This window comes from Streptomyces sp. NPDC047014 (genome assembly GCF_040644195.1).
Classification (GTDB): domain Bacteria; phylum Actinomycetota; class Actinomycetes; order Streptomycetales; family Streptomycetaceae; genus Streptomyces.
Window position 1 is genome coordinate 167,906 of record NZ_JBEYVX010000002.1, and the last position, 55,536, is coordinate 223,441.

The 55,536-nt window shown below is 72.4% G+C and carries 55 protein-coding genes and 1 tRNA gene (2 of these 56 only partly in view); 29 read left to right on the top strand and 27 right to left on the bottom strand.

The annotated features are described in order from the left end of the window. The 6 genes from ABZ873_RS01990 to ABZ873_RS02015 all read right to left on the bottom strand — a co-directional run. Positions 1-422, bottom strand: the 5' portion of a protein-coding gene (locus ABZ873_RS01990; RefSeq protein WP_360863906.1) for a response regulator transcription factor. It extends 238 nt beyond the left edge of the window; 422 of the gene's 660 nt are visible here — the first part of the coding sequence; the start codon lies at positions 420-422; its stop codon lies beyond the left edge, outside the window. Then, the gene (locus tag ABZ873_RS01995) at positions 419-1,750 is read right to left on the bottom strand and encodes a histidine kinase (protein ID WP_360863908.1); all 1,332 of its coding nucleotides are present in this window, start codon (positions 1,748-1,750) and stop codon (positions 419-421) included. Before ABZ873_RS01995 ends, ABZ873_RS01990 begins: the two co-directional genes overlap by 4 nt. A gap of 88 nt (positions 1,751-1,838) precedes the next feature. Then, positions 1,839-2,510: a response regulator transcription factor gene (locus ABZ873_RS02000; RefSeq protein WP_360863910.1), complete on the bottom strand. Its 672-nt coding sequence runs from the start codon at positions 2,508-2,510 to the stop codon at positions 1,839-1,841. After that, positions 2,507-3,880 carry a histidine kinase gene (locus ABZ873_RS02005; RefSeq protein ID WP_360863912.1) on the bottom strand — a complete coding sequence of 458 codons (1,374 nt, stop codon included), beginning with the start codon at positions 3,878-3,880 and terminating at the stop codon, positions 2,507-2,509. Before ABZ873_RS02005 ends, ABZ873_RS02000 begins: the two co-directional genes overlap by 4 nt. Continuing rightward, positions 3,873-5,066: an acyltransferase gene (locus tag ABZ873_RS02010; protein ID WP_360863913.1), complete on the bottom strand. Its 1,194-nt coding sequence runs from the start codon at positions 5,064-5,066 to the stop codon at positions 3,873-3,875. The genes ABZ873_RS02005 and ABZ873_RS02010 overlap by 8 nt, the downstream gene beginning before the upstream one ends. After that, a complete protein-coding gene (locus ABZ873_RS02015; protein ID WP_360863915.1) occupies positions 5,059-6,114 on the bottom strand; it encodes an alpha/beta hydrolase in 1,056 nt (351 codons plus the stop codon). The genes ABZ873_RS02010 and ABZ873_RS02015 overlap by 8 nt, the downstream gene beginning before the upstream one ends. A gap of 192 nt (positions 6,115-6,306) precedes the next feature. On the opposite strand from ABZ873_RS02015, the gene ABZ873_RS02020 reads away from it, so the two are divergent. Beyond that, positions 6,307-6,795, top strand: coding sequence for an HIT domain-containing protein (locus ABZ873_RS02020; RefSeq protein ID WP_360863917.1), 489 nt, complete (start codon positions 6,307-6,309; stop codon positions 6,793-6,795). Positions 6,796-6,838: 43 nt separating this feature from the next. Here ABZ873_RS02020 and ABZ873_RS02025 read toward each other — a convergent pair whose 3' ends face one another. From ABZ873_RS02025 to ABZ873_RS02040, 4 genes are all read right to left on the bottom strand, one after another. Continuing rightward, on the bottom strand, positions 6,839-7,246 hold the full coding sequence (locus ABZ873_RS02025; protein WP_360863919.1) for a nuclear transport factor 2 family protein: 408 nt from the start codon (positions 7,244-7,246) through the stop codon (positions 6,839-6,841). Positions 7,247-7,327: 81 nt separating this feature from the next. Further along, positions 7,328-8,872 (bottom strand): serine/threonine-protein kinase, encoded by a 1,545-nt coding sequence (locus ABZ873_RS02030; RefSeq protein WP_360863920.1) that lies wholly within the window; start codon positions 8,870-8,872, stop codon positions 7,328-7,330. Between the two features lie 179 nt (positions 8,873-9,051). Continuing rightward, positions 9,052-9,615 (bottom strand): helix-turn-helix domain-containing protein, encoded by a 564-nt coding sequence (locus tag ABZ873_RS02035; RefSeq protein ID WP_360863922.1) that lies wholly within the window; start codon positions 9,613-9,615, stop codon positions 9,052-9,054. Between the two features lie 16 nt (positions 9,616-9,631). After that, positions 9,632-10,261, bottom strand: a complete 630-nt coding sequence (locus ABZ873_RS02040) for a type 1 glutamine amidotransferase family protein (protein ID WP_360863924.1) — start codon at positions 10,259-10,261, stop codon at positions 9,632-9,634. A gap of 226 nt (positions 10,262-10,487) precedes the next feature. Here ABZ873_RS02040 and ABZ873_RS02045 point away from each other — a divergent pair, with 226 nt between their 5' ends. The 3 genes from ABZ873_RS02045 (at position 10,488) to ABZ873_RS02055 (ending at position 13,436) form a co-directional block, all read left to right on the top strand. Continuing rightward, positions 10,488-11,849, top strand: a complete 1,362-nt coding sequence (locus ABZ873_RS02045) for an aspartate aminotransferase family protein (RefSeq protein ID WP_360863926.1) — start codon at positions 10,488-10,490, stop codon at positions 11,847-11,849. A 171-nt stretch (positions 11,850-12,020) separates the two neighbouring features. After that, positions 12,021-12,686, top strand: a complete 666-nt coding sequence (locus tag ABZ873_RS02050) for a GntR family transcriptional regulator (RefSeq protein WP_360863928.1) — start codon at positions 12,021-12,023, stop codon at positions 12,684-12,686. Positions 12,687-12,785: 99 nt separating this feature from the next. Continuing rightward, the gene (locus ABZ873_RS02055; RefSeq protein WP_360863929.1) at positions 12,786-13,436 is read left to right on the top strand and encodes a hypothetical protein; all 651 of its coding nucleotides are present in this window, start codon (positions 12,786-12,788) and stop codon (positions 13,434-13,436) included. 122 nt (positions 13,437-13,558) lie between these two features. Here ABZ873_RS02055 and ABZ873_RS02060 read toward each other — a convergent pair whose 3' ends face one another. Continuing rightward, positions 13,559-14,314, bottom strand: a complete 756-nt coding sequence (locus tag ABZ873_RS02060) for an SLATT domain-containing protein (RefSeq protein ID WP_360863931.1) — start codon at positions 14,312-14,314, stop codon at positions 13,559-13,561. A gap of 271 nt (positions 14,315-14,585) precedes the next feature. On the opposite strand from ABZ873_RS02060, the gene ABZ873_RS02065 reads away from it, so the two are divergent. The 7 genes from ABZ873_RS02065 (at position 14,586) to ABZ873_RS02095 (ending at position 20,783) form a co-directional block, all read left to right on the top strand. Next, entirely contained in the window at positions 14,586-14,930 is a 345-nt protein-coding gene (locus ABZ873_RS02065) for a YbaB/EbfC family nucleoid-associated protein (protein WP_360863933.1), read from the top strand. Between the two features lie 102 nt (positions 14,931-15,032). Next, a complete protein-coding gene (recR, locus tag ABZ873_RS02070) occupies positions 15,033-15,632 on the top strand; it encodes a recombination mediator RecR (RefSeq protein ID WP_360863935.1) in 600 nt (199 codons plus the stop codon). Beyond that, a complete protein-coding gene (locus ABZ873_RS02075) occupies positions 15,625-16,302 on the top strand; it encodes a DUF5063 domain-containing protein (RefSeq protein ID WP_360863936.1) in 678 nt (225 codons plus the stop codon). Before recR ends, ABZ873_RS02075 begins: the two co-directional genes overlap by 8 nt. 92 nt (positions 16,303-16,394) lie before the next feature. Then, positions 16,395-17,669 carry an aspartate kinase gene (locus tag ABZ873_RS02080; RefSeq protein ID WP_360863938.1) on the top strand — a complete coding sequence of 425 codons (1,275 nt, stop codon included), beginning with the start codon at positions 16,395-16,397 and terminating at the stop codon, positions 17,667-17,669. Beyond that, on the top strand, positions 17,666-18,742 hold the full coding sequence (locus tag ABZ873_RS02085) for an aspartate-semialdehyde dehydrogenase (protein ID WP_360863939.1): 1,077 nt from the start codon (positions 17,666-17,668) through the stop codon (positions 18,740-18,742). The genes ABZ873_RS02080 and ABZ873_RS02085 overlap by 4 nt, the downstream gene beginning before the upstream one ends. A 206-nt stretch (positions 18,743-18,948) precedes the next feature. Beyond that, a complete protein-coding gene (locus ABZ873_RS02090; RefSeq protein WP_360864099.1) occupies positions 18,949-19,695 on the top strand; it encodes a SigE family RNA polymerase sigma factor in 747 nt (248 codons plus the stop codon). Beyond that, positions 19,692-20,783, top strand: coding sequence for a hypothetical protein (locus ABZ873_RS02095; protein ID WP_360863941.1), 1,092 nt, complete (start codon positions 19,692-19,694; stop codon positions 20,781-20,783). Before ABZ873_RS02090 ends, ABZ873_RS02095 begins: the two co-directional genes overlap by 4 nt. Here ABZ873_RS02095 and ABZ873_RS02100 read toward each other — a convergent pair. Further along, entirely contained in the window at positions 20,750-21,586 is an 837-nt protein-coding gene (locus ABZ873_RS02100) for an SURF1 family protein (RefSeq protein WP_360863943.1), read from the bottom strand. The two genes, ABZ873_RS02095 and ABZ873_RS02100, sit on opposite strands and share 34 nt — an antisense overlap. 63 nt (positions 21,587-21,649) lie before the next feature. Next, positions 21,650-23,482, bottom strand: coding sequence for a prolyl oligopeptidase family serine peptidase (locus ABZ873_RS02105; protein WP_360863945.1), 1,833 nt, complete (start codon positions 23,480-23,482; stop codon positions 21,650-21,652). Between the two features lie 86 nt (positions 23,483-23,568). Here ABZ873_RS02105 and ABZ873_RS02110 point away from each other — a divergent pair, with 86 nt between their 5' ends. Genes ABZ873_RS02110 through ABZ873_RS02130 form a run of 5 tightly spaced genes read left to right on the top strand, consistent with a single transcriptional unit; the run spans position 23,569 to position 26,559 of the window. After that, positions 23,569-23,736, top strand: a complete 168-nt coding sequence (locus ABZ873_RS02110) for a hypothetical protein (RefSeq protein ID WP_360863947.1) — start codon at positions 23,569-23,571, stop codon at positions 23,734-23,736. Between the two features lie 34 nt (positions 23,737-23,770). Further along, entirely contained in the window at positions 23,771-25,069 is a 1,299-nt protein-coding gene (gene codA, locus ABZ873_RS02115; RefSeq protein ID WP_360863948.1) for a cytosine deaminase, read from the top strand. Between the two features lie 5 nt (positions 25,070-25,074). Next, on the top strand, positions 25,075-25,692 hold the full coding sequence (locus tag ABZ873_RS02120; RefSeq protein WP_360863950.1) for an HD domain-containing protein: 618 nt from the start codon (positions 25,075-25,077) through the stop codon (positions 25,690-25,692). Between the two features lie 40 nt (positions 25,693-25,732). Further along, complete coding sequence (locus ABZ873_RS02125; protein ID WP_360863952.1) at positions 25,733-26,239, top strand: DUF5956 family protein; 507 nt, start codon at positions 25,733-25,735, stop codon at positions 26,237-26,239. A gap of 41 nt (positions 26,240-26,280) precedes the next feature. Beyond that, a complete protein-coding gene (locus ABZ873_RS02130; RefSeq protein ID WP_360863954.1) occupies positions 26,281-26,559 on the top strand; it encodes a hypothetical protein in 279 nt (92 codons plus the stop codon). A 170-nt stretch (positions 26,560-26,729) separates the two neighbouring features. Here ABZ873_RS02130 and ABZ873_RS02135 read toward each other — a convergent pair. Together ABZ873_RS02135 and ABZ873_RS02140 are read right to left on the bottom strand one after the other, a co-directional pair. After that, positions 26,730-26,803: transfer RNA gene (locus tag ABZ873_RS02135), tRNA-Pro, on the bottom strand. 125 nt (positions 26,804-26,928) lie between these two features. After that, entirely contained in the window at positions 26,929-27,867 is a 939-nt protein-coding gene (locus ABZ873_RS02140; protein WP_360863956.1) for a metallophosphoesterase, read from the bottom strand. A gap of 67 nt (positions 27,868-27,934) precedes the next feature. On the opposite strand from ABZ873_RS02140, the gene ABZ873_RS02145 reads away from it, so the two are divergent. Beyond that, on the top strand, positions 27,935-28,396 hold the full coding sequence (locus tag ABZ873_RS02145; protein ID WP_360863958.1) for a GatB/YqeY domain-containing protein: 462 nt from the start codon (positions 27,935-27,937) through the stop codon (positions 28,394-28,396). Between the two features lie 85 nt (positions 28,397-28,481). Here the strand turns inward: ABZ873_RS02145 and ABZ873_RS02150 are convergent, their stop codons facing one another. After that, positions 28,482-30,815, bottom strand: coding sequence for a transglycosylase domain-containing protein (locus ABZ873_RS02150; protein WP_360863960.1), 2,334 nt, complete (start codon positions 30,813-30,815; stop codon positions 28,482-28,484). Between the two features lie 671 nt (positions 30,816-31,486). Between ABZ873_RS02150 and ABZ873_RS02155 the strand changes: the two genes are divergently transcribed. Then, positions 31,487-31,837: a WhiB family transcriptional regulator gene (locus ABZ873_RS02155; RefSeq protein WP_030648100.1), complete on the top strand. Its 351-nt coding sequence runs from the start codon at positions 31,487-31,489 to the stop codon at positions 31,835-31,837. Between the two features lie 28 nt (positions 31,838-31,865). Here ABZ873_RS02155 and ABZ873_RS02160 read toward each other — a convergent pair whose 3' ends face one another. Beyond that, positions 31,866-33,269, bottom strand: a complete 1,404-nt coding sequence (locus ABZ873_RS02160) for an ArsA-related P-loop ATPase (protein ID WP_360863961.1) — start codon at positions 33,267-33,269, stop codon at positions 31,866-31,868. Continuing rightward, complete coding sequence (locus tag ABZ873_RS02165; protein WP_360863963.1) at positions 33,266-34,246, bottom strand: ArsA-related P-loop ATPase; 981 nt, start codon at positions 34,244-34,246, stop codon at positions 33,266-33,268. The genes ABZ873_RS02160 and ABZ873_RS02165 overlap by 4 nt, the downstream gene beginning before the upstream one ends. A gap of 165 nt (positions 34,247-34,411) precedes the next feature. Here ABZ873_RS02165 and ABZ873_RS02170 point away from each other — a divergent pair, with 165 nt between their 5' ends. The 4 genes from ABZ873_RS02170 (at position 34,412) to ABZ873_RS02185 (ending at position 36,907) form a co-directional block, all read left to right on the top strand. Further along, complete coding sequence (locus ABZ873_RS02170) at positions 34,412-34,573, top strand: DUF4177 domain-containing protein (RefSeq protein WP_007264966.1); 162 nt, start codon at positions 34,412-34,414, stop codon at positions 34,571-34,573. Then, entirely contained in the window at positions 34,570-35,043 is a 474-nt protein-coding gene (locus ABZ873_RS02175) for a RidA family protein (RefSeq protein WP_360863965.1), read from the top strand. The genes ABZ873_RS02170 and ABZ873_RS02175 overlap by 4 nt, the downstream gene beginning before the upstream one ends. A gap of 122 nt (positions 35,044-35,165) precedes the next feature. Beyond that, a complete protein-coding gene (locus ABZ873_RS02180) occupies positions 35,166-36,065 on the top strand; it encodes an NUDIX hydrolase (protein WP_360863967.1) in 900 nt (299 codons plus the stop codon). Continuing rightward, positions 36,062-36,907 (top strand): MBL fold metallo-hydrolase, encoded by an 846-nt coding sequence (locus ABZ873_RS02185; RefSeq protein ID WP_360863969.1) that lies wholly within the window; start codon positions 36,062-36,064, stop codon positions 36,905-36,907. Before ABZ873_RS02180 ends, ABZ873_RS02185 begins: the two co-directional genes overlap by 4 nt. 64 nt (positions 36,908-36,971) lie before the next feature. Here ABZ873_RS02185 and ABZ873_RS02190 read toward each other — a convergent pair whose 3' ends face one another. Continuing rightward, on the bottom strand, positions 36,972-37,646 hold the full coding sequence (locus ABZ873_RS02190; protein WP_003981529.1) for a Crp/Fnr family transcriptional regulator: 675 nt from the start codon (positions 37,644-37,646) through the stop codon (positions 36,972-36,974). 251 nt (positions 37,647-37,897) lie between these two features. Between ABZ873_RS02190 and nth the strand changes: the two genes are divergently transcribed. From nth to ABZ873_RS02205, 3 genes are read left to right on the top strand one after another with little or no spacing between them, the layout of a single operon-like run. After that, positions 37,898-38,779, top strand: a complete 882-nt coding sequence (nth, locus tag ABZ873_RS02195; protein WP_360863971.1) for an endonuclease III — start codon at positions 37,898-37,900, stop codon at positions 38,777-38,779. Between the two features lie 58 nt (positions 38,780-38,837). Next, positions 38,838-39,560 (top strand): CoA pyrophosphatase, encoded by a 723-nt coding sequence (locus ABZ873_RS02200; RefSeq protein WP_360863973.1) that lies wholly within the window; start codon positions 38,838-38,840, stop codon positions 39,558-39,560. Positions 39,561-39,573: 13 nt separating this feature from the next. Next, positions 39,574-40,776 (top strand): MarP family serine protease, encoded by a 1,203-nt coding sequence (locus ABZ873_RS02205; protein ID WP_360863975.1) that lies wholly within the window; start codon positions 39,574-39,576, stop codon positions 40,774-40,776. A gap of 68 nt (positions 40,777-40,844) precedes the next feature. Here the strand turns inward: ABZ873_RS02205 and ABZ873_RS02210 are convergent, their stop codons facing one another. From ABZ873_RS02210 to ABZ873_RS02235, 6 genes are all read right to left on the bottom strand, one after another. After that, on the bottom strand, positions 40,845-41,018 hold the full coding sequence (locus ABZ873_RS02210; protein WP_360863977.1) for a hypothetical protein: 174 nt from the start codon (positions 41,016-41,018) through the stop codon (positions 40,845-40,847). A 163-nt stretch (positions 41,019-41,181) separates the two neighbouring features. Beyond that, positions 41,182-42,141 carry an alpha/beta hydrolase gene (locus ABZ873_RS02215; RefSeq protein ID WP_360863979.1) on the bottom strand — a complete coding sequence of 320 codons (960 nt, stop codon included), beginning with the start codon at positions 42,139-42,141 and terminating at the stop codon, positions 41,182-41,184. Next, on the bottom strand, positions 42,138-42,596 hold the full coding sequence (locus ABZ873_RS02220) for a phage holin family protein (RefSeq protein WP_360863981.1): 459 nt from the start codon (positions 42,594-42,596) through the stop codon (positions 42,138-42,140). Before ABZ873_RS02220 ends, ABZ873_RS02215 begins: the two co-directional genes overlap by 4 nt. Positions 42,597-42,663: 67 nt before the next feature. Continuing rightward, complete coding sequence (nhaA, locus tag ABZ873_RS02225) at positions 42,664-44,085, bottom strand: Na+/H+ antiporter NhaA (protein ID WP_360863983.1); 1,422 nt, start codon at positions 44,083-44,085, stop codon at positions 42,664-42,666. A 239-nt stretch (positions 44,086-44,324) separates the two neighbouring features. Continuing rightward, complete coding sequence (acs, locus tag ABZ873_RS02230; protein WP_360863985.1) at positions 44,325-46,322, bottom strand: acetate--CoA ligase; 1,998 nt, start codon at positions 46,320-46,322, stop codon at positions 44,325-44,327. A gap of 162 nt (positions 46,323-46,484) precedes the next feature. Next, positions 46,485-48,884 (bottom strand): bifunctional SulP family inorganic anion transporter/carbonic anhydrase, encoded by a 2,400-nt coding sequence (locus ABZ873_RS02235; RefSeq protein WP_360863987.1) that lies wholly within the window; start codon positions 48,882-48,884, stop codon positions 46,485-46,487. Positions 48,885-49,119: 235 nt separating this feature from the next. On the opposite strand from ABZ873_RS02235, the gene ABZ873_RS02240 reads away from it, so the two are divergent. Next, entirely contained in the window at positions 49,120-50,424 is a 1,305-nt protein-coding gene (locus tag ABZ873_RS02240) for a hypothetical protein (protein WP_360863989.1), read from the top strand. Here the strand turns inward: ABZ873_RS02240 and ABZ873_RS02245 are convergent. Next, the gene (locus tag ABZ873_RS02245) at positions 50,378-51,433 is read right to left on the bottom strand and encodes an ATP-binding protein (RefSeq protein WP_360863991.1); all 1,056 of its coding nucleotides are present in this window, start codon (positions 51,431-51,433) and stop codon (positions 50,378-50,380) included. The genes ABZ873_RS02240 and ABZ873_RS02245 overlap by 47 nt on opposite strands. 109 nt (positions 51,434-51,542) lie before the next feature. Here ABZ873_RS02245 and ABZ873_RS02250 point away from each other — a divergent pair, with 109 nt between their 5' ends. After that, positions 51,543-52,364: an oxidoreductase gene (locus ABZ873_RS02250; protein WP_360863993.1), complete on the top strand. Its 822-nt coding sequence runs from the start codon at positions 51,543-51,545 to the stop codon at positions 52,362-52,364. Positions 52,365-52,768: 404 nt separating this feature from the next. Here ABZ873_RS02250 and ABZ873_RS02255 read toward each other — a convergent pair whose 3' ends face one another. Then, positions 52,769-53,635: an HAD-IB family hydrolase gene (locus ABZ873_RS02255; protein WP_360863995.1), complete on the bottom strand. Its 867-nt coding sequence runs from the start codon at positions 53,633-53,635 to the stop codon at positions 52,769-52,771. A 524-nt stretch (positions 53,636-54,159) separates the two neighbouring features. On the opposite strand from ABZ873_RS02255, the gene ssd reads away from it, so the two are divergent. Beyond that, positions 54,160-55,335 carry a septum site-determining protein Ssd gene (gene ssd / locus ABZ873_RS02260; protein ID WP_360864101.1) on the top strand — a complete coding sequence of 392 codons (1,176 nt, stop codon included), beginning with the start codon at positions 54,160-54,162 and terminating at the stop codon, positions 55,333-55,335. Then, positions 55,332-55,536: the 5' portion of a TadA family conjugal transfer-associated ATPase gene (locus ABZ873_RS02265; protein ID WP_360863996.1), read on the top strand. 944 nt of this gene lie beyond the right edge of the window; 205 of the gene's 1,149 nt are visible here — the first part of the coding sequence; the start codon lies at positions 55,332-55,334; its stop codon lies off the right edge, out of view. Before ssd ends, ABZ873_RS02265 begins: the two co-directional genes overlap by 4 nt.

A 55,536-nucleotide genomic window follows, 5' to 3' on the forward strand; every position in this document is an offset into this window, starting at 1 on the left:
ATCTTCGAGAACTCCGCGATCAGCCGCTTCGTCACCGACGGCGCCAGCAGCGCCTCGCCCGCCGCCACCACCCGTACCCCGTCCGCCAGCTGACGGGCCGACGCGTCCTTGAGCAGGAACCCGGAGGCCCCGGCCCGCAGGGCCTGGTAGACGTACTCGTCGAGGTCGAAGGTCGTCAGGACCAGCACCTTCGCGTCCGTCTCCGAGGCGACGATCTCCCGCGTCGCCTCCAGGCCGTTCATCTGCGGCATCCGGATGTCCATCAGCACCACGTCCGGCCGCAGCGCCGCCACCTGGGCGATGGCCTCCCGGCCGTCGACCGCCTCGCCCACCACCTCGATGCCGTCCATGGCGTTCAGCAGGACCGAGAAGCCCTCCCGCACCATCATCTGGTCGTCGACGATCAGCACTCTGATCGTCATGCGGCCCCCTCCCGTGCCTCCGGCTCCACCCGGCCGCGCACCGGGATGAACACTGCCACCTCGTACCCGCCGGACTCCGTCGCGCCGGCCGTCATCTCCCCCTCCAGCATGGCCACCCGCTCCCGCATCCCCGTGATCCCGTGCCCGGCTCCCGGCGAGGGCCGCACATCCCCGGTCGGGGCCGCATTGACGACCCGTATCCCCAGGCCGCCCAGCACATACGACACCTCCACGCCGGCCGTCGCGCCCGGCGCGTGCCGCAGGGTGTTGCTCAGGGCCTCCTGGACGATCCGGTAGGCCGACAGCTCCACCCCCTGCGGCAGCTCCCGCACCGCGCCCGTGATGGTCTTCTCCACGCTCAGCCCGGCCTCCCGCACATTGGCCAGCAGGCCGTCCAGCGAGGCCAGCGTCGGCTGCGGGGCGTCCGGGGCCTCGTAGTCCGCGGAGCGCACCACGCCCAGCACCCGCCGCAGCTCCGTCAGGGCCGCCACCGCGTTCTCCCGGATGGTGGCGAACGCCGCCTCCAGCTCCGGCGGCGGGTTCTTCACCCGGTACGGCGCGGCCTCCGCCTGGATCGCCACCACCGACATGTGGTGCGCCACGACGTCGTGCAGCTCCCGGGCGATCGTGGTCCGCTCCTCCAGGAGCGTCCGCTTGTCCCGCTCGACGGCCGTGACCTCCTGCTGCGCGCTGACCTCCGCCCTCGCGGCCCGCCGTATCTGGATGCTGCTCGCGATCGCCAGGGCGAAGGCCGAGGTCACCGCCATCTCCGGCAGGTTCGACCCCCACTGGTCGTTGAACACCAGGGAGATGACGCTGCCCAGCGCGAGGGTCAGGGCCCACATCCAGGCCGCCACCCGGGGCCCGGTCCGCAGGGTCACCAGGACCATGACGGTGATGTGGGCGAAGAAGGCCGCCGGCGGCCAGGGCCAGTAGTCGCCGCCGCCGAACGCCGTCAGCACCACCGTCATCGCGACGGACGCCCACCACGCTCCCACCGGCCGCACCAGCGTCATCAGGATCGGCGCCGCCGCTATCAGCCCCATGATGAGCTGACCGACATCCCCCAGGTAGGCCGAGCGCATCTCGGCGGCGAACAGCACCGCGATGAAGGCCAGCACCCCCACCGCCGCATAGCGCCGCCACGGCGCGTACTGGCGTATCACCTTGGGAAGAAGGCGCAGCACCCGGCCGGGGGCATCCGCCAGCGGCATCGGCCGGTAGGCGAAAGCGTCGGTCACAAGGTCCGCGCGCAGGGTCGCGATCACATCCGATGCCAGTCGGAATTCGGGCGTCCGGGCTGTCCCCCCGGCGGTCGTCTCGGTCATGTACACCACGGTAGGTCTGCGCCGGTGTGGTTCGCGTCGCCGCCGATGGGGATTTTCCGGGGTCCCTCTCAAGTACTACACGGGCCCGTCAGTAGCCCGTCGGACGGACCAGACCCGTCTCGTACGCGAACACCGCCGCCTGGGTCCGGTCCCGCAGGCCCAGCTTCACCAGGACCCGGCTCACATGGGTCTTCACCGTCTGCTCGGCCACGACCAGATGCGCGGAGATCTCCGCGTTGGACAGCCCCTGGGCGATCAGCGACAGCACCTCCGTCTCCCGCTCGGTCAGCGCGTCGATACGTGCCCGCGAGGGCGCGCGCGGCGCCCCCAGCCGGGAGAACTCCGTGATCAGCCGCTTGGTGATGTTCGGCGAGAGCAGGGCCTCGCCGGCCGCGATCACCCGCACCGCCTCCGCGAGTTGGTCCGCCGAGGCGTCCTTGAGCAGGAAGCCGGAGGCCCCGGCCCGCAGCGCCTCGTACACGTACTCGTCGAGGTCGAAGGTGGTCAGCACCAGCACCTTCGCGGTGGCTTCCGGGGCGCCGGTGATCAGGCCCGTCGCCTCGATGCCGCCCATCCCCGGCATGCGGATGTCCATGAGCACCACGTCCGGGGCCAGTTCCGCGACCTTCGCCACCGCGTCGGCGCCGTCCACCGCCTGCCCCACGACCTGGATGTCGGGCTGTGTGTCGAGGAGCACGGTGAAGCCCTGCCGGACCATCATCTGGTCGTCGGCGATCATCACCTTGATCGGGCTGTTCATGGGACCTTCCTCGTCTCGGGAGCCGGACCCGCCGGCAGGTCCTGCGGGCCCATCGGCAGCACGGCGCTGACCTCGTAACCACCGTCGGGACGCGGTCCGGCCACCAGCTCGCCCGCCAGCATGCCCGCCCGCTCCCGCATCCCGAGCAGCCCGTGCCCCGCACCGGGCGAGCCCGGCACCGCCCGGGTGGGCGCGGAGTTCGCGACGCACAGGTGCAGATCCCGGGGCCCGTACGCGATGCCGACCTCCACCCGGGAACCGGGCGCATGGCGCAGGCAGTTGCTCAGCGCCTCCTGCACGATCCGGTACGCGGTCAGCTCCATCCCCGGTGACAGCGTCCGCCGGATCCCCGCGACCGCCGTGGTGACCTCCAGGCCCGCCCCGCGCACATTCGCGACGAGCCCGTCCAGCTCGGCCAGCGTCGGCTGGGGATGCTTCGGGGCGGCGGGATCCGGGGCGTGCTCGGAGCGCAGCACGCCCAGCACCCGCCGCAGCTCCGTCAGGGCCTCCAGCGCGTTCTCCCGGATGCCGGCCAGGTTCTCCCTCAGCTCCTCGGAGGGGTTCTCCACGAGGTGGGGGGCGACCTGCGCCTGGATGGAGATCACCGACATGTGATGGGCGACGACATCGTGCAGCTCGCGGGCGATCCGGCTGCGCTCCTCCAGCACGGTCCGCCGGGCCCGTTCCTCCGCGGTCAGCGTCTCCTGCTCGACGAGTTCCCCGCGGGCCAGCCGCAGCGCGCGCAGCGCGTACCCGAGGAGCCCCACGAAGCCGAAGAGGAGCAGCACCTCCAGGACCGTGGTCGAACTGCGGTCGGGCGCGAAGGCCAGCTCGGCCAGCCCGGTGCAGGTGACGGAGATGCCCACCACCCACACGGTGACCAGCGGCGGCACCCGCAGGGCGACCAGAAGCACCAGGGGGGCGAAGGCGAACATCCCGCCGGGAGTCCAGGGCCAGGTCTGGCCCGGCCCCACGCTGTCGTGGATCGACGCGGCGACCAGGCCCGCGGCCAGCAGCCCGAGCCACCAGGCGAGCATCGGGCGGAACATCGCGAGCCCGATGGACAGCCCGGTCATCAGCGCCAGGACCAGCGGACCGCCGCCCGTGACGTCGTAGTGGTCCTGGAGCTGCTCCGTGGTGAGGAAGCCGAAGAATATGGCCGCGTAGAGCACGGCGGCATGCGGCAGCCGGGCCAGCCACCGGGGCCGGGCCATCGGCGGCAGGGGGTCACGTCCCGGGGAGCACAGCGCCAGGACCAGCGGCTGACGCCAGAGCCGGCCCGCGCCGGACCCTGCGGCCTCCCGTGCTGGCCCGGGCGCGGGCTCGGCCTGGGGCGCACGCTGCTCGTTCACGTCGGTCAGCCTATGCATGGGTGATCTCCTTGCCGGAAGCGCGCTGCGCGGGACGGGTGGTTGACCCTGCGGGGGACCGGAGGCGGACCGCCGCCCGCTCGTGGACGCGGAACGCGGCCCAGCAGAGCCCCAGCGCGGCCGCGAACACCGGCAGCCACAGCAGCCGGGCCGCCATCCATCCCGCCGAGACGGGCGCGGTGTGCAGCCCGGGAAGGTCCGTCGAGACCAGCAGGCCGAGCGCGGTGACGGCCATCATGGCGGTCTGGTGCCACAGAAAGACCGTCATGGCGGACAGGTTGACGAGGGCAACGGCGGCCCAGGCGGCGGGCCTGCGCAGGGCCCGGCCCAGCCGCTCGCGCACCAGCAGGGCGAGCCCGCACTGCGCCAGCCCGAAGGCGACGGCGGCGAGAGTCGGCGGATTCAGATTGGAGACCGCCGCCCCCGGCACCCCCACCATGGCCGCCGGATACCCGCCCCGGAGCACCAGCGCGACGGCGGCCACAGCACCTGCCCCGACGAGCAGCAGTTGCGGGCCGCGCCGGGCGAACGCCCCACGGGACCAGGCGGCGCCCAGAGTGAAGGGGACCAGCCAGCCCGCCGCCACATTGACCCAGCCGATCCACTCCGGCCCGCCGAGGCCGAAGCGCCACAGGTCGACCCCGGCCACCACGGCCAGCGGCCACAGCGGGCCGATCCGGGCCACGAGCGGAGTCGCGGCGGTGAGGGCCGCGAACACCAGCAGGAACCACAGCGGCGACAGCACCAGCCGGACCAGCGTCCGCACTGTCTCCCCTTCCGCGCCGCCGATGAGCATCCCGCCCGCCACGACGGTCCACAGCGTGAGCACCGCGCCGACCGGACGGAACAGCCGCCGCAGCCGCAGCCCCACCCAGGTGCCGTACGGGACGCCCCGCCCGCGCGCCGACGCGTACCCCGTGGCCGCGACCTGTCCGCCGACGAGGAAGAACACCGCCAGCGTCTGGAACACCCAGGAGACCGGTGTCAGCCAGGGCATCCGGACCAGCGGGCTGCTGCCGTGCAGGTCGCCGTCGTACCAGGTCAGCGCGGTGACCAGCCAATGCCCCAGCACCACCCCGAGGATCGCCAGGGCCCGCAGGGCGTCCACCGCGCGGTCCCGCTCGGCCGGGGTGGCCGCCTCGATGCCTGCCGCCAGGGCGGACCAGCGGGTGCGCGGCTCAGCCATGGATGGCCTCCGGCGCGGAGTCGGTGCCGGGGGCGGCGCCGAGGACGATGGCCGCCAGGCTGTCGAGGGACCGCGTCCCCGGCTTGAGGTAGTCGCTGTGGCCGACGTCCCCGGCTGCGAAGGACAGCGCCCCGAAGGCGGGGTCGACCGGATCGGTGCCGAAGCCGAGCCCGCCGAGGCGGACATGCGGCACGTCGGCTATCCAGTCGCCGCTGCCCCGCCCGGCCCACACCCGGGCCGTGGACGACAGCTCCCGGACGGAGCCGGCGCCCGTGCCCGGGCTGCCGTACAGGACCATGTCGCCGACGGCGGGCCCCGTACCGGTACGGGCGCAGACCACCGAGCCGTACGAATGGCAGAGCAGCGTGAGCCGCGCGCCCGGCCCGGCTATGGAGGACAACCGGTCAAGGAACGGGCCCAGTTCGGCTGCGGCGTCGTCGGCGCGGCCGACCGTGACGACGGCCGGGCTGACCGTGCCCGGGGTGTCGTACCCGAGCCACGCCACCACGGCGGAGCGCGGGTACTGGGCGCGCAGGCGCTGCTGGAGGGCGACGGCCCCGGCGCGGAATCTCTCGTACGTGTCGAGGGTGGTGTCGGAGCCGGGCACCAGGACGGCTATCCGGTCGGCGCTCTCCAGCTCGCCGAACACCTCGACGGCCCGGCCCTTGCCCCGGCCGTCGAAGGCGAGGAACTGCGCGGTGCCGCCCGCGCCCATGGCCCGCAGCCGGTCGGCCCGCCCGCTCCGGCCGGCCTCCTCGGCCACGCGGGCCGCCTCCGCTATGGCGGTGCGCTGGGCGGCGTACCGGGCGTGGGGCTCGGTGTCGTCGGCGAATATCACGGGCGCGGGGGCGGGGACCTCCGCGGAAGCGGCCGCCGAGACGGGGAACACCACCGCCGCGGCCACCAGCGAGGCCAGCAGGGTCCGGCGCAGCCGGCCCCCGCCCGCCCCGCCTCGGGCCGACGCCGAGCCGGACGCGCCCGCCGTGGTGTCCGCTACTGCCGTCCGTACCGCTTCTGTCGTCCCTGGCCCTGTCCCCGTCCCCGTCATGACCTGTTCCTTCGGTTCGTCCGGAAGGGCCCTCACCGCCCCTCTCTGCTACCGAAGTTAGGAATCCGAGCCCGTGGTCCGCGTCCCGCCGCGGAGCGGTGTCCGCGCGTAGCTCTCAGGTATGACAGGACATACCTGAGAGGCAGCTCCTCCCCTAACGCCCGCTCCACACGCACCCGTTACGGTCAGCAGATGGACGAAGAAGACTGGCGTCACGACCGCATCGGCAGTGCCCACCGCGGAGCCAACCCGACCGTGATACGTCGCCTCGACGCCGGATTCGCGGTCATCGGAGACCGGCAGTTCCTGCCCGGCTACTCCGTCCTGCTGACCGACGACCCCGCCGTCACCCGGCTCTCGGACCTGCCCCGCGCGCGCAGGGCCACGTACCTCGCGGAGGTCGACCGCCTCGCCGAAGCCGTCGAGCGGGCCTGCGCCCGCCTCGACCCGGCCTTCCGGCGGGTCAACATCGAGATCCTCGGCAACACCGACCCCTACCTCCACACCCACATCTGGCCCCGCTACGACTGGGAGCCCGCCCACCGCCTCCCCCGGCCGGTCTGGCTGTACGAAGAGGAGTACTGGCGCGCCGAACAGCACGCGCTGGGCACCCGCCACGATGCCCTGCGGACCGCCATCGGAGCCGAACTCGACCGCCTGGCCCTGGCCGACGCCCCCTGAGCCGAGGTCCCGCGAGCCGAGACTCCCCGAGCCGCCGCAGCAGCTACCCCGAAAGGGCGGACCGGTCCCCGCCCAACGGCTCCACCAAGCCCGCCCGCCAGCGCGGCGCCGGGTCCTGGCCGGGGCAGGTCCAGTACTCCCTCGCCTCCACGATCTCCCCGGCGCGCACGGTCCACAGCGAGACGGCCCGGTAGACGACGTGGTCCTGCGACATCTCGACCTCCGTGACGACGTGGTCCCCGTCCGTCAGGACCCGCAGCACCTCCACGGGCCTCTCGTCCGAGTAGTCGTCGTCGCTGGTCACGGCGATGAAGTTGGCGCGCCCGACGATGCGCTCACCGCTCACGGGCCACTCGATGACCGCGTCCTCGGCGATCAGCCCGGCCACGCCGTCCCAGTCGCGTGCCTCGATCCGCTCCCACAGGCGTGCCACTACCTCCACCGGCTCCATGTGCCGCAGTGTCCGCCAGCGTCACGAGAGGCAACAAGCTTTGTTTGCATGCTTATTGACTTCGACACAATCGGTTGCGGCTCACTGTCGGGTGTAGTCGAGCGGGGGTGCGTCACCGCCCGTCAGCTCCCTCCGGAGGGTCCCGTCCGGCTGGAGGAACAGGCGGCTCCCGGCGCCTGGTGTGCAGGTCGGCGGGGTGCCGGAGGTGACGGCGGAGGGGCCGAGCTCCACCGGGCCGGTGGCGGCGCCGTGCAGGGGCGCGGTCCAGGCGCAGGAGAAACCGGGGTCCTGGACGGAGAGGGTCATCACCTCCTCGCCGGGCGCGCCGCGGGCGAGCGTCAGCTGCCAGGTCTGGCTGCCGCGGACGGCCTGCCAGGTGCCGAGGTACGCCTCGGGGAGCCCACCGGCCAAGCCCGAAGCGGAAGCAGAAGCAGAAGCGGAAGTAGAAGCGGAAGAACTCACCGGCCCTGGACGGGCGGTGCCCCCGGTCGGCGGACGGGGATCCTCCGCCCCGCTCATGACCGCGTACACCGTGCCCGCGGAGAGGACGGCGACGACCGCGGCCACGGCCAGGAGCAGCGCGGTGGACGCCGACCAGGGCGGCCGGACCGGAGATTCCGCTTGAGGCGGCGTGTACGCGGAGTAGGAGGGCGGTACGGGAGGTGGCGGCGGGAGGTCGGCGCGGTCCGGCCCGGCCTCCTCGCGGTCCAGCAGCCGTACGGCGTGCCGGCCGAGCTGCGCCACCAAGGGCTCGGGGAGCCAGGGTTCCAGGGCCCTGCCGTCGGCCACGGCATCGTCGGCGCCGAGCCGTGCCAGCACCTCGGCGGGCTCCGGCCGGGAGGTCGCGTCCCGCTCCAGGCAGTCCCGTACGAGGTCGTGCAGATCGGGCGGTACGCCGTCCAGGTCAGGTTCCACTTCGGCGGGGAGCCGGCCGGTGGCCGCGTAGGCGAGGACCGCGCCGAGGCGGTATACATCGCAAGCGGCGGACACGGACGCGGAGGCGGGCTCACCGCCAAGCCGCCCCGGGGCCAGGAAGCCGGGGGAGCCGAGAAAACCGGAGGAGCCGTTCCGCATCAGGCCGGTTCCGGCGGCGGCACGGGCGATGCCGAGGTCGATGACCCGCGGGCCGTCGAGGGTGAGCAGGATGTGCGACGGCTTCAGATCGCCGTGGGCGAGGCCGGCGCGGTGGAGGTCCTGGAGGGCGTACGCGAGGCCCGCGCCCAGGACCCGTACGGTACGGGGCGGCAGCGGCCCGAAGTCGTGTGCCACGACCTGGCGCAGGCTCGGCCCGGCGATGTAGGCGGTGGCCACCCAGGAGATCGCCGCCTCGGTGTCGGCGTCGAGGACCGGAGCGGTCCACTCGCCGCCGACACCACGGGCTGCGGCGACCCCCTGGCGGAACCGGAAGCGGAATGCCTCGTGGGCGGCCAGCTCGGGGTGCAGGAGCTTGACGGCGACGGTGCGGCCGCGGTCGGAATGCGCGAGGAAGACCTGGCCCGCACCGCCCGCCCCGCCCCTTCCGCCGAGGCCACCCGTGCCGCTGGCGCCCGTGCCACCGGCCCCGAGCCGGGACAGGAGGCGGTAGGGGCCTATGCGGTGCGGGTCGTGCGGATGCAGTTGTTCCATGGCCGGGTGATCCCTCCCCCTGCTGCCGAACAGCTCCGCTGGGAAGGACGGGACCCGGCCCGGCCCGGTTGCCTCCCGCCGGGGTGACACGTGCATCCGCCCGCCGCCGCCGGGCTGCCACCCGGTCGGCCCCCCCCTCAAGCCGCCGCCGGGCTGCCACCCGGCCGGCCCCCGGCCCCTCAAGCCCCCGCGGCCAGTGCCCCCTCCGCTCCCGGGAGCCGGGCCGGTTCCGGTTGGGGGAGGGTGTCCAGGGCCTCCGCCAGGCGTTCCAGGACGCGGACCGTCTCCGCGAAAGCGGAGTCGCCCAGTTCCGCCGCCAGCCGGGCCGCCATCGCCGCGTGGCCCGGACCGATCCGGTCCACCGCCGTGCGGCCCTGTTCCGTCGGGCGGAGCAGTTTCGCCCTGCGGTGGGCCGGGTTCGGGACGTACTCCGCGAGGTCCTTCGCCACCAGCAGATCCGCGATGCGCTGGACGCTCTGCCGGGTGATGCCCATCGTGCGGGCTATCCCCGCGACCGGCAGCGGCTCCCGCAGCACCGCGCCCAGGACCTGCCACCAGGCCGCCGTCAGCCCGGCCGGGCGGGCCAGTTCCTCGGAGAGGGAGAGGAACTGGCCGTTCAGCCGGAACACCCCGAGCGCGGTACGGCTCAGCAGGTCCTGCCGGACACCAGCACCGGGATCCGCCGACGCCGGAAAACCGGAGCCGTCCCCACCGGAGCGTCCCGCCCCCGCCTCAGACCCCACCTCAGGCCCCGCCCCCTCACGCATCGCCCGCCGCCGATGCCGCCATCAGGACCGGGTACGCGTTCGGGTCCGAGTCGTGGAAGAGGTCGTACCAGGCGCCCAGCACGTCCGGCTTGTAGACGTCCAGGCGGGCGAAGACCTCGCGGGCGAAGGCGACCGGCTCCGTCGGGCCCGCCGTGATCAGGTCGCCGTCCGTCACCGCGTCGGCCTCGACGTAGTGCGCCGCGCCGCCGTAGCCCGGCTGCTCCGCCAGGTAGAAGGAGACGGCGCTGGTGTGCGCCCGCCCGTCCAGCAGGCCCTCGCGGGCGAGGCCCGCCGTGGCCCCGCAGATCGCCGCGACCGGCACCCCGGCCGCCAGGAACTCCCGTGCCTTCGCGGCGAACGGCGCCAGAGTGTCCCCTTCGTCCCACAGGGAGGCCCCGGTGAGGATCAGCAGCGAGGAGTCTTCCGGTCGCAGGTCGTCGAGGCTCAGGTCAGGCTGGATGCGGATGCCGCCCATGGTGGTGACGGGCTCTCCGGCGGCGAGGCCGACCGTGCGGACGGCGTGGCCGCGCTGGGTGAGGTGAGCGGTGGTGTGGCCGGTCTCCCAGTCCGCGTACGTGTCGTAGACGGCGAGGTGGACGGGCTTGCGGGGGGTCTCGCTCATGGTGCTTCGCCTCCAGCGACGAATCGGTGCGATCCGGGCTTTTCGGGTCCGCCGGAGAGAGGCGTTCCACGAAAAGCTCTATGACAAGAGACTGTCATGACGACAGGATGCTGTCAAGTCGGGTTCCGGCCGCGCACGCCGCGCAGACAGACTGCCGAGACCCGCCCGCCACTCCCGTACAGTCCGCCGATATCCCGCCCCACCTGCGCACTTCTAGCGTGGCGCCATGACCCCTCATGCCACCCCGCACACCCTCGCCGCCGTGAAGGACGCAGACCGGAAGCATGTCTTCCACTCCTGGTCCGCACAGGCCCTGATCGACCCGCTCGCCGTCGCGGGGGCCGAGGGCTCGTACTTCTGGGACTACGACGGCACGCGCTACCTCGACTTCTCCTCCCAGCTGGTGAACACCAACATCGGCCACCAGCACCCCAAGGTCGTCGCCGCGATCCAGGAGCAGGCCGCCCGGCTCTGCACCCTCGCCCCCGGCTTCGCCGTCGACGTCCGCTCCGAGGCCGCACGCCTCATCGCCGAGCGGACCCCGGGCGACCTGGACAAGATCTTCTTCACGAACGGCGGCGCCGAGGCCGTCGAGAACGCCGTCCGCATGGCCCGTTTGCACACGGGCCGCGCCAAGGTGCTCTCCACCTACCGCTCCTACCACGGGGCCACCGCCGCGGCGATCAACCTCACCGGCGACCCGCGCCGCTGGCCCTCCGACACGGCCGCCGCCGGCGTCGTGCACTTCTGGGGGCCCTACCTCTACCGCTCCGCCTTCCACGCCACCACCGAGGCCGAGGAGTGCGAGCGCGCCCTCGCCCACCTCGCCGACACCATCGCCTTCGAGGGCCCGCAGTCCATCGCCGCGATCATCCTGGAGACCGTGCCCGGCACCGCCGGGATCATGGTCCCGCCCGCCGGCTACCTCGCGGGCGTCCGCGAGCTCTGCGACCGCCACGGGATCGTCTTCATCCTCGACGAGGTCATGGCCGGATTCGGCCGCACGGGCAAGTGGTTCGCCGCCGAGCACTGGGACGTCACCCCCGACCTGATCACCTTCGCCAAGGGCGTCAACAGCGGCTACGTGCCGCTCGGCGGCGTGGCCATCTCGGCCGCGATCGCGGACACCTTCGCGACCCGCCCCTACCCGGGCGGACTGACGTACTCCGGCCACCCCCTGGCCTGCGCCGCCGCCGTCGCCACGATCACCGCCATGGAGGAGGAGGGCGTCGTGGAGCACGCCGCGCACCTCGGGGAGAACGTGCTCGGCCCGGCCCTCGCGGAGCTGGCCGAGCGCCACCCCTCCGTGGGCGAGGTCCGCGGCCTCGGCGCCTTCTGGGCCCTGGAGCTCGTACGGGACAAGGAGACCCGCGAGCCCCTGGTCCCGTACAACGCGGCCGGTGCGGCGAACGCGCCCATGGCCGAGTTCGCGGCGGCCTGCAAGGCGTCCGGCCTGTGGCCCTTCGTGAACATGAACCGCACCCACGTGGTCCCGCCGTGCACCATCACGGAGGCGGAGGCCAAGGAGGGCCTGGCCCTGCTGGACGAGGCGCTGACGGTCGCGGACCGGCACACCACCTCCGCCTGAGACCGCCGGCCGTTCCCGGCCGGTCCCCGGCCCGTGCCCGCCCCGGGCCCCGGCCCCGCCCCGGTCCGGGTCCCGGGGACTTGCGTCCGCATAACGATCACAGACCGCTCGGTTTCGGCCGCGCTGCCTGGCCTATGGTGTCCGGAGTCCAACGACAGGAGACGGACCCCTATGCCAGGCAGCGGAGCTGTCACCCGCAACACACTGCGCCAGCAGATCGCGGACGCGCTGCGTGACGAGGTGCTGGCCGGCCGCCTGCCTCCGGGGACCGAGTTCACCGTCAAGCAGATCGCCGAGCAGTACGAGGTCTCCGCGACCCCGGTGCGCGAGGCCCTGGTGGACCTCTCCGCGCAGGGCCTGCTGGAGCTCGTCCAGCACCGCGGCTTCCGCGTTCGGGTCCTCTCCGTGGACGACTTCCGCGGGATGATCGAGGCCCGCGCGCTCGTCGTCGACGGGATCTTCCGCCGGCTCGCGGAGCGCGGTGTGGCCCCCGGTGGCGCCGAGATGCTGGTCTCCGTACGCCGCCGGGGCGAGGAGGCGCGGCGGGCCGCCGAGAGCGGTTCGCTCGAAGTGCTGATCGGTTATGACCTGCGCTTCTGGCGGGAGCTGAGCGGGCTGGTCGCCAACACCTACATCACCGAGTTCCTGCACCGCATCCGCGTGCAGTGCTGGGTCTTCGCCGTTCCCCACCTCCAGCGCGAGCCGCGGCTGCGCGACGCCCTGTGGAACGGGCACAGCGAGCTGGTCGACGCCGTGACCCTCTCCGACGCCGACGCCGTGCGCCGCATCGTGCGCGGCTACAACGAGCACGCCCTGGCCTGGGCCGCCGGTCTCTGAACGGCCGGGGGAGCCCCCGAGGTTCCGCGCACCCCTTCGCGGAGGGTGTCCGGGCCACTACTCTGGCCCGATCGGCGGCATCGACTGATCGGAGGCCGAATGGCCTGTGACCTGTGGCTGGTCCCCCTTGTCGACGTGCTGTGCCACAGCCCCGACAACCCCTTCGCGGAAGAGATCGCCTCGTACGACAAGGCGCTGGGCGCGGCCGGGCTGCCGCCCGTGCCCGTGTTCGCGTACATGCCGGGTCTGAGCGGGGACGTCGCCCCGGTCGCCGGATTCGACTACGACGCCCTGCACTTCCTCAGACGCGCCTACCTGCTCCAGCTCTGCGGGCTGCCGGTGACCCCGGTGGACGAGCTCGGCGGGGACTACGAGCAGCTCCTGGAGATGTTCGAGCCGACGGCCCAGCAATCGCACCTGGTCTGGCACTACGACCACGCCGGGGCCTACGTCCCGGTGGACTTCCCCGTTCCGCTGGCGAACGAGGAACTGCTGGCCGGGGGCGGCCCGCTGGGCTCCGCGCAGGGGCTGCTGCGGGAGCTGATGTTCGTGGCGCCGGCCATCGGGATAGACCCCGGGAACCCGCCCGCGGCCCCGGCGCCGCCGGGCAGGCCCACCGCGTTGGAGGAGCCGGCGGGTCCGATTCCGCACGACGACAGCCCGTTCGCGCGGGAGCGGCACGTATGGCTGGGGCTGCACGCGGCGGCTACGCGGAGCCTCGGCCAAGGCTCAATGATCATTTTCAGCTGACCGATTCGTATCAGCCGATTCGCTCCGGCCGGTTCGCGCCGGCGTCGCGCCAGCCGGTTCGCGCCGCCCCGTCGGTGCCGCCCCGTCCGCGCCGACCGGTCCCGCCGAGCCCCGCCGCGCCCTCAGCGCGGCTGCTCCGGAGGCCGCTGGCGGGGCATGTTCGGGCGGGTGCCCGGCGGCAGGGGGAAGCGGGCCGGCGGGATGTAGGCGTCCGCACGCCCCCCGGCCCCCAGCGACTGCATCACCAGCGGCGCCGGGCCCGCCCGGAACTCCACCATCCAGTCCGCCGTCTCCGACCGCACCAGCTCCGTGATGTCCTCGGAGAAGCGCCGCAGCACCATCAGGCACCGCTCGGCGGCCTCACTGGCCGTGCCCTCGGTGGGCCCGAGCACCTCCCGCACGTTCTCCGAGGCCCAGTCGAACTGGAGCGTCTGGAGCCGCCTCTGCACCGCCTGCGCCGTCGCCACGTCCCGCATCCACCCCGAGGTCAGCCCGAAGAACCGGTCGCACGCCAGCGCCGCCGCGCCCAGCAGCAGCGCCAGGTACCCGTACGTCGACCCGCCCGGCGCCGAGCCCGTCAGTTCCAGCACCGGCATCGCGGCGCCCGTGATCGCGCCCAGGGCCGCGCCCACCCGCAGGACGCGCGCCCCGCGCCGCTTCCACGCCCGGTCGGACAGGTACCACTCGGCGGTGCGCAGCGCGTCCGCCTCCACCCGCCGGTAGAGCTCGTCCAGCCGCTCGGCGGGCTCGCCCCAGTCGCCGAGGGGGAAGGGCCGCCCGGTCAGATCGCCGCCCCCCGCAATCGGTACGCCGCCCTCCTCGCGGGCATCCCGGGGATCCCGGGGTGGCCCCTCGGGCTGCATCTCCGGCTGGCTCACCCGGCGCTCCCTCTGCCTGCGCTGACGTGTGGTGGTGCGCGTGTGCGCAATGATGCGCATGCTCTTCCTACCTTCGAATGTCGGGCGATGGACAACGAATCCCGCGTTTTCCGCTCGCAAGGAGGTCTCCATCAGGTACGCGCACGCCCCGCCTCTCACTCGAAAGAGTTGGTCCTCACGGCGTAGGGCGCGGCGCGCGGGGAGCACGTAGGCTCGGATTGACCAAGCGTTCCGAAGGTCGCGACGCAATCGACGTAGGAGTGAGTGCCCAGTGATTCCCGGTGGTGGCCAGCCCAACATGCAGCAGCTGCTCCAGCAGGCCCAGAAGATGCAGCAGGATCTCGCGGCCGCGCAGGAGGAGCTGGCGCGGACCGAGGTCGAGGGGCAGTCCGGCGGCGGTCTGGTCAAGGCGACCGTCACCGGCTCCGGCGACCTGCGCGCCCTGGTGATCGACCCGAAGGCCGTGGACCCGGAGGACACCGAGACCCTCGCCGACCTGGTGGTGGCGGCCGTGCAGGCCGCCAACGAGAATGCCCAGGCGCTCCAGCAGCAGAAGCTGGGCCCCCTCGCCCAGGGCCTGGGCGGCGGCAGCGGCATCCCCGGCCTGCCGTTCTAGTACCGGTGCGCGCGGAGGCCGCGTGCGTACGCGTTCCCCGCGCGCACGCGGTTCCCGCACCCGCCGGTCCCTCCCCGACCGAAGACGAAAGAAGGCAGTCCGTTGTACGAAGGCGTGGTCCAGGACCTGATCGACGAACTGGGCAGGCTGCCCGGCGTCGGGCCCAAGAGCGCGCAGCGGATCGCCTTCCACATCCTGCAGGCCGAGCCCACCGACGTCCGGCGCCTCGCGCACGCGCTGCTGGAGGTCAAGGACAAGGTCCGCTTCTGCGCGGTGTGCGGCAACGTCGCGCAGGAGGAGCGGTGCGGCATCTGCCGCGACCCGCGCCGGGACCCGGCGGTCATCTGCGTCGTGGAGGAGCCGAAGGACGTCGTCGCGATCGAGCGGACGCGCGAGTTCCGGGGCAAGTACCACGTGCTCGGCGGGGCGATCAGCCCCATCGAGGGCGTCGGCCCGGACGATCTGCGCATCCGCGAACTGCTCGCGCGCCTGGCGGACGGCGAGGTGACCGAGCTGATCCTCGCCACCGACCCGAACCTGGAGGGCGAGGCCACCGCCACCTACCTCGCCCGCATGATCAAGCCCATGGGCCTGAAGGTCACCCGCCTGGCCAGCGGGCTCCCCGTCGGGGGAGATCTGGAGTACGCGGACGAGGTCACGCTCGGGCGGGCCTTTGAAGGAAGGCGACTTCTCGATGTCTGACGCAACGCTGCACGCCCTGGCCCAGGATCCGGACGACTTCGCCGTCCAGATCGCGGACCAGATCGAGTCCTTCATCGTCGCGGTCACCGAGGTGGCCAAGGGCGAGGACCCGGACAGCGCGGTGCCCTTCCTCCTCCTGGAGGTGTCCCAGCTGCTGCTCGCGGGCGGCCGGCTGGGCGCGTACCAGGACGTGCTGCCCGAGGAGCGCTACGAGCCGGACCTCGGCCCGGAGCCGGATGTGGACGAGCTGCGCGAGCGCTTCGCGTACATGCTGGAGCCCGTCGACGTGTACTCGGAGGTCTTCGACCCCTACGAGCCGCGCAAGGCCCCCGTCGCGCACCGGATCTCCGACGACCTGGCGGACGTCGTCGCGGACCTGCGGCACGGGCTCATCCACCACCAGGCCGGCCGGATCACCGAGGCCCTGTGGTGGTGGCAGTTCTCGTACTTCACCAACTGGGGCCCCACCGCCTCGGCCACACTGCGCGCCCTCCAGTCGCTGATCGCGCATGTGCGCCTGGACCAGCCGCTGGCGGCCCTGGACGGCCTCGACATCGACGAGGACCTGAGCGAGGACGACCTCGCGGAGCAGGCCGGACAGGTGATGGCGCAGGAGCTGGGCGGCATCGGCCGCACGAGGGTCCGCGTCAGCCGGGAACCCGGGATCTGATCCGTTCGTCTCATGATGTGGCACGAGGCGGTCGGATCCCGGCCGCTCGTTAGACTGCACCCGCAATGAGACGGACTGAGCGAGGAGCGCACGTGGGCCTTGTCGTGCAGAAGTACGGAGGCTCCTCCGTAGCCGATGCCGAGGGCATCAAGCGCGTCGCCAAGCGGATCGTGGATGCCAAGCAGAACGGCCACCAAGTGGTCGTCGTGGTCTCCGCGATGGGCGACACGACGGACGAGCTGATCGATCTCGCCGAGCAGGTATCCCCCATGCCTGCCGGTCGCGAATTCGACATGCTGCTGACGGCGGGAGAGCGGATCTCCATGGCCCTGCTGGCCATGGCGATCAAAAACCTGGGCCACGAGGCCCAGTCGTTCACCGGCAGCCAGGCAGGCGTCATCACCGACTCGGTCCACAACAAGGCGCGCATCATCGATGTCACGCCGGGCCGGATCCGCACCGCGCTGGACCAGGGCAACATCGCCATCGTCGCGGGCTTCCAGGGGGTGTCCGCGGACTCCAAGGACATCACCACCCTCGGCCGCGGCGGCTCGGACACCACCGCCGTCGCGCTGGCCGCGGCGCTGGACGCCGAGGTCTGCGAGATCTACACCGATGTCGACGGCGTCTTCACCGCGGACCCCCGCGTCGTGAAGAAGGCACAGAAGATCGACTGGATCTCCTCCGAGGACATGCTGGAGCTGGCAGCCTCCGGTTCCAAGGTGCTGCTGCACCGCTGCGTCGAGTACGCACGCCGCTACAACATCCCGATCCACGTCCGCTCGTCCTTCTCGGGACTGCCGGGCACCTGGGTCAGCAACGAGAATCCGCAAGGGGACCAGCAGGTGGAGCACGCCATCATCTCCGGAGTCGCCCACGACGTCTCCGAAGCCAAGATCACGGTCGTCGGCGTCCCGGACAAGCCGGGCGAGGCCGCGGCGATCTTCCGCGCCATCGCGGACGCCGAGATCAACATCGACATGATCGTGCAGAACGTCTCCGCGGCCTCCACGGGCCTCACGGACATCTCCTTCACCCTCCCCAAGGCCGAGGGCCACAAGGCCATCGACGCCCTGGAGAAGGCGAAGGGCGCCATCGGCTTCGACTCCCTGCGCTACGACGACCAGATCGGCAAGATCTCCCTGGTCGGCGCCGGCATGAAGACGAACCCGGGCGTCACCGCCTCCTTCTTCCAGGCGCTGTCCGACGCGGGCGTCAACATCGAGCTGATCTCCACCTCCGAGATCCGCATCTCGGTCGTGACCCGCCAGGACGACGTCAACGAGGCCGTGCGCGCCGTGCACACCGCCTTCGGCCTCGACTCCGACAGCGACGAGGCCGTCGTCTACGGAGGCACCGGACGATGACGCCCGCCCGGTCGACCCCGGCTCCGGCACTCGCCGTCGTCGGGGCGACCGGAGCGGTCGGCTCCGTCGTGCTCCGGATGCTGTCCGAGCGGGCGGACGTCTGGGGCGACATCCGCCTGATCGCCTCCACGCGCTCGGCCGGCCGCATGCTGACCGTGCGCGCGCGGGAGTGCGAGGTCCTGCCCCTCACCGAGGACGCCTTCGACGGCCTCGGGCCGGGCGACGTCGCGCTCTTCCTCACCCCGGACGCCGTCTCGGCCCGCTGGGCCCCCGTCGTCACCGCGCGCGGCGCGGTCGTCGTCGACCAGTCGGCCGCCTTCCGCGAGGATCCCGAGGTGCCGCTCGTGGTGCCCGAGATCAACGCCCACGCCGTACGGAACCGGCCGCGCGGGATCGTCGCCGCGCCGGACACCGTGACCGCCGCGATGATCACCTCGCTCGGCGCGCTGCACGCCGAGTACTGCCTGACCGAGCTGGCGGTCTCCACGTACCAGGCGGCGAGCGCCGCCGGACGGGCCGGCTCCGAGACCCTGCTCCGCCAGCTGTCGCTCGTCGCCGGGACCTCGCTGGGCGAGCAGCCCGGCGACGTACGCCGTGCCGTGGGCGAGGACACCGGCCCCTTCGCGGCGCCGCTCGCCCTCAACGTCGTGCCGTGGTGCGGCGAGCTGCGCGAGGACGGCTGGTCCTCGCAGGAGCTGGCCGTCCGGGCGCAGACCCGGCGCATCCTCGGGCTCGGACAGCTCCCGGTCTCCGTGACCTGCGTACAGGTGCCGGTGCTGACGGGGGAGTCCCTGACCGTACGGGCCCGGTTCGACAGCCCGGTGAAGGCCGCGCGCGCCCGGGAGGTCCTGGAGGCGGCGCCCGGCGTGGTGCTCGTGGACGACCCCGGGGCGGGCGAGTTCCCCACCCCCGTGGACGCGGCGGGGACGGATCCCGCCTGGGTGGGGCGGGTGCGGGCCTCGCTCGACGACCCGTACGTCCTGGAGTTCTTCGTGTGCGCCGACAATCTGCGCAAGGGCGCCGCTCTGAATGCCACACAGATCGCGGAACTGATCGCAGGTGAATTTGCGTAATTCGCTTTGTAGGATCGGTGCCGGTCCCTTGATCAAGGTGATGGCCCGACTGCCGTCTCGATAAGACGGGGCAATCGGGAAGAGCGGGTACGCATGAGGACAAGAGGGATTCTGCATGTGGGGCTGCCTCACGCGTACAACCCTGACGGGGGGACGCGTGTCCTACAGGCGTGGCAGAGGCACTCCTCGAACTGGCCGTCCCAGAACTGGCCGTCCCGCCGGCGCGCACCGGGACCATCCCGCCGCGCCGGGGCGTCCGCGCGTCCGGCGGCGGTCTTCCCGTGATCGTTCCCGTCCCGCCGACGGAGCCCTCGCCGGTGCCCGTCCTGCCTGTCGTACCGGTCCGGAGCGGCCTCGTGCCCGCGCAGCGCGACGGCGCTGAGGCGACGGGGAGCAGCAGCACGGACGCGGCGGCCGGGGCCGAGGCCCCGCCGCACACGGCTCCCGAGGTCGTCGCCGGCACCACCGTGGACCACCTCACGGCGACGTACCAGGCGCACTACCGCTCGCTCCTCGGCCTCGCGGCCCTCCTCCTCGACGACACCGCCTCCTGCGAGGACGTGGTCCAGGAGGCGTTCATCCGCGTCCACTCCGCCCGCAACCGGGTCCGCGACCGCGAGAAGACCCTGGCGTACCTGCGCCAGACCGTCGTCAACCTCTCCCGGTCGGCCCTGCGCCGGCGCATCCTCGGCCTCAAGCTGCTGTCGAAGCCGATGCCGGACATGGCGAGCGCCGAGGAGGGCGCCTACGACCAGCTGGAGCGCGACGACCTGATCAAGGCGATGCGCGGGCTCCAGCGCCGCCAGCGCGAGGTCCTGGTGCTGCGCTACTTCGCGGACATGACGGAGGCCCAGGTCGCCGAGACGCTGGGGATATCGCTCGGCTCGGTCAAGGCGTACGGATCGCGGGGCATTGCCGCGCTGCGGGTGGCGATGGAGGCTGCGCAGTCATGAGGGACGAGAACACACCGGCCGCCGGAGCCGGAGCCGGAGCCGAGGGCGAGGACGAACTGCGCGTCCTGCTGCGCGGGGCCGTCGAGGGCCTGGAGCCCGCCCCGGACGCGCTGGACCGCCTGCGGTACGCCGTCCCCGCGCGCCGCATCCGCAGGCGCCGGGCCCTCGTGGGCGCCGCCGCGGCCGTCCTCCTCGCGGGCGGTGCCGTCCCGGCGGCCCTGCACCTGGCGGGCGCCGAGGACCCGGACGCCGACCGTCCGGCGATGGCCGGACACGGCACGCACGCCGGGCAGGAGGCCCACCCGGGCTTCTCGGACCCGCACCAGAACGGCCACGGGGCCTACCCGAAGTCCAGCCGCTCCTCCGGCGGCACCCCCGCGACGGGCGGCGCCACCGGGCACCCGGACGCCACCCCGGGCGACCAGCCGGACGGCGGCCTCACCGCGGGCCCCTCGGCCGGCATCCCCGGCACCTCCGCCGCGACCGGCGGCTCCGCGGGCCCCGTCCCGCCCGTCTCCGCCCCCGGCGTGCCCGGCTGCGGCGCGGAACAGCTCGGGGTGGTCGGCTTCGCCCGCACCCCGGAGACCGACGGCAAGGTGTACGGCGGATTCCGGGTCACCAACGTCTCCGGCCAGGGTTGCGCGGTGGCCGGCCAGGACACGGTCACCGCCGCCTCCGCCTCCGTGGCCGCGCTCGGCGCGGGCTCCTCCGTCGCCGTGGTCGGCCACACGGCGGGCGGTCCCGCGAGCAAACTGCTGGGTGACACCTCGGCCGAGGCTTCGCTGGTGGTGCTCCCGCCGAACAAGTCCTACGAGGTCCGCTTCGCCTGGGTACCGCCGGGCGAGCCCTGTGCGGCGGGCGGCGGGGACAGCGGCGGCAAGCCGCAGCAGAACGGCTCCGAGGGCGGCTCGGGCGCCCTGGGCACCGGCGCCGCCTCCGAGCCGCAGAGCGGCCCGGCCCCGGCGCCCACCACCGTGGAGGTGTCCCACACCCCCCGGAGCACGGGCGGGCCCACCACCCGGACGACGATCCCGGACGCCTGCGGGGGCACGGTCTACCGGACGGGCGCGATCCCGCTCGACGACTGACCCCCGGGAGCCGGGGCCTGCGGAGCTTCCGGTTCCGAGACCGGGGCCGCCGGCTCCAGCAGCCCCGCCTCGGCGTCGCGCAGGGTCTCCACCTCACGGCGGTAGAGCCGGAACCACATGAACAGCACGAAGGCGGCGAAGACGAACCACTCGCCGGTGTAGCCCAGATTCTGGAACGCCTTGAGGTCGAGCCCGGTGTTGCTCGGCGCCTGCGCGGGGACCGGAACCATCCCGTCCGCCGGGGTCTGCACCGTCAGCCAGGCGTCGTACAGGTCGTAGGGGACCAGGTTGACCAGCGAGGCGGCCCCGATCATGCCGAGCTGTCCGGCGGGCAGCCCGCCCTGGGAGTGCACGCCCTTCGTCCCCGAGTTCTCGGACGCCTGGAGGGCCCCCGTGACCTCGACCCGCCCGGCCGGCGGCGCCGGGGCCTTCGCGGGGTCCGCCGGGCCCGGAAGCCAGCCCCGGACCACCGGGACGACCTTGCCGGAATCGGTCCTGAGCAGGGTCAGCACATAGAAGCCGGAGGCCCCGTCGAGCCGCCGCTCGGGTACGAGCAGCTGCTCGCGGTACTCACCGGCGGTGGCGGCCAGTCGCCCCGAGGTCTTCTTGTCCACGGGCAGCAGCGCGTCCAGCGGCTCGGCCGCCTGATCGGCGGGCCGCTCGGCGGTCGCCTCCCGGTGGGTGTCGACGCGGTCCTCGAACCGGCCGAGCTGCCAGCTCCCCATGAACAGGCAGAAGGGGACGCCGAGCACGACGAAGACGTTGATCCCCCACCACCGCGGGGTCAGGAGAAACCGGTGCACCCCACCACCGTACGGGGGGTGCACCGGGCCGCGTCTCTTGGGGCGGGCTTTACCTGCGGCCGCTCAGCGCGGCAGGTGCTTGAGTACGAACTCCAGCTCCATCCGGACTTGCTTGATCCGCTCCTCGACCACCAGCGAACCGTGCCCCGCGTCGTACCGGTACACCTCGTGCACCGCCCCGCGCGCCGCGAGCCGGTCCACGTAGTTGTCGATCTGCCGGATCGGGCAGCGCGGGTCGTTGACGCCCGCCGCGATGTGGACGGGCGCCGTCACCCGGTCCACGTAGGTCAGCGGCGAGGACGCCTCGAAGCGCTCCGGCACCTCCTCCGGCGTCCCGCCGAAGAGGGTCCGGTCCAGCGCCTTGAGCGCCTCCATCTCGTCGTGGTAGGCCGTCACATAGTCCGCGACCGGTACGGCCGCCAGGCCCACCGCCCACGCCTCCGGCTGCGTGCCCAGGCCCAGCAGCGCCAGGTAGCCGCCCCAGGAACCGCCCGACAGCACCAGGCGCTGCGGGTCCGCGAGGCCCGAGGCGACGGCCCACTCCCGGACCGCCCCGATGTCCTCCAGCTCGATCAGGCCGACGCGGTGCTTGAGGGCGTCCGTCCACTCCCGGCCGTAGCCCGTCGAGCCGCGGTAGTTGACCCGCACCACCGCGAAGCCGTGGTCCAGCCAGGCCGCCGGGGCCGCCGCGAAGGCGTCGCTGTCGTGCCAGGTCGGGCCGCCGTGCACCTCGAACACCGTGGGGAACGGGCCGTCGCCGTGCCCCGCCGGGCGCTGGACCAGCGCGTGGATCCGGCCCCCCGGGCCCTCCACCCAGGCGTCCTCCACCGGCAGCGACCCCGGCGGGCGGAAGCCCGGCGGGTCGAGCACGATCCCGCCCGCGGTGGACCGTACCGCCGAGGGCTCGGCCGCCGAGGACCACAGGTACTCCACCGTCCCGTCGGGGCGCGCCGTGGCCCCCGAGACCGACCCTGGGGGCGTGTCCACCCGTACGAGCTCCCGCGCGGCCAGGTCGTAGCGCCACAGCTCGCTGCGCGCCTCGAAGCTGTGCGCGACCAGCAGCGCCGAGCCGTCCGGATACCACTCGGCGCTGACGTCGCCCGGCAGGTCGATCGCGAGCTCCTGCTCGGCGCCGGTCGCCACGTCCCACACCAGCGGCTCCCAGCGGCCGCGCCGCTGGTGGCCGATGAGCAGCCGGGTGTCGCCCTCGACGGGTGCGAAGCCCAGCACCTCCAGGCCCAGCTCCTCGGTGCCGCCGTGCGAGTCGTCCAGGTCGGCGACCGTGGTCCCGTCGAGGGTGAGGACGCGCAGCGCGGAGTGCATGGCGTCGCCGTGCTCGGTGTGCTCGATCGCGACGAGGGTGCCGTCGCGGGAGAGGTCCCCGACGCCCGCCGACTCCCGGTGGCGGTAGATCACCGTCGGCGCGGAGCCGTCCGGGCGGACCACGTGCACGGTCGAGCCGTCCTCGTCGGTGGACCGGCCGACGACCGCGGTGCCGTCGCGGCCGATGGCCAGCCCCGCCGGGTACGAGGGCTCCAGGCCCGGGGTGGCCGGCTCGTCGGGGCCGCCCGCGAAGGGCTGGCGCACCCACGTGCCGAACTCGTCGCCGTCGGTGTCGGAGAACCACCAGATCCACGCGCCGTCGGGGGAGAGGGTGCCGTCGGTGGTGCCGTTGGGGCGGTCGGTGGCCTGCCGCTGGGTGCCGGTGGCGCGGTCCCAGGCGTAGATCTCGAAGGTTCCGGTCGCGTTGGAGACGAAGAGCGAACGGTCCGGGGCGTCCTCCGCCCAGTCGGGCAGCCCGACGCGCGGTGCCCGGAACCGCTTCTCCCAGTCGGGCATCCCGTCGGTGCTCGCGTCCGGCCCGGCGTCCGGGGTGATCTCGCTGTCGCTGGTCATGGGGCCATTGTTGCCGGGGTGGCGGCCGGGATGCCGACTGCTCCGAACGGGCGCACAGTGGAATCCGTAGCCCAAGGAGGACGATCATGGCCAAGAAGGCCCGTACCGGCCATCACCTGCACCAGGACTCCGAGCGCGCGCTGGCGAAGAACACCGCCGCGGAGGCCCGCGCCAAGGCCGCCGTCAAGGACATCCACTCGACGTCCGCGAAGACGCGCGGCATGCAGCAGAAGGCCCAGGCCAAGCGCGGCTGACGCGGGCCGTGCCCGGCGGTCGTACGCTGGCGCCATGCGGATGATCGTCCGGGGCGCCCGGCTGCTGCACACCTCCGGCCTGTCCGACGTCGAGGTCGGGGAGGACGGCCGCATCGCGCGCGTGATCCCGTACGACGACCAGAAGGAGCCCCCGGCCACGGGCGTCCTGATCGAGGCGCACGGTGACCTGCTCACCGCCCCGTTCGTCGAGCCGCACATCCACCTCGACACGGCACTGACCGCCGGCGAACCGCGCCCCAACGCCTCCGGCACCCTCTGGGAGGGCATCGCCTGCTGGAGCGAGCGCAAGCGCACCCTGACCCGCGAGGACGTCATCGCCCGCGCCACCGAGGTGCTGCGCTGGCAGGCCGCCCAGGGCGTGCTGCACGTACGGACCCACTGCGACACCACCGACCCGGCCCTCACCGCGCTCGACGCCCTCCTCGACGTACGCGACCGGGTGCGGGACATCATGACCCTCCAGATCGTCGCCTTCCCGCAGGAGGGCATCGCCTCCTTCCCCGGCGGCGAGGAGCTGCTGCGCGAGGCCGTGCGCCGCGGCGCGGACGTGGTGGGCGCGATCCCGCACTTCGAGGACACCCGCGAGGACGGCGTGGCCTCGCTGCGGACGGCCTTCGCGCTCGCCGAGGAGCACGGCCTGCGCGTGGACGCGCACTGCGACGAGATCGACGACGAGCAGTCCCGCTTCGTGGAGGTCCTCGCCACCCTCGCCCTGCGCTCGGGCCTGCGCGAACGCGCCACGGCCTCGCACACCACGGCCATGGGCTCCTACAACGGCGCCTACAGCTTCAAACTCCAGCGGCTGCTGTCCCGCTCCGGGATCAACCTCGTCGCCAACCCCTTCGCCAACCTCAACCTCCAGGGCCGCTTCGACGCCTACCCGAAGCGGCGCGGCCTCACCCAGGTCAAGGAGATGCTGGCCGCCGGGGTGAACGTGGCCTTCGGCCACGACGACGTGATGGACCCCTGGAACGCGCTGGGCACCGCCAACCCCCTCCAGACCGCCCTCGTCGGCCTGTACGCCGCCCAGCTCACCGGCGCCGACGAGATCCCGGAGGCGTTCGCGATGATCACCGAGCGCGCGGCCCGCGTCCTCGGCCTCGGCGCGGAGGAGTACGGCATCGGCGCGGGGGCTCCCGCCTCCTTCGTCCTCCTGCCGGCCCCCTCGCCGGAGGAGGCCATCCGCCGCCAGGTCCGGCCCCGGTACGTCGTCTCCCGCGGCTCCGTCCTGGCCGAGACCCCGCCCGCGCCGACCCGGCTGCGGTGGCCGGGGGAGGCCCCGTCGGAGGTGGATTTCCGCCGCCTACGCTGACGGCCATGACCACACCTGCGACGGCTTCGGCCCTCTCCTCCTGGACGCCCGACAGCGCGTCGGCCCGGATCGCCCTGGAGATCGCCACGGAGTACGCGGACACCGCGCTGCTCCACCACTGCGTCCGCTCCTGGGCCTTCGGCGCCGCGTACGCGGCCCGGCACGGTCTGGAGTACGACCGGGAGCTGTTCTACGTGGCGGCCCTGCTGCACGACCTGGGCCTCACCGCGCCCTTCGACAGCCACACCCTGCCCTTCGAGGAGGCGGGCGGCCATGTCGCCCGCGTGCTCACGGCCGGTCTGGGCTGGCCGGCGGCCCGCCGGGACCGCGCGGCGGAGGTGATCGTCCTGCACATGCGGGAGGACGTGACGGCCGCCGAGGACGTGGAGAGCCACCTCCTCCAGGTCGGCACGAGCGCCGATGTGTCCGGGCTGCGCGTCGCCGAGTTCGACCCCTCCTTCACGGCCGGACTCCTCGCCGCGTACCCGCGCGGCGGCTTCGGCGCCGGGTTCCTCGCCCTCGTGGAGGACCAGGCCGCCCGCAAACCGGAATGCGCCGCGGCCGCCTACGTCGCCGGGGGCGCGGCCACCCGTATCGCGGCCAACCCGCTCGACCGGGTGTGACGTGACGGGGATCCACCCGCGCTTCGGATAGCGTGCCCGCATGTCGTGGGACGAGGACGGAACACCGCACCCGCTCGCACTGCGCCGCACCGGCCGCAGCGAACTGGAACCGGACCGGCTGCCCGAGATCCGGGAGCTGGAGGCGCTCGGCTGGGAGCCGGCGCCGGAGGACCTGCGCCGGGTCTTCCTCCCCTACGTCTGGCCCCCCGCGGCCCGTACCTGGATCCCCGACCGCTCCACGCACTGGGCCGTGGACACCGCCCTCGACGGCCACGGCCATGTCACCGGCGTGGAGTGCGCCCCGCTCCCGGAGGCCGACCTGCGGGGCCTCGACCGCGAAGCGGACGAGGCCCTGGCCGCCCTCGGTCTCCCGCCCCGCCCCCGCGGCCGCCTCTGGCTCCTCCGGCCGGTCGGCCCCTACCCCGCCCTCGGCCCCCTCCTCGCCCACCTCGACGCGGCGGCGACGGCCCGCGGGGTGGACCTCGTACCGTCCCCGGCTCTCCTCGCCCTGACCCGCGCGGAACTGACGGCCCTGTCCGCGGCCTGAGTGGCTACGCTGGAGGGAGAGACTCCAGGGGAGGCGATCCCATGAGGCGGCGGCACCACTTCCACATCGACCACGCCGGCCACTCGGTCAGCGCCACGGTCGAAACCGGCCGCACGGCGGTGGTGGCGGTCCTGGTGGACGGCAAGGAGACCGGCCACGCCACCACCCACCACGACCACCCGGTCACGGTCCACGTGGAACTCCCCACGGACCCCCCGACCACAGCCTCCATCCGCACCACCCCAGGCCCGGGCCTCCCCCGCTGCCTCTTCGAAACCCCGACCACCCCACCCCACATCATGTCTCCACGCCCGTACTGAGCCCGCAGACCGTGGCGCCCGGACGAAGGCGCCCCCCCAGCCACTCGTACGCCACGCAAGGCCATCACCGAGGCGGCCCCTCGGAAGGCGTCGTCGCCCAGGCAGGACCCCGGACGCAGAGAGAGCCGGTGCAGATTGCTCTGCACCGGCTCTCATCTGGTCTTACTCTGTCGGGGTGGCGGGATTTGAACCCACGACCTCTTCGTCCCGAACGAAGCGCGCTGCCAAGCTGCGCTACACCCCGATCGTCGCCCCGCAGCAGTTGCTGTCCTGGCGACATCGATTACTTTAGCGGACCTCTCGCCGGAGACGAAATCCGGTTTCGGCGGGGCGGCCCCCGGGCCCCCGGGCCCCCGGGCCCCCGGGCCCCTAGGCCCGCGGGGTCAGTGTCAGGAGGGTCGCCTCCGGGGGGCAGGCGAAGCGGACCGGGGTGTAGCGGTTGGTGCCGCAGCCCGCCGAGACGTGCAGGTACGAGCGGTGGCCGGCGGCCTCGTGGGTGGAGAGGCCCTTGACCCGCTTCGTGTCCAGGTCGCAGTTGGTGACCAGCGCCCCGTAGAAGGGGACGCACAGCTGGCCGCCGTGGGTGTGGCCCGCGAGGATCAGGGGGTAGCGGTCGGCGGTGAAGGACTCCAGGACGCGCAGGTACGGGGCGTGCACCACCGCCAGCGAGAAGTCCGCGTCCGTCTCCGGGCCGCCCGCGACCATGGCGTAGCGGTCCCGCTTGATGTGCGGGTCGTCCAGGCCGGTGAAGGCCAGCTCCAGCCCGTCCAGCTTCATCCGCGCGCGGGTGTTGGTCAGGTTCAGCCAGCCCGCGGCGTCGAAGGCGTCCCGCAGGTCCTCCCACGGGTTGTGCACGGCGCCGACGACCGGCTTGTTGCCGTTCAGCCCGTGCCGGCCCTGGACCTTCTCGATCAGGTAGCGCCCGGGGTTGCGCAGCCGCGGCCCGTAGTAGTCGTTCGACCCGAAGACATACGCCCCGGGGAAGGACATCAGCGGTCCGAGCGCGTCCAGGACCTCCGGCACGCCCTCCGTGTCGGAGAGGTTGTCGCCGGTGTTCACGACGAAGTCGGGCCGCAGCCCCGCCAGCGACTGCAGCCACGCCCGCTTCTTGCGCTGGCCGCCGACCATGTGGATGTCCGAGACCTGGAGCACGCGCAGCGGCCGCATCCCCGGGGGGAGCACCGGCACCGTCACCCGGCGCAGGCGGAAGGACCGCGCCTCGAAACCGGCGGCATAGGCCACACCCGCGGCCCCCACCGCTGCGATTCCGGCAGCCGCTTTCAGGGGTACTCCGTAACGCGCACGCATGGACCCATCGTCGCAGACCGGAAAACAGGTGGGCGCCATCCTCCCCGCACCTGGCAGACTCACCTGCATGACCACGCTCAAGGCCAAGCTCCAGGAAGACCTCACGACCGCCATCAAGGCGCGCGACGAGCTGCACTCGTCCACGCTGCGCCTGACCCTCGCCGCCATCACCAAGGAGGAGGTCGCGGGCAAGGAGGCCCGTGTGCTCTCCGACGACGAGGTCCTCAAGGTGATCGCGAAGGAGGCGAAGAAGCGTCGCGAGGCCGCGGACGCCTTCGCCCAGGGCGGCCGGGCCGAGCAGGCCGCGCGGGAGACCGCGGAGGGCGAGTTCCTCGACACCTACCTCCCCCAGCAGCTCACCGACGAGGAGCTGGACGGGATCGTGGCGGAGGCGGTCGAGGAGGCGAGGGCCGCGGGTGCCGAGGGGCCGCGGGCCATGGGCGCCGTCATGAAGATCGTGAACCCGAAGGTGGCCGGACTGGCCGAGGGCGGGCGTGTCGCCGCCGCCGTCAAGCGCCACCTCTCGTAGGCACGTAGGCGAGAAGGCAAGTAGCCGAGTACGAAACGCAGGAGGGCCCCGGTCGCATCAGCGGCCGGGGCCCTCCTCCTATGTCCTACTGGTCGTCGCGGCCGCCGATCACGCCGCCCGGGAAGCCCGGGATCGGGTTGCCCGGCTGGCCGCCGCCCGTCGCCCCGCCCGTCGCCCCGCCGGTGGCGCCGCCCGTGGCTCCGCCGGTCTGACCCGCCGTCTGACCGGCGGTCTGGCCCGCGTTCTGGCCGCCCGGACGTCCGCCGGGCTTGTTGTCGCCGCCGCCCGGCTTGCCCGGACGGTTCGGGCTGGTGGTCGGCGGCTTGGTGCCGCGGGAGCCGCCCGCGGGCACGTTCGGCTCGGCGATGTGGACCGTGTTGAAGGTCAGGACCTCGCGGCCGGACAGCGCGCCCGAGACCGCGTCCTTCCAGATCGGGCCCGGCAGACCGCCACCGAAGACCTTGTCGTAGCCCCGGCCGCCGATCGTGATGTTCTCCATCGTGATCTTCTTCGCGCCGCCCGAGCCGACCCACACCGCGCTGGAGATGTTCGGGGTGTAGCCCACGAACCAGGCGTTGTAGCGGTTGTCCGTCGTACCGGTCTTGCCCGCGCTGTCGCGGTTGGACAGGCCGGCCCGCTCACCGGTACCGGAGTCGACCACTCCGAGGAGCAGGGTGTTGACCGTGTCGGCGGTGGTCTGCGACATCGCCCGCTCGCACTTGGTCTTCGGCACCGCGAGCGCCTTGCCGTGCGGGTCGGTGATCGACTCGATGGCCACCGGCGTGCAGTAGACGCCCCGGTTCGCGAAGGTCGCGTACGCGTTGGCCATCGTCAGCGGCGACATCTCCTCCGAGCCGAGCGCGATGGCGGGGCCGTCGGCCAGCTTCGCGCCGCTCGCCGGGACCACACCGAGCTTCTGCGCCATCTCGGTGACCGGGCACAGGCCGATCTCCGAGATCATCTCGACGAAGTAGGTGTTGATCGACTTCTCCATCGCGGTCCGCAGCGCGTAGGGGCCGATCTCGTCCTCGGTCTCGTTCTCCGCGGCCTCGCTGCGGGTGTTGACGTACTGGGAGCCGTCGCAGCGCGGGATCGGGCTCGGGTAGTCCATCTTGTTCGGGGCCTGGTAGACCTTCGTCGGCGGCATGCCGCGCTCCAGGGCGGCCGCCGCGATGAAGGGCTTGAAGGTGGAGCCCACCTGGAAGCCGAAGTTCGAGCCGCCCATCCGCTTGTCCACGGAGTAGTTGATCTGCGTCTCGTTCTTCCCGAAGCCGTACGGCTTGGACTGGCCCATCGCCAGCACCCGGCCGGTGCCCGGCTGGACCATGGTCACCGCCGTGGCGATGGAGTCCTCCTGGTACACGTGGTCCTTGATGGACTCGTTCGCCGCGTCCTGGGACTGCGGGTCCAGGGTGGTGCGTACGGTCAGGCCGCCCTTGTTCCAGACCTTCGCCCGCTCCTCGCGCGTCTTGCCGAAGACGGGGTCGGTGAGGAAGGAGTTGCGGACGTAGTCGCAGAAGAAGCCCGCGCCCTTGACCGCCGTGATGCAGCCGTTCTTGGGCCGGGTGACCTTCAGGGTGACCGGCTTCGCCTTGGCCGCCTCGGCCTCCGCCTGCGAGATGTCGCGGGTGTCGGCCATGCGCTGCAGCACGATGTTGCGGCGCTTCATGGCCTCCTGCGCGTCGTTCACCGGGTCGTACCGGCTGGGCGACTGCACCACGCCGGCCAGCAGCGCGGACTCCTCCAGCGCCAGGTCCTTGGCGGGCTTGCTGAAGTAGCGCTGGGCCGCGGACTCGATGCCGTACGCCTGCTGGCCGAAGTAGGTGATGTTGAGGTAGTTCTCGAGGATCTTCTTCTTCCCGAGCTCCTCCTCGACCTGGATCGCGTACTTGAGCTCGCGGATCTTGCGGCCGAGGCTCTTCTCCTGGGCCTCGCGCACCTTGGTCTCGTCGTCACCGGCCTCTTCGACGAAGACGTTCTTCACGTACTGCTGGGTGAGCGTGGAGGCGCCCTGCGCCGCGCCGCCCTCCTGCGCGTTGCGGTTGACCGCGCGCAGGATGCCCTTGAGGTCGACGGCGCCGTGCTCGTAGAAGCGCGAGTCCTCGATGGCCACGATGGCCTTCTGCATGTACGGGGAGATCGCCGTGAGCGGGACCACCTGCCGGTCGCGCGAGTACACGGTGGCGATGAGCCCGCCCTCGGCGTCCAGGATCGTGGTCCGCTGGCTCAGCGGTGGCGTCTTGAGGTTGGCCGGGATCTCGTCGAATCCTTCGACCGTGCCCTTGGCGGCGAGCCCCAGGGCCCCTGCGGCCGGAATCGCCATGCCGGCCAGCACGACTCCGGACAGAACGGACACTCCGAGGAACTTGGCGGCCTGCTGGCTCCCCGTGAGCCCGCGGCCCGAGCGCTTCTTTCCCATGGACGGAAGCCTAATCCGTTGCCGAGGGCATTCAGCGGGAGCGGGGGCCTCTCGGGAGGTTCGCGTACGAGACCGTGACATCCGGGGAGGGCCGGACGGGCGGCGCGCGGCGGCCGGATGGCCGGGACCTGCCGCACGACGCGCTCCCGGAGCATGAATCCGGGGCAGGCGGGCGGGCCCGCGGCTGGCGCAAACGCGTGGCATCGGCGGCCCGGTCGGCGCGCCGGGGTGCGGAGCGCGCCGGCACCCGATCTGACGGCGCGACAGCGGACGCGCCTGCGAAACGCTTACGCTGCCTACGTTCCCATTCGCCGGACAGACGCGAATGCCTTGGCCTAAGCTGTTCTCAACTGTCACAGCAGTCCGAAGCGACATCAACCCCTCGGCTTGATTTTCACCCTTCCCGAATGGGGTGAACTGATGTCCGAATATCGCCGCTCGGATGACGCCGATCCGCCGATTGAACCCGAATCGTCGGAATGATCACGCATGTCGTTCGATCACTCCGTCGGGTGATCTGCCGCTTACCCATAGTCCGTTCGGACCATTCAAGATTGGGCCCGTCGGGGGTGTTGCGCCGTGCTCGCCTTCCGTAACGTCCTCAACTGGCAGCGGTGAATATGCCGCTACCGCCGTGGGGGAGCCTCGATTCGGGAGAGGACGGCGCCGGGATGGGCTGGGTTACCGACTGGAGTGCGCAGGCAGCCTGCCGCACTACCGATCCGGATGAACTGTTCGTACAAGGAGCGGCACAGAACAGGGCCAAGGCGGTGTGCACCGGATGTCCGGTGCGGACCGAATGCCTGGCCGATGCGCTCGACAATCGCGTCGAATTCGGCGTGTGGGGCGGAATGACCGAGCGGGAACGACGCGCACTGCTGCGCCGGCGTCCCACCGTCACCTCGTGGCGACGGCTGCTCGAAACCGCCCGCACGGAGTACGAGCGCAGCACGGGCATCCTCACCATGGATGCAGACGCGGAGATCGACGTTCCGTACGAGACGTACGCGGCGGCCGGCTAGACGCCCGGCCACCTCGACGTACGAACGCCTACGCTCCGGCCGGTACCCCGGCCGCGAGTCGTTCTCCGACGGCCCGAAGCCCGGCGAGGTCGTGCACATCGCCGGGCAGGGCGGTCACTTCGGCCACCGCCACCTCGGGATGCAGCGAGGTGAAACGGTCACGCGTGCGCCGTTCGCGCGCGATCACCTGCATCCTCTCGGCGTGCAGGCGCAGCAGCCCTGCCGTGATCCGGTCGACGACCGCGGTGTCGCCGTCGACGTCGGAGCCCGATTCGGCCTCACCCGCCGTGCCCCGTGCGCTCTCGCTGGGAGTCCCGCTCGATGTCGTGCTCGCCGCGGTGCCTTCGGCCTTCCGGGCGGTTCTGCGTCCGGCCTCGCTCTCGGCGTTGCGTTCGGCTCGGTCCTCGGCGCCGGGGGGTTCGGCGGCCGCGTCACGAAGTCCAGCTTTCCCGGACTCCTGATCGACAATGCCGCCTTCTTCAAGATTCTCTGCGGCGGCCAGCGCCCGTTCCGCGGACAGCCGGTCGGCCCCGCTCCCGTGCACCCGGTTCAGCACCAGACCGGCCAGCGGCATCTTCTCCGCGGCCAGCCGCTCCACGAAGTACGCCGCCTCGCGCAGGGCGTCCGGTTCCGGGGCCGCGACCACCAGGAAGGCCGTTCCGGGGGCCTGCAGCAGCCGGAACGTCGCGTCCGCGCGGGTCCGGAAGCCGCCGAACATCGTGTCCATCGCGGCCACGAAGGTCTGCACGTCCTTGAGCAGCGAGGCGCCCATCAGCTTGCTGAGCGTGCCGGTCATCATCGACATGCCGACATTGAGGAACTTCATCCCCGCCCGCCCGCCGACCTTCGCCGGAGCCATCAGCACCCGGATGAACTTCCCGTCCAGGAAGGACCCGAGACGCTTCGGCGCGTCCAAGAAGTCCAGCGCGGACCGGCTCGGCGGGGTGTCGACGATGATCAGGTCCCAGTCGTCCCGGGCCCGCAGCTGCCCCAGCTTCTCCATCGCCATGTACTCCTGCGTGCCCGCGAAGCCGGCCGACAGGGACTGGTAGAAGGGGTTCGCGAGGATGGCCCGCGCCCGCTCGGCGTCCGCGTGCGCCTCGACGATCTCGTCGAAGGTCCGCTTCATGTCCAGCATCATGGCGTGCAGTTCGCCGCCGTCCTCCCCGGCGGACTCCACCCTGCGCGGGGTGTTGTCCAGCGAGTCGATGCCCATCGACTGCGCGAGCCGCCGCGCCGGGTCGATGGTCAGCACGACCGCCTTCCGCCCGCGCGCCGCCGCCCGTACGCCGAGTGCCGCGGCCGTGGTGGTCTTGCCGACGCCGCCCGCCCCGCAGCACACGATGATCCTCGTCTGCCGGTCGTCCAGCAGCCGGTCGACCGCCAGCCGCGGCGGTGTGTCCAGCCCCACGGTGTCCACCCCCTCGCTCATGCGGCCACCGACTGCTTGCGCAGTTCCTTGGCCAGCGCGTACAACCCGGCCAGATCCATCCCCGCGCCCAGCAGCGGGAGTTCGTACGCGGGCAGCTCCAGCTCCGCCAGTACGGCGCGCTGGGCCCGCTCCAGCTCCACCCGGCCCGCGTGCTCGGCGGCCTGCTCCAGCAGCGGGTCCACCAGCCGCTCGGCCAGCCCGCCGCGCCGGGCGCCGCCGAGGCCGGCCCGGGACAGCGCCCGCGCCACCTCGGCGCGGTGCTCGGCGGCCGTGGCGCGCAGGGTGTCCTCGTCCAGGTGGTGCGGGCGGACCATGTTCACGACGACCCGGCCGACGGGCAGTCCGGCCTCCCGCAGCTCCGCGATGCCGTCCGCGGTCTCCTGCACGGGCATCTCCTCCAGCAGCGTGACCAGATGCACCGCCGTCTCGGGGGACTTGAGCACCTTCATGACGGCCTGGGCCTGGTGGTGGATCGGCCCGAACCGGGCCAGGCCCGCCACCTCGTCGTTGACGTTCAGGAAGCGGGTGATCCGCCCGGTCGGCGGCGCGTCCATGATCACGTGGTCGTAGACGTACCGGCCGGAGCGGTCCTTGCGCCGCACCGCCTCGCACGCCTTGCCGGTCAGCAGGACGTCGCGCAGCCCGGGGGCGATCGTCGTCGCGAAGTCGATGGCGCCGAGCTTCTTGAGGGCGCGGCCGGCCGATCCGAGCTTGTAGAACATCTGGAGGTAGTCCAGGAGCGCGCGTTCCGCGTCGATGGCGAGGGCGAAGACCTCGCCGCCGCCCGGCGCCACCGCGATCTTGCGTTCCTCGTACGGGAGCGCCTCCGCGCCGAAGAGCTGCGCGAGCCCCTGCCTGCCCTCGACCTCCACCAGTAGAGTCCGTCCGCCCTCGCGCGCGAGGGCGAGCGCGAGTGCCGCGGCGACCGTGGTCTTGCCGGTGCCGCCCTTGCCGCTGACCACCTGGAGCCTGCTCACATCGCCCGAGCCTAATTCCTCCGCGCCCGGTCCGGTGGGGCCGGGTGGCCGAGGCGGGCCGGTTCGCGCCGTGAGGTCCGTTACGCCGGCCCGCCCGGGCGGGCGCGTCCGCCCCGCCCCGGGCACGGGCGTGAGCCCCGCACCGCAGGCACTACCCTCGCTCCCATGACCAAGAAGTTCGAATACGCGACCGTCCCCCTGCTGGTCCACGCCACCAAGCAGATCCTGGACACCTGGGGCGAGGACGGCTGGGAGCTCGTCCAGGTCGTACCCGGCCCGAACAACCCCGAGCAGCTCGTGGCCTACCTCAAGCGGGAGAAGGCATGAGCGGCGTCGTCGACGCGAAGCTGGCCGAGCTCGGCCTGACCCTGCCCGAGGTCGTCCCGCCGCTGGCCACCTACCAGCCGGCCGTGCGGTCGGGCGCGTACGTCTACACCGCGGGCCAGCTCCCGATGGTCAAGGGCAGCCTCCCGGTCACCGGCAAGGTCGGTGCCGAGGTCTCGCCGGAGCAGGCCAAGGAACTGGCCGCGACCTGCGCGCTGAACGCCCTGGCCGCGGTGAAGTCCCTCGTCGGTGACCTGGACAAGATCGCGCGTGTCGTGAAGGTCGTCGGCTTCGTCGCCTCGGCCCCCGACTTCACGGGCCAGCCGGGCGTCCTGAACGGCGCCAGCGAGCTGCTGGGCGCCGTCCTCGGTGAGAAGGGCGTCCACGCCCGCAGCGCCGTCGGTGTGGCCGTGCTGCCGCTGGACGCGCCCGTCGAGGTCGAGATCCAGGTCGAGCTCGTCGCCGGAGCCTGACCCTCCGCAAGGGCCGTACGGACCCGCGTACGGCCCTTTCCCGGCGGCCCGGCCCCGCCGTGCGGGCGGCCGCCGGGCAGGTGACCCTCGAACATCGGGCCGGATGGTCGTAGCATCCGGCCATGCCGAATGGTCAGCATGGTCAGCAACAGCCCCCCGCCGGAGGCCAGTGGTACCCGCCCGAGTGGCCGGACCGCATCCGCGCGCTCGCGGACGGCTCGCTCACCCCGGTGGCGCCGCGTCTCGCCGCCACCGTGATGCTCCTGCGCGACACCTCCGCCGGGCCCGTGGTCCACATGCTGCGCCGCAGGGCGTCCATGGCCTTCGCCGGGGGCGCGTACGCCTATCCCGGCGGCGGGGTCGACCCGCGCGACGAGGAGCACTCGGTCGGCTGGGCGGGGCCCGCGCAGGCGGACTGGGCGGCCCGGCTCGGGACCGACGCCCGCACCGCGCAGGCCATCGTCTGCGGCGCCGTACGGGAGACCTTCGAGGAGGCGGGCGTCCTGCTCGCCGGGCGCACCCCGGACACCGTCGTCGGCGACACCACCGGGGAGGACTGGGAGGCCGACCGGCGCGCCCTCGTCGCCCGCGAGCTGTCCTTCGCCGGCTTCCTCGACCGCCGCGGCCTGCTGCTGCGCTCCGACCTCCTCGGGGCGTGGGCGCGCTGGATCACCCCCGAGTTCGAGCCGCGCCGCTACGACACCTGGTTCTTCGTCGCCGCCCTGCCCGAGGGGCAGCGCACCCGCAACGCCTCCACCGAGGCCGACCGGACCGTGTGGATCCGCCCGACGGAGGCAGCCGCGGGCTACGACAAGGGCGAGCTGCTGATGATGCCGCCGACCATCTCCACCCTGCGGTCCCTGGAGGCGTACGGGAGCGCCGCGCGGGCGCTGGCCGCCGCCGGGGGCCGGGATCTCGCCCCGGTGCTGGCGCGGGCGGTGCTGGAGGACGGCGAGGTGGTGCTCAGCTGGCCGGGCCACGACGAGTTCACCAAGCGCGTCAGCCCCGGAGGTGCCGCATGACCGACGCCGCCGCGCTGCCCGGACAGCCCCGCGGAGCCGTGGTCTCCGGGCCGGCCACCGCCCGCGCGGTGAACGTCCTCGCGCCCAACCCCTCCGCGATGACCCTGGACGGGACCAACACCTGGCTGCTGTCGGAGCCCGGCTCGGACCTGGCCGTCGTGGTCGATCCCGGCCCGCTGGACGAGGTACACCTCAGGGCGGTGATCGCCACCGCCGAGGAGGCGGGCCGACGGATCGCCCTCACCCTGCTCACGCACGGCCACCCCGACCACGCCGAGGGCGCGGGCCGCTTCGCCGAGCTGACCGGTACGAAGGTCCGCGCGCTGGATCCGGCCCTGCGGCTCGGAGACGAGGGGCTGTCCGCCGGGGACGTGATCCGCACCGGCGGTCTGGAGCTGCGCGTGGTCCCGACCCCGGGGCACACCAGCGACTCGCTCTGCTTCCACCTGCCCGCCGACCGGTCCGTGCTGACCGGGGACACCATCCTGGGGCGCGGGACGACCGTGGTCGCGCATCCGGACGGCCGGCTCGGGGATTACCTGGACTCCCTGCGGCGGCTGCGGTCGCTGACGGTGGACGACGGGGTGCACACCGTCCTGCCGGGGCACGGGCCGGTGCTGGAGGACGCGCAGGGCGCCGTCGAGTACTACCTGGCCCACCGGGCGCACCGGCTGGCGCAGGTGGAGACGGCCGTCGAGGACGGCTTCACGACGCCGGAGGCGGTCGTCGCCCACGTGTACGCGGACGTGGACCGCTCGCTGTGGCCGGCGGCGCAGTGGTCGGTGCGGGCGCAGCTGGAATACCTGCGGGACCACGGGCTGATCCCCGGCGGCTCCGACTGACGCGCGAAGGGTCCCGCCGCGCGAGGCGGCGGGACCCTTCGGCAGGTGCGTCGGCGGGAGGGCGTCAGCGGGAGCGCTTCGCGAGGCGCTCCACGTCCAGCAGGATCACCGCGCGGGCCTCCAGGCGGAGCCAGCCGCGGCCCGCGAAGTCGGCCAGGGCCTTGTTCACGGTCTCGCGGGAGGCGCCGACGAGCTGCGCCAGCTCCTCCTGCGTGAGGTCGTGCACCACGTGGATGCCTTCCTCCGACTGCACGCCGAAGCGGCGCGACAGGTCGAGGAGGGCGCGGGCCACGCGGCCGGGGACGTCGGAGAAGACCAGGTCGGACATCTGGTCGTTGGTCTTGCGCAGGCGGCGGGCGACGGCGCGCAGCAGCGCGGTCGCGACCTCGGGCCGGGCGTTCAGCCAGGGCTGGAGGTCGCCGTGGCCGAGGCCGAGCAGCTTGACCTCGGTCAGCGCGGTGGCGGTGGCGGTGCGCGGGCCCGGGTCGAAGAGCGAGAGCTCACCGATCAGCTCGCCGGGGCCGAGGACGGCCAGCATGTTCTCGCGGCCGTCGGGGGAGGTGCGGTGCAGCTTCACCTTGCCCTCGGTCACCACGTACAGCCGGTCACCGGGGTCGCCCTCGTGGAACAGGGCGTCACCGCGCGCGAGGGTCACCTCGCCCATGGAGGCGCGGAGCTCCGCGGCCTGCTCGTCATCGAGCGCCGCGAAGAGCGGGGCGCGCCGCAGAACGTCGTCCACGAGTCTCTCTCCTATGTCGACCAGCTCAGGGGACCGTGTTCCCCATTCTGCCGGACGGCTCAAACAGTGCGATCAATCACAAGGATGCCGGACGCGCGGGCGTGCTGTGCGGCGGGAGCCCAATCGGGGTGGTGTTACCTGAGGTCCGGACGGGTGTCGGCGCCCGGCCTTAGGCTGGCCGGGTGTCCGACAAGCCGGTGAGAGCACAGGCCAAGGGGTCCGTAGGAGTGACGAAGAGCCAGGATTCAGCCGTGGGCGAACAAGCGCGCGCGAAGGCGCCCGGGAAGGCCGCCCCGGCCGCCCAGGGCAAAGTTTCGGCCAAGAAACCGAAGGCGCCGAAGCCGGAATCCCGGCTGGCCATGGTGCGCCGGGCGCGCCGCATCAACCGCGAGCTGGCCGAGATCTACCCATACGCCCATCCGGAGCTCGACTTCCGCGATCCCTTCGAGCTGCTGGTCGCGACCGTGCTGTCCGCCCAGACCACCGACCTGCGGGTGAACCAGACCACCCCGGCCCTCTTCGCCGCCTACCCCACTCCCGAGGACATGGCGGAGGCCGCGCCGGAGCATCTGGAGGAGCTGATCCGCCCGACCGGGTTCTTCCGGGCCAAGTCCAAGTCCCTCCTCGGCCTCTCCCAGGCCCTGCGCGACCGCTTCGACGGGGAGGTGCCGGGCCGGATCGAGGACCTGGTCTCGCTGCCGGGAGTGGGCCGCAAGACCGCCAACGTGGTCCTCGGCAACGCTTTCGGGGTCCCCGGGATCACGGTGGACACCCACTTCGGCCGGCTGGTGCGCCGCTGGAAGTGGACCGAGCAGGAGGACCCGGAGAAGGTCGAGGCGGAGATCTGCGAGATCTTCCCGAAGAGCGAGTGGACGATGCTCTCCCACCGGGTCGTCTTCCACGGGCGCCGTATCTGCCACGCCCGCAAGCCGGCCTGCGGGGCCTGCCCCATCGCCCCGCTCTGCCCGGCGTACGGGGAGGGCGAGACGGATCCGGAGAAGGCCCGCAAGCTGCTCAAGTACGAGAAGGGCGGCCAGCCGGGCCAGCGCCTGAGCCCGCCCCCGGACTACCCGGGCCTGCCCGCGCCGCCGCTGGGCGGCGCAGCCCCGGACGAGGCCGCGCGGCAGCCGTAGGAACGAATCGGTACCCGTGCCGCGTTCGCGGTACGGGAGAGCACGGACAGGGGTGCCTATGACGCGCGGTACACGGGACGAGACCGGGACCACCACGGGGGTCCGCGAGGGCGGCGGGCCGGTCGTGTCCAGCGCCGGGCTGCCGGACTGGCTCGATCCCGTCGTCAGGGCCGCCCGGACCATCGAGCCCCGGCAGCTGAGCCGCTTCCTGCCGCCCGAGGACGGCCGGGGGCGGCAGTCCGCCGTGCTGATCCTCTTCGGGGAGGGCCCGCGCGGCCCCGAGCTGCTGCTGATGGAGCGGGCGGGCACCCTGCGGTCCCATGCGGGCCAGCCCTCCTTCCCCGGCGGTGCGCTGGACCCGGAGGACGGGGACCCGCAGACCTTCGGCCCGCTGCGCGCCGCGCTGCGCGAGGCCGAGGAGGAGACCGGGCTCGACCCTTCCGGCGTCCAGCTCTTCGGGGTGCTGCCGCGGCTCTACATCCCGGTCAGCGAGTTCGTCGTCACCCCGGTGCTGGGCTGGTGGCACACCCCGACCCCGGTCGGTGCCGTGGACCCGGCGGAGACGGCCCGCGTCTTCACGGTGCCGGTGGCCGATCTCGCGGATCCCGCCCACCGCGTGACGACGATCCACCCGCGCGGCCACCTCGGCCCCGGCTTCACCGTCGAGTCCGCGCTGGTCTGGGGCTTCACGGCCGGGGTCATCGACCGGATCCTGCACTACGCCGGATGGGAACGGCCGTGGGACCGCTCACGCGAGGTCCCGCTCGACTGGCACGCATGAGACGGTGGCCCACGTGAACGTGCTGGACCTCCTGTTGTTGCTCGCGGCCGTGTGGTTCGCGATCGTCGGCTACCGCCAGGGGTTCGTCGTCGGCGTCCTGTCGGTGATCGGCTTCCTCGGCGGTGGTCTCGTCGCGGTGTCCCTGCTCCCGCTGGTCTGGGACCGGGTGACCGACGACGGCACCAAGGTGTCCACCACGGTCGTGGTCATCACCGTGGTCGCGATCATCGTCTGCGCCTCGATCGGCCAGGCCCTGACCACCCACCTCGGGAGCAGACTCCGGCGCCAGATCACCTGGTCGCCGGCGCGCGCGCTCGACGCCACCGGCGGCGCCCTGGTCAACGTCGTCGCGATGCTGCTCGTGGCCTGGATGATCGGGCTGCTGCTCGCGCAGACCTCGCTGCCCTCGGTGGCCAAGGAGGTCCGCAACTCCCAGGTGCTGCTCGGCGTGTCCCGGGTGCTGCCCGACCGGGCGGAGGGCTGGTTCTCGGAGTTCTCCTCCACCCTGGAGCGCAACGGCTTCCCGCAGGTGTTCAGCCCGTTCTCCAACGAGCCCATCACCGAGGTCCGGGAGCCCGATCCGGCGCTCGCCACCAGCCCCGTCGCCGACCGGGCCAAGGCGTCGATCGTGAAGGTCGTGGGCACCGCCCCCAGTTGCAGCAAGGTCCTGGAGGGCACGGGCTTCGTCTTCGCGCCCGGCAAGGTCATGACCAACGCGCATGTCGTCGGCGGGGTCGGGGAGCCGACCGTGCAGATCGGCGGCGAGGGCAAGCTGTACGACGGCAAGGTCGTGCTCTACGACTGGGAGCGCGACATCGCCGTACTGGACGTGCCCAAGCTCAAGGCGCCGCCGCTGGAGTTCACCGAGCGGGACGCGACGAGCGGCAGCGACGCGATCGTGGCCGGCTTCCCGGAGAACGGCGCCTATGACGTCCGCCCGGCCCGCGTCCGCGGCCGGATCAACGCCAACGGACCGGACATCTACCACCGCGGTACGGTCCGGCGGGACGTCTACTCGCTCTTCGCGACGGTACGCCAGGGCAACTCCGGCGGGCCGCTCCTGACGCCCGACGGCAAGGTCTACGGGGTGGTCTTCGCGAAGTCCCTCGACGATCCGAACACCGGTTACGCCCTGACCGTGGACGAGATCCGCGAGGACATCCGGATCGGCACGACAGCCGACCGGCGGGTCCACAGCCAGGGCTGCGCTCTCTGACGAAGGCGGACCGGCACCGCGACGAGGCGGGGCCGGTCCGAGGAAGACGGGACCGGCCCGCCGGGTCCCTATGTCCGCGGATGCCGCAGACGTGCGGAGACCCAGCGGGCCCGGCGGCGCAGGATGAGGGAGATCCCGAGGCGGGGGTCGTGGCCGTGCCGGCCGGCCCTCGCGTGCGTGCCCGGCGCGGTGGCCGAGCCGGTTTCGTGTGCGGTGTCACCGTAGTCGTGCGTCCAGCTCATACCCGGAGCTGTGCCCGGGGCCCAAGGTCGGTAACCCCGTCCGGGGCGGCCAATTGGCCTATGCGCCGGGCAATTGAATGTTCGTAAGACGATCGGACACCCGAACTGCCGTTGCTACGGGGCGCGGACGCGGCCAGCCCTTCCCGCTCGGGCGGCCACCGCCTCAGCGGTCCGGCTCGGGGTCCTTCAGCCAGTTGACCAGCTCGGTCGAGAAGGCCACCGGGTCCTCCTCGTGCGGGAAGTGCCCCAGCCCGTCGAACAGCCGCCAGCGGTACGGGGCTTCGACGTACTCGCCGGACCCGGCGGCGCTCCGCGTACGCATCACGGGGTCGAGCGAGCCGTGCAGGTGCAGGGTCGGCACGCGGACCGGCCGCTTCATCCGCCGGTTGAACTGCAGCCCGTCCGGACGGGCCATCGACCGCATCATCCAGCGGTACGGCTCGACCGAGCAGTGCGCGGTGGACGGGATGCACATGGCCCGCCGGTAGACGGCCAGGTCCTCCTCCTCGGGCGGCCGCGGGCCCGACCAGTCCCGGATCAGGTCGCCCACCAGGGCGCCGCCGTCCGCGACCAGCTGCCGCTCGGGCACGAAGGGCCGCTGGAATCCCCAGATGTGCGAACTGGCCCGGGTCTGGCCGAAGTCCGACAGCATCGCCGAGCGCCAGCGCCGCGGGTGCGGCATCGAGGAGACCACGAGCCGGCGCACCAGCTTCGGCCGCATCACGGCCGCCGTCCAGGCGAGGTAGCCGCCGAGGTCGTGCCCGACGAGGGCGGCGTCCGGCTCGCCGAGGGATCGTACGACCCCGGTGATGTCGAGGGCCAGGTTGGCCGGGTCGTAGCCGCGCGGGGTGCGGTCGCTGCCGCCCACCCCGCGCAGGTCCATCGCGACGGCCCGGTAGCCGGCGTCGGCCAGCGCCGTCAGCTGGTGCCGCCAGGTCCACCAGAACTGGGGGAAGCCGTGCAGGAGCAGCACCAGCGGCCCGTCACCGAGCTCCGCGACGTGGAAGCGCGCGCCGTTGGCGGCCACGTCCCGGTGCGTCACCGACCGCCCGCCGGGGAGATCGAGCCGCACCGCCGTGGCGGCGGTGGGCGGAATGCTGGGGTCCGGCGTGGGCGCTGTCATGAGGACGAGCGTGCCACACCCACGACCTTGTCACTCACGGGCCGCGGGTGCGGCTTGACGGTGCCGACCAGCGCGGCGGTCTGCTTGACCGAGGCGATGGACTTCTCCGGCGGCTTGACCTTCTTGAACTTCCGTACGGCGATCAGCACGAGCACGCCCGCGATCAGCAGGAACGCGCTGCCCACGATCAGGAAGGACCAGGCGAGCCCGAGCCCCAGGTTGTGGATCCCGTAGGCCGCGGCGAAGGTCAGCACCGGCAGGGAGAAAACGGCGAAGACGCCCGCGGCGACGAGGGAGGCGCTGCCGCTGCCCACGCGCTTGACGTCCTGGCGCAGTTCCGCCTTGGCCAGGGCGATCTCGTCGTGCACCAGGGCGGACATCTCGGCGGTGGCCGAGGCGACCAGCTGGCCGAGTGAGCGCTCGGCTCCCTGCGCCTCTTGGTCCACTGCGCTCATCGCTCTCTCCCTCTGTCGTCCGCCACCTGGCGGCTCTCGTGCGTCGGTCCCTGCGTCGTCAGTCAGATCATGCCGGACGGTCGGCCTCGGTGGTGGACCCGGCTGCCGTTTGGAGCGCGGCGGCGGCCTTGCGGCGGTGCTCGGCGGCCCGGTCCTCGTAGATCCGGGCCATCCGCAGGTGGAACTCCGGATTGCCCTCCTCGTAGATGTCCGGGATGCCGTCGAGGTCGTCGTCGCGCTCCTCGGCCTCGCTGAGCGCCCGGTACCTGCGGTCGCGGAGCTTGAGCAGGACGCAGGCGATCAGGGCGGCGATCACGGAGCCGAGGAGGACGGCGGCCTTGATCTCGTCGGTGAGGACCTCGTCGCCCGCGAAGGCGAGTTCACCGATGAGGAGGGAGACGGTGAAGCCGATACCGGCGAGGGAGGCCACGGCCAGTACGTCCGGCCAGGCGAGGTCCTCGTTCAGCTCGGCCCGGGTGAAGCGGGCGGCCAGCCAGGTGCCGCCGAAGATGCCCACCGCCTTGCCGACGACCAGGCCGAGGACCACACCCAGGGTCTCGGGGCGGGTGAAGACCTGGGCGATGGCCTCGTCGGAGAGCGAGACCCCGGCGGAGAACAGGGCGAAGAGGGGCACGGCGAGGCCGGCCGAGACAGGCCGGACCAGGTGCTCGATGTGCTCGCCGGGGGAGACGTGCTCGCCCTCGCGGCGGGTGCAGCGCAGCATCAGGCCCATGGCGACACCGGCGATGGTGGCGTGGACCCCGCTGTTGTACATCAGGCCCCAGATCACCAGGGCGAGCGGCACGTAGATGTACCAGCCGCGGACCTCGCGGCGCAGCAGGAACCAGAAGAGGACCAGCCCCACGAGTGCGCCGCCGAGCGCCGGGAAGTTGATCTCGCTGGTGAAGAAGACGGCGATGATCAGGATGGCGAAGAGGTCGTCGACGACGGCGAGGGTGAGCAGGAAGGCGCGCAGGGCCGAGGGCAGGGAGGTGCCGATCACGGCGAGGACGGCCAGCGCGAAGGCGATGTCGGTGGCCGTCGGGACGGCCCAGCCGTCCAGGGAGCCGCCGCCGAGGGTGTTGACCAGCGCGTACACGAGTGCCGGTACGGCCATGCCGCAGAGGGCGGCGATCACCGGGAGGGCGGCCGCCTTCGGGTCGCGCAGATCGCCCGCGACGAGTTCGCGTTTGAGCTCGATGCCGGCGACGAAGAAGAAGACCGCCAGGAGTCCGTCGGCCGCCCAGTGCTGGAGGGAGAGGTCCAGTCCGAGGGCCGAGGGGCCGATGTGGAGGTCGCTGACGGTGTCGTAGCTCTCCGCGAGGGCGGGGATGTTCGCCCAGACGAGGGCGGCGATCGCGGCCACGAGGAGCAGGACGCCGCCGACCGTCTCGGTGCGCAGGGCGTCGGCGATGAAGCGGTTCTCGGGGAGCGAGAGGCGGCCGAGCAGCTTGCGGCGTGTGTGGTCGGTGGGGCGGGGCGCGGCCACGAGAAGACACCTCCGGGGGCGGTTGGACGGCATGGCGGAACCTCTTGCCGACCAGACTTCCCGGCGCACCCTGTTTGTGCCTGTATGTATCCGTGCGTGCCTGTGTGCGATTTTACGCTTTCAAGATTTTACAGGGCACGCGCGAGGGCGTATCCGGTGATCATCACTTTAAGTGCGAAAGGGGCACCCGGCGCGTCGCGCCGGGTGCCCCTTCACCGTGTCCTCCGCGTGCCGCGGTCTCAGTCCTCGCTGCCGGCGGCCGGGAGCTTGCTCTGGATGAGGTCCATGACCGAGGAGTCGGCGAGCGTGGTGACGTCCCCGACCGTGCGGTTCTCCGCGACGTCGCGCAGCAGGCGGCGCATGATCTTGCCCGAACGGGTCTTCGGCAGCTCCTGCACCGGCAGGATCCGCTTGGGCTTGGCGATCGGGCCGAGGGTGCTGCCGACGTGGTTGCGCAGCTCCGCCACCAGGTCATCGGTCTCGGAGGCGGTGCCGCGCAGGATGACGAAGGCCACGATGGCCTGGCCGGTGGTCTCGTCGTTGGCGCCGACCACGGCCGCCTCGGCGACCGCGGGGTGCGAGACGAGCGCCGACTCCACCTCGGTGGTGGAGATGTTGTGGCCGGACACGAGCATCACGTCGTCCACCCGGCCGAGCAGCCAGATGTCGCCGTCGTCGTCCTTCTTGGCACCGTCGCCCGCGAAGTACTTGCCCTCGAAGCGGGACCAGTAGGTGTCGATGAAGCGCTGGTCGTCGCCCCAGATGGTGCGCAGCATCGACGGCCACGGCTCGGTGAGGACCAGGTAGCCGCCACCGCCGTTCGGGACCTCGCGCGCCTCGTCGTCGACGACGGTGGCGGAGATGCCGGGCAGGGGGCGCTGGGCGGAGCCCGGCTTGGTCTCGGTGACACCGGGCAGCGGGGAGATCATCATCGCGCCGGTCTCGGTCTGCCACCAGGTGTCCACGATCGGGCAGCGGTCGCCGCCGATGTGCTTGCGGTACCAGACCCACGCCTCGGGGTTGATCGGCTCGCCGACCGAGCCCAGCACGCGCAGGCTCGACAGGTCGAACTTCGCGGGGATGTCGTCGCCCCACTTCATGAAGGTGCGGATGGCCGTGGGCGCCGTGTAGAGGATGGTGACGCCGTACTTCTGCACGACCTCCCAGAAGCGCCCCTGGTGCGGGGTGTCGGGGGTGCCCTCGTACATCACCTGGGTGGCGCCGTTCGCGAGCGGCCCGTAGACGATGTAGGAGTGCCCGGTCACCCAGCCGATGTCGGCGGTGCACCAGTAGACGTCGGACTCCGGCTTGAGGTCGAAGACCGCGTGGTGGGTGTACGCCGCCTGCGTGAGGTAGCCGCCGGAGGTGTGCAGGATGCCCTTGGGCTTCCCCGTGGTCCCCGAGGTGTAGAGGATGAAGAGCGGGTGCTCGGCGTCGAACGCCTGCGGGGTGTGCTCGGCGGACTGGCGGCCGACCACCTCGTGCCACCACACGTCGCGGCCCTCGGTGATCGCCGTGTCCTGGCCGGTGCGGCGTACGACGAGGACGTGCTCGACCTGCGGGCACTTGGCGACGGCCTCGTCGATGGCGGGCTTGAGGGCGCTGGGCTTGCCGCGGCGGTAGCCGCCGTCGGCGGTGATGACCAGCCTGGCGTCGGCGTCCTGGATGCGGGAGGCCACGGCGTCGGCGGAGAAGCCGCCGAAGACCACGGAATGGGCGGCGCCGATACGGGCGCACGCGAGCATCGCGACGACCGCCTCGGGGATCATCGGCAGGTAGACGGCGACGCGGTCACCGGCCTGCACGCCCAGCTCGGTGAGGGCGTTGGCCGCCCGGGAGACCTCGTCCTTGAGCTCGGCGTAGGTGATCGCTCGGCTGTCGCCGGGCTCCCCCTCGAAGTGGAGGGCGACGCGGTCGCCGTTGCCGGCCTCGACGTGGCGGTCCACGCAGTTGTAGGCGACGTTCAGCTTGCCGTCGGCGAACCACTTCGCGAAGGGCGGGTTGCTCCAGTCGAGCGTCTCGGTCGGCTCGGTGTCCCAGGTCAGCCGCCGGGCCTGCTCGGCCCAGAAGCCCAGCCGGTCCGCGTCGGCCTGTGTGTACGCAGCCTCTGTCACATTGGCGGCGGCGGCCAGATCGGCGGGCGGTGCGAACCGCCGCTCCTCCTTGAGCAGATTGGCCAGGCTCTCATTGCTCACGACATCTCCCTTTCCCAGGGTGTCCGTTGTGTCCCCGGGCATAGCTCATCAGTCTGCGGCCCAGGTGACAAGGGGTAGCCGAGAATTGGTTTAGACCTATATCACGACGGGGGCCGTACGAGAACGGCGTGCGAACGGCCCCTTCCCGCCGCTGGGGGCGCGCGAAGGGGCCGAACAAGGGCACGGATACGGGAGGGTATCGGTTCAGGCGTGCTGCCCCACGGTGTCGAAGACCCGGCAGTCGAAGAAGTCCTCGCCCTCGGAGAGCAGATACGCCTGCGCCTCACCCACGTGGAAGTACATCCCGTGCAGCTCCAGCGTGCCCTCGGCGAGCCGCCGGGCCACCGATTCGTGCGCGCGCAGGTGCTCCAGCTGCTGCACCACATTGGTCAGGCACAGCTGCTCCACGGCGTCCGCCGGGAGCCGTCCCGCGATCCGGGCCCAGGCGTGGTGGCGGCTGCCCATCCGCTCCAGGCTGGGCAGCCCGTGCCGCAGCCAGCGCCGCAGCGGGGTCATCGGGGTGTCGGGTGAGGAACTGAGCAGGGCCTGCATCGCACCGCATCCGGAGTGGCCGCAGACCGTGATGCTGTCGACCTCCAGCACGTCCACCGCGTACTCGATGGCCGCCGCGACGGAATCGTCCGTGGACTCCGCCCCGGGCAGCGGGACCAGGTTCCCCACATTGCGTACGGTGAACAGGTCGCCAGGGCCGCTCGCCGTGATCATGCTGGTCACCAGGCGGGAGTCCGCGCAGGTGAGGAAGAGCTGGGAGGGCCGCTGCCCCTCGCGGGCCAGCCGGGCCAGCTCGTCCCGCACATGCGGGGCCGTATCGCGCTGGAAGGCGGTGATCCCGCTGGCCAGTTGCCCCGCGCCGCGCCGCCGCGGCGGCTCCCCGCCGGCCTTGTCACCGGCCGCGGCCTCCGTGGCCGCGGCCGCCGCCATGGCCGCGGTGGTGGTCGTACGGGAGGCGGGGGAGCGGTGGTCGCAGTGGTTCTGCCAGGGCGTCCAGGGCCGGCAGCACTGGTGCGCCCCGCGCCGCCTCGGCGGATCCCCGCCGTCCCGGTCGGCCGGGCCGGCCGGCTCCGCGACCCCGGGGCCGGCGAACCGGGCCGCCTGGCCCGAGTGGCCCGGGAACTCCACGGATGCCCCGTGCGCGAGGTGCGACTGTTGCCAGTCGTGCAGCGTCTCGTAGGCCGCGTGGTCCATGAACGAGCCGTCGAGCTCGATCACCGCGGGCACGTCGTGCGGGATCTGGTTCAGCACCCGGCTCAGCCGCGGCACCGCCAGGAAGGTCAACTGGCCCCGCGCCCGCACCCGGTGGACACCGCCATCCAGCCGCTCCAGGATGATCCTGGTCCGGGCGAGCCGGTGCAGGGCCAGCGCGACGGCCACGGCGATCCCGATGGCCACGCCCTCCAGGACCCCGCCGAAGACCACGGCCACGATGGTCGTGCCGTAGACCAGGATCTCCCGGTGCCGGGTCACATTGCGCAGATGGGTGATGCTGACCATCTGCACGCCCACCGCCATCACCAGGGCGGCCAGCGTGGCCAGCGGGATCAGGTCGAGGACCGGGACCAGCAGGAAGGCCGCGAGCAGCACCCAGAAGCCGTGCAGCATGGACGACTTCCGGCTGGCCGCACCGGATTTGACATTCGCCACGCTGCGGACGGCGACGCCGGTGATGGGCAGTCCGCCCAGCGCCCCGGAGACGATGTTCGCCGCCCCCTGGCCGCGCAGCTCCCGGTCGAGGTCGGCGCGGGGCGGCCGGTTGCCGGTGCTCCGCTCGGAGGCGATCAGCTTGTCGGTGGCGACGGCCGAGAGCAGGGATTCCACGCTGCCCACGAGCGTGATGGTCAGTACGGCGGCGATGAGGCCGAGGACCGGCCCCTCGGGCATCTCCGGCAGGGCGTGGCTGCGCCAGGACGGCAGGTCCACCCGGGGCAGACTCAGCCCGGCCAGCGCGGCGACGGTGGTGGCGACGGCCACGGAGGCGAGGGCGGCCGGCACCTTGCGCAGGGCCTTCCCCGCCCTGCCCGGCAGCCGTGGCCAGCCCAGCAGGACCACCAGGGTCAGGACGCTGATCCCCAGCGCCACCGGGTGCAGGTCGGCCAACTGCGCGGGCAGGCCCAGCACATTGGCCACGGCCGAGCTCTGCGGCATACCGCCGAGCACGATGTGCAGCTGGGCCAGCGCGATCGTCACGCCGATGCCCGCGAGCATGCCGTGCACGATCGCCGGACTGACCATCAGCGCGGACCTGGCGGTGCGCAGCGCGGCCAGGCCGAGCTGGCAGACGCCCGCGAGCACGGTGATGGCGCAGGTGGTGCGCCAGCCGTAGCGCTGGATCAACTCGGCGGTGACAACGGTGAGTCCGGCGGCAGGCCCGCTCACCTGGAGGGGCGCGCCGCCGAGCCGTGCGGCGACGATCCCGCCGACCGCGGCGGCCACCAGGCCGGCCTGGAGCGGGGCTCCGGTGGCCAGGGCGATGCCGAGGGAGAGCGGGATGGCGATGAGGAAGACGGTGATGGAGGCGGACAGGTCCGCGGGGAGGTCTTTGCGGATCTTCTCGATGGGTCGGAGGGGCGTCGTGGTCGTCGTCATGGGTTCCCGTCTCCTCTGGTGAGGGTCACAGCGGCGGGATTCTCAACGGTCAGTAAATGAACGGTAATGGAGAGTAAAGCCGAGCGGGGAACAATTCGGGCAGTTGGTCTATGAATTAGCACTGGAGAGTGAATAAGCATTTTGTCCGGCTTGTCATACATGCCTCTCAACGGACCGCATGGGACGTTGCGGCGCGGAAGCACCGCGACGGAACTGCGAGGGAGAGGTGGGGCGGATGATCGCCGCCACGAAGAAGATCGCCGGCGGCCTGGTCGCCACTGCGCTGGTGCTGGGGGTCGCCGGCTGCAGCTCCTCGGAGACCGGCAAGTCCCCGGCCGCCGGCGGCCCGAACGCGGGCAAGAAGGCCGTCCCGGAGGCGCCCGGCAGCGTCAACCGGCCCATCGGCGACGGCTCGACCACGTACACCGGCCCGCAGCCCAACGTGCAGAAGCCGCAGAAGCTCAAGGCGGGCGAGAAGCCGCCGCAGTTCGTGGTCTTCTCCTGGGACGGCGCCGGCGAGGACAGCCAAAAGCTCTTCTCCCACTTCCGGGAGGTCGGTAAGCAGTACAACGCCCGCATGACGTACTTCCTCAGCGGCGTCTACATGCTTCCGGAGGAGAAGCGTTCCCTCTACACCGCCCCCCAGCACGGACCCGGCCGTTCCGACATCGGTTTCGGTGACCTCAAGGGCATCAAGGACACCGCCGACCAGGTCCGTCTGGCCTGGCTGGAGGGCAACGAGATCGGCACCCACTTCAACGGGCACTTCTGCGGCCCCGAGGGCGGCGTCGGGACCTGGTCGGTGGAGGAGTGGAAGAGCGAGATCAACCAGGCCAAGTCCTTCGTCAAGAGCTGGCGGACCAACGCGGGCCTGAAGGACGTCCAGACGCTCCCCTTCGACTACGACAAGGAGCTCATCGGCGCCCGCACCCCCTGCCTCGAAGGCCAGAAGAACTTCATGCTGGCGGCGAAGGGCATGGGCTTCCGCTACGACTCCAGCGGCATCAGCAAGCAGATCTGGCCCAAGAAGACGGACGGTCTCTGGGACATCCCGCTCCAGCTGGTGCCCATGCCCGGCCGTGCCTTCGACACGCTGAGCATGGACTACAACTACATGGTCAACCAGTCCGGGACGAACTCCCAGGGCGACCCCTCGCAGCACGCCTACTGGGGCGAGCAGATGCGTGACGGCCTGCGCCAGGCGTTCGACCGGGTCTACCAGGGCAACCGCGCGCCACTGATCATCGGCAACCACTTCGAGTCCTGGAACGGCGGCACCTACATGCGCGCCGTCGAGGACTCCATCAAGACCATGTGCACCAAGCCGGAGGTGCGCTGCGTCCCGTTCAAGGAACTCGTGGACTGGCTCGACGCGCAGGACCCGAAGGCCCTGGAGTGGATGCGCACCCTCGACGTCGGCGAGACGCCGAAGGAGGGCTGGCCGAAGTTCCTGACCGCGGGGCCGCCGGCCCGGCCGGCCGCCCCCGCGGGCGTCAAGCCGGCTGCGGGGCCGGCCGAGGGGGCTGCGGAAGAGGGCTGACCGGCGCCTCGCCGTCGCCGGTCCCCTCGGGTCCGGCCGCGTCCAGCCCTTCGCGCAGGACGAAACCGGGATCGACCTGCTCCGCCAGGTCGGTCCCGGTCTTGGCGTTCCCCCAGCTCTCCGCGTTCCTGAGGTGGAAGCTCACCATCTGCTCGGTGTAGCGCTCCCAGTCGCGGAGGGCGTACGAGTCGTCGGCGGCGTCCTGGAGCGTCTGGAGGGCGAACCGGTTGGTCGCCTCCAGCAGCTCGAAGGAGGCCGGGCGGCCCTTCTCCATCGCCCGCACCCAGTCGGAGTGCCCGACGGTGACCAGCAGGTCTTCGCCCACCTCGTCCTGCAGGAACTCGATGTCCTCCGGGCCCTGCACCTTGTTGCCGACGACCTTGAGCACGACCCCGAAGTCCCGTGCGTACTCCTTGTACTGGCGGTAGACGGACACGCCCTTGCGCGTCGGCTCGGCCACGAGGAAGGTCACGTCGAAACGGGTGAACATTCCGGAGGCGAAGGAGTCCGAGCCCGCCGTCATGTCGACGACCACGTACTCCTCCGGGCCGTCGACCAGGTGGTTGAGGCACAGCTCGACCGCGCCGACCTTGGAGTGGTAGCAGGCCACGCCCAGGTCCGCCTCGGTGAACGGCCCGGTGGCCATGAGGCGTACGGGCTCCCCGTCCAGCAGGATCGTGCGCGCGCAGGCCGCGTACACCGGGTTGTCCTCGGTGACCCGCAGCAGACGGGAGCCGCGGCCGGGCGGGGTGGTCTTGATCATCGAGTCGGCGGACGCGATGCGCGGGTTGGTACCCCGCAGGTACTCCTTGATCAGGGGCAGCTGGGCGCCGAGCGCGGGCAGTGCGGCGGCCTCGTCCTCGCTGAGCCCGAGGGCCGCGCCCAGGTGCTGGTTGATGTCGGCGTCCACCGCGACGACGGGGGCCTCATTGGCGGCGAGGTGGCGGATGAAGAGGGAGGACAGGGTCGTCTTGCCGCTGCCGCCCTTTCCTACGAAAGCGATCTTCATGTTCACCAAGCGTAGTGGGTCGATCGCGTGGAGTTGTCAAGGTGCGTGAAGAAGACCACTCCAAGGAGGGGTCGGAGCGGGGGGTCCGCAGTGCGTAGGCTCCCTACTTATGAGTAGCGCTTCTGACCCGCTGGTCGCACTGGCCGGACTGCCGGGTGTCGCCGAGTCCGTGGAGTCCGTACGCAAGGCCGTGGACCGGGTCTACGGGCACCGGGTGATGCGCCGCCGCAGCGGTGAGATCACCTCGGAGGCCGCCCTGCGCGGCGCCCGCGCCAGCGCGGCGCTGTCCGGTGCGGACTGGGCGCTGGAGGAGGTGCGGCGGCGGACCGACTTCGGGTCCGAGCCGGAGGCGCTGGCGGTCGGCGCGGCCCTGCGGCTCACGGCGGAGGCCGGGCAGCTGCTCAGCATCTGGCGCCAGTCGCCGCTGCGGGTCCTCGCGCGTTTGCACCTGGTGGCGGTCGGTTCGACGGCTGCGGGCGATGTCGTCGGCCGTCCGCGCCTGGCCGGTGAGCCGGTCGACGAGCCGCTGGTGGAGGCGCCGCTGCCGAGCGCGGACGAGGTCGCGGGCCGGCTCGACGGGCTGTCCCGGCTGATCATCGCGGGCGGCTCCGCCCCCGCCCTGGTCACGGCCGCGGTGGTGCACGGCGAACTGCTGGCCCTGCGCCCGTTCGCCTCGTACAACGGGCTGGTCGCGCGGGCCGCCGAGCGCATCGTCCTGATCAACAGCGGCCTGGACCCGAAGGCGATCTGCCCGGCGGAGGTCGGCCACGCGGAGGCGGGGACCGCGGCCTACCTCGCGGCCTTCGAGGGCTACCTCTCCGGTACGGCGGAAGGCATGTCGGCCTGGATCGCCCACTGCGGGCGCTCGGTCGAGCTGGGGGTGCGCGAATCGACGGCGGTCTGCGAGGCCCTGCAGCGCGGCGCGGCCTGAATTCGCCTGTCGGCGGGACGCGGCCGGGGGCTCTTTCGGCGCCCTGAGCGCCCCGGACATGGGTTGCGGCGACACCGTCTTGCTGTGGTGTCGCCGCTGGCATTCACGCCCAGGTACCAAGCGTCCTCGAAAAGTTGCCCATCAGGTCGGGGTCTTTGCCCGTCACCTGGTGCGGCTGGCCCGTAATCGACGGGTCGACGTCGCGTGGGTGCTCGGCGTTCATGCTTCGGTCCGTGGGCCTTACTGCGTTTTAAAGATGATCCTCTCGGATGTTCTTTGGTCTCGCGGGCCGTTGCTTTATTTGTACTCCGCTTTGCTCCTATGCGAAACCCCTGGCTCCACTTTTTACTTTCGGGAGGAGAGCGGGTGAACCGGACACCCCGAAAGCCCCCAGGTCCGGGCAATCAGGCGGAGGCCGCCGCCAGTGCCCGGCGGCGGCTCGCGTACCAGACCAGTCCGGCCGTGGCGGCCGCCGCGCCCACCGCCGCCGCGGCGACGAGCGCCGGGCGCGCCGGCATCGACATCCCGGGCAGCCGCTGCTTGAGCCGCACCGGACGGTTGAAGACCAGGACCGGCCACTCGCGCGCCACCGCCTCCCGGCGCAGCGCGCGGTCGGGGTTCACGGCGTGCGGGTGCCCGACGGCCTCCAGCATCGGGACGTCGGTGACGGAGTCGCTGTAGGCATAGCAGCGGGCCAGGTCGTAGCCCTCGGATTCGGCCAGCTCGCGCACCGCTTCCGCCTTGGTGGGCCCGTAGGCGTAGTACTCGATCTCGCCCGTGAAGCAGCCGTCCTCGCCCACGACCATGCGCGTGGCGACGACGCGGTCCGCGCCGAGCATCTCGCCGATCGGTTCGACCACCTCGGCGCCCGAGGAGGACACGATCACCACGTCGCGGCCCGCCGTGTGATGGGCCTCGATCAGGGAGGCGGCCTCGTCGTAGATGATCGGGTCGATGAGGTCGTGCAGGGTCTCCGCGACGATCTCCCGGACCTGCTGCACGTTCCACCCCTTGCACAGGGCGGACAGGTACTCCCGCATCCGTTCCATCTGATCGTGGTCGGCGCCGCCGGCCAGGAAGATGAACTGCGTGTACGCGGTGCGCAACACGGCTCGCCGGTTGATCAGACCGCCTTGGTAGAAGGACTTGCTGAACGTCAAGGCGCTCGACTTCGCAATGACCGTCTTGTCCAGGTCGAAGAAGGCTGCGGTGCGGGGCGAGGAGTGCGGCAAGGGCAAATTTTCCACTCCCCGAGCATATGCGCCCACCATTCGGCGTAAGGTGTGGCGCGTGGGTTTGCCTGAGAAGCCTCTCGGGTATACCATGGAAGTCACGGATCGTTCGCGACCGTGCTAACCCGGTCTGGCTCCTCCCCCCCCGAGTCGGACCGTGGGGACGACCCCCGCTCTCCCCCCCGGCGGGGGTCGTCGCATGTCCGGACGCGGTTCGCGTCCCTGCCGACGGCCCTGAGTGACCATCTCCGGCTCCTTCCTCTTCTGCGGAGCCCGCGTGTCGCGTGGCCCTCACCATCTCAGACTCGTCACGGAGCGTAGTTGTTCCGCCTCGCTCCGGAACTCACCTGTGTGAGTGACCGGGTTATTCACAATCGATGGGTTGTCCACAGTTATCGAGCAAGATCCACTTGTTTTTCCCGATCGCTGCATCGTGATTCGAGCCGCGAAGTCCGCGGCGCTGGATTAGCGGCGAGAAGGGGGCGGAGATCGTGGCTCGATCGAAGTCGTGCGAAACACCGAAGACCGTGGCGACCGGAAGGCCCGCGGAGCCTGACGCGGGGATCGGGGGTGCGCCGGGTGGCGCGACCGCCGGAGGGCGGCCACTGATCCTCACCGAGGATCCGCTGCTGCTCGACGACCTGTTGAGGCTGTGCGCGGCGGCGGGCGCCGAGCCCTACGTCCACCACGGCGTGCCGGAGCCGGGCGGCACGGCCGAGGAAGCGGAGGCCGGTCCCGGTGGTGGGGTGGTGGGTGATGCGTTGCTCCCAAGTCCCTTGCCTCGCAGTCAAGTTGGCTGGGATTCGGCGCCGCTCGTCCTCGTCGGGGACGACGCGGCGGGGCGGGTGCGTGGCGCACCACGCAGGCCCGGGGTCTTCCTCGTCGGCCGGGACCTGGACGACCCCCAGGTGTGGCAGCGGGCCGTGGAGATCGGCGCCGAGGAGGTGCTGCGTCTGCCCGACGCCGAGAACCGCCTCGTCGACCGCATCGCCGATGTCGTGGAGGGCGCCGGGCGACCCGCCCTCGCCGTCGGGGTGATCGGCGGCAGCGGCGGCGCGGGAGCTTCCACCCTCGCCTGCGCCCTCGCCGTGAGGGCGGCCCGCGCCGGGGAGCGGACCATCCTCGTCGACGGCGATCCCCTGGGCGGCGGCATGGATGTGCTGCTCGGCGGCGAGAGCGCCGAAGGGCTGCGCTGGCCCGACTTCGCCGCCTCCCGGGGCCGCGTCGGGGCCGGGGCGCTGGAGGAGTCCCTGCCCGAGCTGCATGCCCTGCGGGTGCTCAGCTGGGACCGGGGCGACCGGATGGCCGTACCGCCCGCGGCGACCCGGTCGGTGCTCGCCGCGGCACGCCGCCGGGGCGGTGTCGTGGTGGTCGACCTCCCGCGGCGGGTGGACGAAGCCGTGGCCGAGGTGCTGGCGCAGCTCGACCTGGTGCTGATGGTCGTCCCGGGCGATCTGCGGGCCGTGGCCGCCGCGGGCCGGGTGGCCGCCGGTGTACGGATGGTGGCGCGGGATGTGCGCGTCGTCGTCCGGGGGCGCTGCCCGGGCGGACTCGAACCGGAGGCGGTGGCCGGGCTGCTGGGCGCGCCGCTCGCTGGTGAGGTGCCGGTCGAGGTGGGGCTGCCGGGGCGCGTGGCAGAGGGGGAGACCCCGGGGGCGCAGGGGCGGGGCGCGCTGGCCCGCTTCTGCGACGGCTTCTGGCAGCGGGCCCTCGGCGCCGCTCAGGGGGTGCCGGCATGAGCGCGGTACTGCTGGACGCGGTGCGCCGGCGACTGGCCGAGAGCGGTGCGGAACCGACCCCGGCGCGGGTGGCGGCGGCCTTACGCGCCCAGGGCAGGCTGCTGGGCGACGCGGAAGTCCTCGGGGTTGCCGCCGAGTTGCGCTCCGAACTGGTCGGGGCGGGTCCTCTGGAGCCACTGCTCGCCGATCCACGGGTCACCG

Coding starts and splice junctions, on each gene's coding strand:
- ABZ873_RS02140 (WP_360863956.1), bottom strand. CDS start 27,867: ATGCGTGCGCGTTACGGAGTACCCCTGAAAGCGGCTGCCGGAATCGCA.
- ABZ873_RS02240 (WP_360863989.1), top strand. CDS start 49,120: ATGATCGCCGCCACGAAGAAGATCGCCGGCGGCCTGGTCGCCACTGCG.
- ABZ873_RS02170 (WP_007264966.1), top strand. CDS start 34,412: ATGACCAAGAAGTTCGAATACGCGACCGTCCCCCTGCTGGTCCACGCC.
- ABZ873_RS02210 (WP_360863977.1), bottom strand. CDS start 41,018: ATGAGCTGGACGCACGACTACGGTGACACCGCACACGAAACCGGCTCG.
- ABZ873_RS02120 (WP_360863950.1), top strand. CDS start 25,075: ATGACCACACCTGCGACGGCTTCGGCCCTCTCCTCCTGGACGCCCGAC.
- ABZ873_RS02250 (WP_360863993.1), top strand. CDS start 51,543: ATGAGTAGCGCTTCTGACCCGCTGGTCGCACTGGCCGGACTGCCGGGT.
- ABZ873_RS02235 (WP_360863987.1), bottom strand. CDS start 48,884: ATGACGACGACCACGACGCCCCTCCGACCCATCGAGAAGATCCGCAAA.
- ABZ873_RS02245 (WP_360863991.1), bottom strand. CDS start 51,433: ATGAAGATCGCTTTCGTAGGAAAGGGCGGCAGCGGCAAGACGACCCTG.
- ABZ873_RS02105 (WP_360863945.1), bottom strand. CDS start 23,482: ATGACCAGCGACAGCGAGATCACCCCGGACGCCGGGCCGGACGCGAGC.
- ABZ873_RS02015 (WP_360863915.1), bottom strand. CDS start 6,114: ATGACGGGGACGGGGACAGGGCCAGGGACGACAGAAGCGGTACGGACG.
- ABZ873_RS01995 (WP_360863908.1), bottom strand. CDS start 1,750: ATGACCGAGACGACCGCCGGGGGGACAGCCCGGACGCCCGAATTCCGA.
- ABZ873_RS02150 (WP_360863960.1), bottom strand. CDS start 30,815: ATGGGAAAGAAGCGCTCGGGCCGCGGGCTCACGGGGAGCCAGCAGGCC.
- ABZ873_RS02020 (WP_360863917.1), top strand. CDS start 6,307: ATGGACGAAGAAGACTGGCGTCACGACCGCATCGGCAGTGCCCACCGC.
- ABZ873_RS02125 (WP_360863952.1), top strand. CDS start 25,733: ATGTCGTGGGACGAGGACGGAACACCGCACCCGCTCGCACTGCGCCGC.
- ABZ873_RS02095 (WP_360863941.1), top strand. CDS start 19,692: ATGAGGGACGAGAACACACCGGCCGCCGGAGCCGGAGCCGGAGCCGAG.
- ABZ873_RS02200 (WP_360863973.1), top strand. CDS start 38,838: ATGACGCGCGGTACACGGGACGAGACCGGGACCACCACGGGGGTCCGC.
- ABZ873_RS02040 (WP_360863924.1), bottom strand. CDS start 10,261: ATGAGCGAGACCCCCCGCAAGCCCGTCCACCTCGCCGTCTACGACACG.
- ABZ873_RS02025 (WP_360863919.1), bottom strand. CDS start 7,246: ATGGAGCCGGTGGAGGTAGTGGCACGCCTGTGGGAGCGGATCGAGGCA.
- ABZ873_RS02055 (WP_360863929.1), top strand. CDS start 12,786: ATGGCCTGTGACCTGTGGCTGGTCCCCCTTGTCGACGTGCTGTGCCAC.
- ABZ873_RS02085 (WP_360863939.1), top strand. CDS start 17,666: ATGACGCCCGCCCGGTCGACCCCGGCTCCGGCACTCGCCGTCGTCGGG.
- ABZ873_RS02145 (WP_360863958.1), top strand. CDS start 27,935: ATGACCACGCTCAAGGCCAAGCTCCAGGAAGACCTCACGACCGCCATC.
- ABZ873_RS02030 (WP_360863920.1), bottom strand. CDS start 8,872: ATGGAACAACTGCATCCGCACGACCCGCACCGCATAGGCCCCTACCGC.
- ABZ873_RS02215 (WP_360863979.1), bottom strand. CDS start 42,141: ATGACAGCGCCCACGCCGGACCCCAGCATTCCGCCCACCGCCGCCACG.
- ABZ873_RS02130 (WP_360863954.1), top strand. CDS start 26,281: ATGAGGCGGCGGCACCACTTCCACATCGACCACGCCGGCCACTCGGTC.
- ABZ873_RS02000 (WP_360863910.1), bottom strand. CDS start 2,510: ATGAACAGCCCGATCAAGGTGATGATCGCCGACGACCAGATGATGGTC.
- ABZ873_RS02075 (WP_360863936.1), top strand. CDS start 15,625: ATGTCTGACGCAACGCTGCACGCCCTGGCCCAGGATCCGGACGACTTC.
- ABZ873_RS02110 (WP_360863947.1), top strand. CDS start 23,569: ATGGCCAAGAAGGCCCGTACCGGCCATCACCTGCACCAGGACTCCGAG.
- ABZ873_RS02185 (WP_360863969.1), top strand. CDS start 36,062: ATGACCGACGCCGCCGCGCTGCCCGGACAGCCCCGCGGAGCCGTGGTC.
- ABZ873_RS02220 (WP_360863981.1), bottom strand. CDS start 42,596: ATGAGCGCAGTGGACCAAGAGGCGCAGGGAGCCGAGCGCTCACTCGGC.
- codA (WP_360863948.1), top strand. CDS start 23,771: ATGCGGATGATCGTCCGGGGCGCCCGGCTGCTGCACACCTCCGGCCTG.
- ABZ873_RS02175 (WP_360863965.1), top strand. CDS start 34,570: ATGAGCGGCGTCGTCGACGCGAAGCTGGCCGAGCTCGGCCTGACCCTG.
- ABZ873_RS02180 (WP_360863967.1), top strand. CDS start 35,166: ATGCCGAATGGTCAGCATGGTCAGCAACAGCCCCCCGCCGGAGGCCAG.
- ABZ873_RS02160 (WP_360863961.1), bottom strand. CDS start 33,269: ATGAGCGAGGGGGTGGACACCGTGGGGCTGGACACACCGCCGCGGCTG.
- ABZ873_RS02050 (WP_360863928.1), top strand. CDS start 12,021: ATGCCAGGCAGCGGAGCTGTCACCCGCAACACACTGCGCCAGCAGATC.
- ABZ873_RS02155 (WP_030648100.1), top strand. CDS start 31,487: ATGGGCTGGGTTACCGACTGGAGTGCGCAGGCAGCCTGCCGCACTACC.
- acs (WP_360863985.1), bottom strand. CDS start 46,322: ATGCCCGGGGACACAACGGACACCCTGGGAAAGGGAGATGTCGTGAGC.
- ABZ873_RS02005 (WP_360863912.1), bottom strand. CDS start 3,880: ATGCATAGGCTGACCGACGTGAACGAGCAGCGTGCGCCCCAGGCCGAG.
- ABZ873_RS02255 (WP_360863995.1), bottom strand. CDS start 53,635: ATGGTGGGCGCATATGCTCGGGGAGTGGAAAATTTGCCCTTGCCGCAC.
- ABZ873_RS02045 (WP_360863926.1), top strand. CDS start 10,488: ATGACCCCTCATGCCACCCCGCACACCCTCGCCGCCGTGAAGGACGCA.
- ABZ873_RS02010 (WP_360863913.1), bottom strand. CDS start 5,066: ATGGCTGAGCCGCGCACCCGCTGGTCCGCCCTGGCGGCAGGCATCGAG.